Source organism: Rhodoferax sp. GW821-FHT07G04, assembly GCF_059418585.1.
In genome coordinates, this window is the sequence record NZ_JBWKQD010000001.1 from 1085807 (window position 1) to 1142190 (window position 56384).

Annotated in this window: 52 protein-coding genes (2 of these 52 running past the window's edge); 28 read left to right on the plus strand and 24 right to left on the minus strand. The window is 60.9% G+C overall.

From position 1 onward, the window contains the following. Window positions 1-94: the 5' portion of an aconitate hydratase gene (locus AC07OO_RS05000; RefSeq protein ID WP_495080946.1), read on the minus strand. 2873 nt of this gene lie to the left of the window's left edge; 94 of the gene's 2967 nt are visible here — the first part of the coding sequence; its start codon is at window positions 92-94; its stop codon lies off the left edge, out of view. A gap of 110 nt (window positions 95-204) precedes the next feature. Here AC07OO_RS05000 and gorA point away from each other — a divergent pair, with 110 nt between their 5' ends. From gorA to AC07OO_RS05030, 6 genes are all read left to right on the plus strand, one after another. After that, window positions 205-1569, plus strand: a complete 1365-nt coding sequence (gorA, locus tag AC07OO_RS05005; protein WP_495080947.1) for a glutathione-disulfide reductase — start codon at window positions 205-207, stop codon at window positions 1567-1569. A 14-nt stretch (window positions 1570-1583) separates the two neighbouring features. Then, window positions 1584-2837 carry an ergothioneine biosynthesis protein EgtB gene (gene egtB, locus AC07OO_RS05010; protein ID WP_495080948.1) on the plus strand — a complete coding sequence of 418 codons (1254 nt, stop codon included), beginning with the start codon at window positions 1584-1586 and terminating at the stop codon, window positions 2835-2837. Further along, entirely contained in the window at window positions 2834-3853 is a 1020-nt protein-coding gene (gene egtD, locus AC07OO_RS05015) for an L-histidine N(alpha)-methyltransferase (RefSeq protein WP_495080949.1), read from the plus strand. Before egtB ends, egtD begins: the two co-directional genes overlap by 4 nt. Beyond that, complete coding sequence (locus tag AC07OO_RS05020; protein WP_495080950.1) at window positions 3850-4128, plus strand: DUF427 domain-containing protein; 279 nt, start codon at window positions 3850-3852, stop codon at window positions 4126-4128. Before egtD ends, AC07OO_RS05020 begins: the two co-directional genes overlap by 4 nt. Before the next feature lie 13 nt (window positions 4129-4141). Further along, window positions 4142-4759, plus strand: a complete 618-nt coding sequence (locus AC07OO_RS05025) for a uracil-DNA glycosylase family protein (protein ID WP_495080951.1) — start codon at window positions 4142-4144, stop codon at window positions 4757-4759. 134 nt (window positions 4760-4893) lie between these two features. Beyond that, window positions 4894-6591: a hydroxysqualene dehydroxylase gene (locus AC07OO_RS05030; protein WP_495080952.1), complete on the plus strand. Its 1698-nt coding sequence runs from the start codon at window positions 4894-4896 to the stop codon at window positions 6589-6591. A 52-nt stretch (window positions 6592-6643) separates the two neighbouring features. On the opposite strand, the gene AC07OO_RS05035 is transcribed toward AC07OO_RS05030, so the two are convergent. The 6 genes from AC07OO_RS05035 to AC07OO_RS05060 form a co-directional block, all read right to left on the minus strand. Further along, window positions 6644-7804 (minus strand): hybrid sensor histidine kinase/response regulator, encoded by a 1161-nt coding sequence (locus tag AC07OO_RS05035; RefSeq protein ID WP_495080953.1) that lies wholly within the window; start codon window positions 7802-7804, stop codon window positions 6644-6646. 9 nt (window positions 7805-7813) lie between these two features. Then, a complete protein-coding gene (locus AC07OO_RS05040) occupies window positions 7814-10753 on the minus strand; it encodes a response regulator (protein ID WP_495080954.1) in 2940 nt (979 codons plus the stop codon). A gap of 61 nt (window positions 10754-10814) precedes the next feature. Next, window positions 10815-11999, minus strand: a complete 1185-nt coding sequence (locus AC07OO_RS05045; protein WP_495080955.1) for a DUF1501 domain-containing protein — start codon at window positions 11997-11999, stop codon at window positions 10815-10817. Continuing rightward, window positions 11999-13519: a DUF1800 domain-containing protein gene (locus AC07OO_RS05050; RefSeq protein WP_495080956.1), complete on the minus strand. Its 1521-nt coding sequence runs from the start codon at window positions 13517-13519 to the stop codon at window positions 11999-12001. Before AC07OO_RS05050 ends, AC07OO_RS05045 begins: the two co-directional genes overlap by 1 nt. A gap of 215 nt (window positions 13520-13734) precedes the next feature. Beyond that, window positions 13735-14814 carry a choice-of-anchor X domain-containing protein gene (locus AC07OO_RS05055; RefSeq protein WP_495080957.1) on the minus strand — a complete coding sequence of 360 codons (1080 nt, stop codon included), beginning with the start codon at window positions 14812-14814 and terminating at the stop codon, window positions 13735-13737. Between the two features lie 185 nt (window positions 14815-14999). Then, on the minus strand, window positions 15000-15914 hold the full coding sequence (locus tag AC07OO_RS05060) for a hypothetical protein (RefSeq protein ID WP_495080958.1): 915 nt from the start codon (window positions 15912-15914) through the stop codon (window positions 15000-15002). A 208-nt stretch (window positions 15915-16122) separates the two neighbouring features. On the opposite strand from AC07OO_RS05060, the gene creD reads away from it, so the two are divergent. From creD to AC07OO_RS05075, 3 genes are all read left to right on the plus strand, one after another. Then, a complete protein-coding gene (gene creD / locus AC07OO_RS05065; RefSeq protein ID WP_495080959.1) occupies window positions 16123-17460 on the plus strand; it encodes a cell envelope integrity protein CreD in 1338 nt (445 codons plus the stop codon). Window positions 17461-17657: 197 nt separating this feature from the next. Then, on the plus strand, window positions 17658-18767 hold the full coding sequence (locus AC07OO_RS05070) for a glycoside hydrolase family 3 N-terminal domain-containing protein (protein ID WP_495080960.1): 1110 nt from the start codon (window positions 17658-17660) through the stop codon (window positions 18765-18767). Window positions 18768-18908: 141 nt separating this feature from the next. Next, a complete protein-coding gene (locus tag AC07OO_RS05075) occupies window positions 18909-19286 on the plus strand; it encodes a hypothetical protein (RefSeq protein WP_495080961.1) in 378 nt (125 codons plus the stop codon). A gap of 11 nt (window positions 19287-19297) precedes the next feature. Here the strand turns inward: AC07OO_RS05075 and AC07OO_RS05080 are convergent, their stop codons facing one another. Then, complete coding sequence (locus AC07OO_RS05080; RefSeq protein WP_495080962.1) at window positions 19298-19723, minus strand: Lrp/AsnC family transcriptional regulator; 426 nt, start codon at window positions 19721-19723, stop codon at window positions 19298-19300. 135 nt (window positions 19724-19858) lie between these two features. Here AC07OO_RS05080 and ocd point away from each other — a divergent pair, with 135 nt between their 5' ends. Together ocd and ctlX are read left to right on the plus strand one after the other, a co-directional pair. Then, window positions 19859-20992, plus strand: coding sequence for an ornithine cyclodeaminase (gene ocd, locus AC07OO_RS05085; protein ID WP_495080963.1), 1134 nt, complete (start codon window positions 19859-19861; stop codon window positions 20990-20992). Then, window positions 20992-21933 carry a citrulline utilization hydrolase CtlX gene (gene ctlX, locus AC07OO_RS05090; RefSeq protein WP_495080964.1) on the plus strand — a complete coding sequence of 314 codons (942 nt, stop codon included), beginning with the start codon at window positions 20992-20994 and terminating at the stop codon, window positions 21931-21933. Before ocd ends, ctlX begins: the two co-directional genes overlap by 1 nt. Before the next feature lie 11 nt (window positions 21934-21944). On the opposite strand, the gene AC07OO_RS05095 is transcribed toward ctlX, so the two are convergent. Further along, complete coding sequence (locus AC07OO_RS05095; RefSeq protein WP_495080965.1) at window positions 21945-22820, minus strand: hypothetical protein; 876 nt, start codon at window positions 22818-22820, stop codon at window positions 21945-21947. A gap of 136 nt (window positions 22821-22956) precedes the next feature. On the opposite strand from AC07OO_RS05095, the gene AC07OO_RS05100 reads away from it, so the two are divergent. Next, on the plus strand, window positions 22957-23691 hold the full coding sequence (locus tag AC07OO_RS05100) for a substrate-binding periplasmic protein (RefSeq protein ID WP_495080966.1): 735 nt from the start codon (window positions 22957-22959) through the stop codon (window positions 23689-23691). A gap of 88 nt (window positions 23692-23779) precedes the next feature. Here the strand turns inward: AC07OO_RS05100 and AC07OO_RS05105 are convergent, their stop codons facing one another. Continuing rightward, window positions 23780-24178 (minus strand): hypothetical protein, encoded by a 399-nt coding sequence (locus tag AC07OO_RS05105; protein WP_495080967.1) that lies wholly within the window; start codon window positions 24176-24178, stop codon window positions 23780-23782. Between the two features lie 105 nt (window positions 24179-24283). Between AC07OO_RS05105 and AC07OO_RS05110 the strand changes: the two genes are divergently transcribed. Further along, window positions 24284-26251: an AsmA family protein gene (locus tag AC07OO_RS05110; RefSeq protein ID WP_495080968.1), complete on the plus strand. Its 1968-nt coding sequence runs from the start codon at window positions 24284-24286 to the stop codon at window positions 26249-26251. A gap of 111 nt (window positions 26252-26362) precedes the next feature. Further along, complete coding sequence (locus AC07OO_RS05115) at window positions 26363-28633, plus strand: TonB-dependent receptor (RefSeq protein WP_495080969.1); 2271 nt, start codon at window positions 26363-26365, stop codon at window positions 28631-28633. Between the two features lie 11 nt (window positions 28634-28644). On the opposite strand, the gene AC07OO_RS05120 is transcribed toward AC07OO_RS05115, so the two are convergent. Further along, window positions 28645-29589: a FecR family protein gene (locus AC07OO_RS05120; protein ID WP_495080970.1), complete on the minus strand. Its 945-nt coding sequence runs from the start codon at window positions 29587-29589 to the stop codon at window positions 28645-28647. A 150-nt stretch (window positions 29590-29739) separates the two neighbouring features. Here AC07OO_RS05120 and AC07OO_RS05125 point away from each other — a divergent pair, with 150 nt between their 5' ends. Together AC07OO_RS05125 and AC07OO_RS05130 are read left to right on the plus strand one after the other, a co-directional pair. Further along, window positions 29740-30342: an RNA polymerase sigma factor gene (locus AC07OO_RS05125; protein ID WP_495080971.1), complete on the plus strand. Its 603-nt coding sequence runs from the start codon at window positions 29740-29742 to the stop codon at window positions 30340-30342. Next, a complete protein-coding gene (locus AC07OO_RS05130; protein ID WP_495080972.1) occupies window positions 30339-31082 on the plus strand; it encodes an anti-sigma factor in 744 nt (247 codons plus the stop codon). The genes AC07OO_RS05125 and AC07OO_RS05130 overlap by 4 nt, the downstream gene beginning before the upstream one ends. A 6-nt stretch (window positions 31083-31088) precedes the next feature. On the opposite strand, the gene AC07OO_RS05135 is transcribed toward AC07OO_RS05130, so the two are convergent. Next, window positions 31089-31859 (minus strand): glutathione S-transferase N-terminal domain-containing protein, encoded by a 771-nt coding sequence (locus AC07OO_RS05135; protein ID WP_495080973.1) that lies wholly within the window; start codon window positions 31857-31859, stop codon window positions 31089-31091. 126 nt (window positions 31860-31985) lie between these two features. Here AC07OO_RS05135 and AC07OO_RS05140 point away from each other — a divergent pair, with 126 nt between their 5' ends. Beyond that, window positions 31986-33260, plus strand: coding sequence for a PilT/PilU family type 4a pilus ATPase (locus AC07OO_RS05140; protein ID WP_495080974.1), 1275 nt, complete (start codon window positions 31986-31988; stop codon window positions 33258-33260). A 44-nt stretch (window positions 33261-33304) separates the two neighbouring features. Further along, window positions 33305-33673 carry a DnaJ family domain-containing protein gene (locus AC07OO_RS05145; protein WP_495080975.1) on the plus strand — a complete coding sequence of 123 codons (369 nt, stop codon included), beginning with the start codon at window positions 33305-33307 and terminating at the stop codon, window positions 33671-33673. Between the two features lie 13 nt (window positions 33674-33686). Here AC07OO_RS05145 and AC07OO_RS05150 read toward each other — a convergent pair whose 3' ends face one another. The 3 genes from AC07OO_RS05150 to AC07OO_RS05160 are packed head-to-tail and all read right to left on the minus strand — an operon-like array spanning window position 33687 to window position 37397. Then, window positions 33687-34016, minus strand: a complete 330-nt coding sequence (locus AC07OO_RS05150) for a hypothetical protein (RefSeq protein WP_495080976.1) — start codon at window positions 34014-34016, stop codon at window positions 33687-33689. Window positions 34017-34076: 60 nt separating this feature from the next. Then, window positions 34077-35777, minus strand: a complete 1701-nt coding sequence (locus AC07OO_RS05155) for a M14 family zinc carboxypeptidase (RefSeq protein WP_495080977.1) — start codon at window positions 35775-35777, stop codon at window positions 34077-34079. A 24-nt stretch (window positions 35778-35801) separates the two neighbouring features. Further along, window positions 35802-37397, minus strand: coding sequence for a methyl-accepting chemotaxis protein (locus AC07OO_RS05160; RefSeq protein ID WP_495080978.1), 1596 nt, complete (start codon window positions 37395-37397; stop codon window positions 35802-35804). A 226-nt stretch (window positions 37398-37623) separates the two neighbouring features. Here AC07OO_RS05160 and AC07OO_RS05165 point away from each other — a divergent pair, with 226 nt between their 5' ends. After that, window positions 37624-39015, plus strand: a complete 1392-nt coding sequence (locus AC07OO_RS05165) for a CoA transferase (protein WP_495080979.1) — start codon at window positions 37624-37626, stop codon at window positions 39013-39015. A 6-nt stretch (window positions 39016-39021) separates the two neighbouring features. Here AC07OO_RS05165 and AC07OO_RS05170 read toward each other — a convergent pair whose 3' ends face one another. Next, entirely contained in the window at window positions 39022-39513 is a 492-nt protein-coding gene (locus AC07OO_RS05170; RefSeq protein ID WP_495080980.1) for a DUF2917 domain-containing protein, read from the minus strand. Window positions 39514-39637: 124 nt separating this feature from the next. Between AC07OO_RS05170 and AC07OO_RS05175 the strand changes: the two genes are divergently transcribed. Further along, complete coding sequence (locus tag AC07OO_RS05175) at window positions 39638-40624, plus strand: LysR substrate-binding domain-containing protein (protein WP_495080981.1); 987 nt, start codon at window positions 39638-39640, stop codon at window positions 40622-40624. 19 nt (window positions 40625-40643) lie between these two features. Here AC07OO_RS05175 and AC07OO_RS05180 read toward each other — a convergent pair whose 3' ends face one another. Then, window positions 40644-41168 carry a GNAT family N-acetyltransferase gene (locus tag AC07OO_RS05180; protein ID WP_495080982.1) on the minus strand — a complete coding sequence of 175 codons (525 nt, stop codon included), beginning with the start codon at window positions 41166-41168 and terminating at the stop codon, window positions 40644-40646. 183 nt (window positions 41169-41351) lie between these two features. Between AC07OO_RS05180 and AC07OO_RS05185 the strand changes: the two genes are divergently transcribed. From AC07OO_RS05185 to AC07OO_RS05195, 3 genes are all read left to right on the plus strand, one after another. Then, window positions 41352-41756, plus strand: a complete 405-nt coding sequence (locus tag AC07OO_RS05185) for a hypothetical protein (RefSeq protein ID WP_495080983.1) — start codon at window positions 41352-41354, stop codon at window positions 41754-41756. 94 nt (window positions 41757-41850) lie between these two features. Further along, window positions 41851-43053, plus strand: a complete 1203-nt coding sequence (locus AC07OO_RS05190) for a toxic anion resistance protein (protein ID WP_495080984.1) — start codon at window positions 41851-41853, stop codon at window positions 43051-43053. A gap of 56 nt (window positions 43054-43109) precedes the next feature. Beyond that, a complete protein-coding gene (locus AC07OO_RS05195) occupies window positions 43110-43547 on the plus strand; it encodes a YiaA/YiaB family inner membrane protein (RefSeq protein WP_495080985.1) in 438 nt (145 codons plus the stop codon). Between the two features lie 40 nt (window positions 43548-43587). Here the strand turns inward: AC07OO_RS05195 and AC07OO_RS05200 are convergent, their stop codons facing one another. Then, window positions 43588-44409: a hypothetical protein gene (locus tag AC07OO_RS05200; protein ID WP_495080986.1), complete on the minus strand. Its 822-nt coding sequence runs from the start codon at window positions 44407-44409 to the stop codon at window positions 43588-43590. A gap of 76 nt (window positions 44410-44485) precedes the next feature. Here AC07OO_RS05200 and AC07OO_RS05205 point away from each other — a divergent pair, with 76 nt between their 5' ends. Genes AC07OO_RS05205 through AC07OO_RS05215 form a run of 3 tightly spaced genes read left to right on the plus strand, consistent with a single transcriptional unit; the run spans window position 44486 to window position 48067 of the window. Then, window positions 44486-45649 (plus strand): hypothetical protein, encoded by a 1164-nt coding sequence (locus AC07OO_RS05205; RefSeq protein ID WP_495080987.1) that lies wholly within the window; start codon window positions 44486-44488, stop codon window positions 45647-45649. A gap of 28 nt (window positions 45650-45677) precedes the next feature. After that, window positions 45678-47363: a vWA domain-containing protein gene (locus AC07OO_RS05210; protein WP_495080988.1), complete on the plus strand. Its 1686-nt coding sequence runs from the start codon at window positions 45678-45680 to the stop codon at window positions 47361-47363. Between the two features lie 50 nt (window positions 47364-47413). Beyond that, complete coding sequence (locus tag AC07OO_RS05215; protein WP_495080989.1) at window positions 47414-48067, plus strand: hypothetical protein; 654 nt, start codon at window positions 47414-47416, stop codon at window positions 48065-48067. Window positions 48068-48142: 75 nt separating this feature from the next. Here the strand turns inward: AC07OO_RS05215 and AC07OO_RS05220 are convergent, their stop codons facing one another. Both AC07OO_RS05220 and AC07OO_RS05225 read right to left on the minus strand, forming a co-directional pair. Beyond that, complete coding sequence (locus tag AC07OO_RS05220) at window positions 48143-48823, minus strand: PEPxxWA-CTERM sorting domain-containing protein (RefSeq protein WP_495080990.1); 681 nt, start codon at window positions 48821-48823, stop codon at window positions 48143-48145. Between the two features lie 251 nt (window positions 48824-49074). Continuing rightward, window positions 49075-49647 (minus strand): hypothetical protein, encoded by a 573-nt coding sequence (locus tag AC07OO_RS05225; RefSeq protein ID WP_495080991.1) that lies wholly within the window; start codon window positions 49645-49647, stop codon window positions 49075-49077. A gap of 5 nt (window positions 49648-49652) precedes the next feature. Here AC07OO_RS05225 and AC07OO_RS05230 point away from each other — a divergent pair, with 5 nt between their 5' ends. Both AC07OO_RS05230 and AC07OO_RS05235 read left to right on the plus strand, forming a co-directional pair. Beyond that, window positions 49653-51137: an aminotransferase-like domain-containing protein gene (locus AC07OO_RS05230; RefSeq protein ID WP_495080992.1), complete on the plus strand. Its 1485-nt coding sequence runs from the start codon at window positions 49653-49655 to the stop codon at window positions 51135-51137. Between the two features lie 130 nt (window positions 51138-51267). After that, on the plus strand, window positions 51268-51957 hold the full coding sequence (locus AC07OO_RS05235) for a hypothetical protein (RefSeq protein WP_495080993.1): 690 nt from the start codon (window positions 51268-51270) through the stop codon (window positions 51955-51957). 42 nt (window positions 51958-51999) lie between these two features. Here the strand turns inward: AC07OO_RS05235 and AC07OO_RS05240 are convergent, their stop codons facing one another. The 4 genes from AC07OO_RS05240 to AC07OO_RS05255 all read right to left on the minus strand — a co-directional run. Then, on the minus strand, window positions 52000-52704 hold the full coding sequence (locus AC07OO_RS05240; protein ID WP_495080994.1) for a response regulator: 705 nt from the start codon (window positions 52702-52704) through the stop codon (window positions 52000-52002). Window positions 52705-52706: 2 nt separating this feature from the next. Continuing rightward, on the minus strand, window positions 52707-54374 hold the full coding sequence (locus tag AC07OO_RS05245) for an ATP-binding protein (RefSeq protein WP_495080995.1): 1668 nt from the start codon (window positions 54372-54374) through the stop codon (window positions 52707-52709). A gap of 66 nt (window positions 54375-54440) precedes the next feature. Next, the gene (locus tag AC07OO_RS05250) at window positions 54441-55328 is read right to left on the minus strand and encodes an intradiol ring-cleavage dioxygenase (protein ID WP_495080996.1); all 888 of its coding nucleotides are present in this window, start codon (window positions 55326-55328) and stop codon (window positions 54441-54443) included. 82 nt (window positions 55329-55410) lie between these two features. Next, window positions 55411-56384: the 3' portion of a patatin-like phospholipase family protein gene (locus AC07OO_RS05255; RefSeq protein WP_495080997.1), read on the minus strand. Its footprint extends 109 nt past the window's final position; the window shows 974 of its 1083 coding nt (coding positions 110-1083); the start codon falls outside the window, past its right edge — the gene reads right to left on this strand; it ends in the stop codon at window positions 55411-55413.

The following is a 56384-nucleotide window of genomic DNA, read 5'->3' on the forward strand; positions in this document are numbered from 1 at the left end:
AGCGCTTGGCCAGCGCAGGCAGAGAATAAAAGGCACCGGTCTTGCCAGCCGCCGTGCTGAAAGACTTGAGGGTGTAAGAAAAGCTGTGGGGCATCGACTACTCCTGGTCCATGGGCAATGCAATACATTCTGGCAGCATGCTGCTAACCTGTCTGTACGCCGGGCAATGGCCACAGTTTCACGAATAACTTCTAAAGGCTTCCCATGTCTTCGTTTGATTTGATTGTGGTGGGCGGTGGTTCTGGCGGCGTGCGGGCAGCGCGCATTGCAGCCGGCCATGGCGCCCGCGTGGCGCTGGTGGAGGAGTACCGGCTGGGCGGCACCTGCGTGATACGCGGTTGCGTGCCCAAGAAGCTGATGGTCTACGCCTCGCGCTTCGCCCAGGAGTTTGAAGAAGCAGCCGGCTACGGCTGGACTATCGGCGAAACCCGGTTTGACTGGGCCGCGCTCAAGGCCCGACGCGATGCCGAAGTAGCCCGCCTGGAGGGCATCTACCGCAACAACCTGCTAGCTTCTGGCGTGCAGCTTTTTGCGGGGCGCGCCCACCTGGTGGACCGCAACGCTGTGATGCTGGCCGATGGCACAACACTGCAGGCCAGTCATATTTTGATAGCAACAGGCGCAGCACCGGCGGGGGGTAACGCCATTCCTGGCCAAGAGCTTGCCATTGACTCCAATGGTTTCTTTGACCTGGAGACCCTGCCCAAGCGGGTGGTGGTGCAGGGCGCGGGCTACATCGCACTGGAACTGGCCTGCGTGCTGCAGCGGCTGGGCGCCCAGGTGCGCGTGGTGGTGCGTGGCGAGCAGGTGCTGCGTGGCTTTGACCAGGACGTGCGCACCCACTTGACCCATGAGCTGATCGAGAGCGGACTGCAATTCGACTTCCAGCGCCACGTCACAGCCATTGCCCGGACACACGACGGTTTACAGGTGACGCTGGACAATGGCGAGGTGTTGGCCACCGACTGTGTGTTGCGCGCGCTGGGCCGCAAGCCCAATACCCATAACCTGGGGCTGGAGGCCCTGGGTATTGCACTGGATGTCCATGGTGCCATTCCCGTGAACGCATTCAGCCAGACCGCAATCCCTAACATCCACGCCGTGGGCGATGTCACCAATCGCGTCAACCTGACTCCCATGGCCATACGCGAAGGCCATGCCTTCGCCGACACCCTTTTCGGTGGCACGCCGCGCGGCGTGGACCACACGCTGGTTCCCACTGCCGTGTTCACCACACCAGAGTTGGGTGTTGTCGGTTTGACTGAAGAGGCGGCCTTGCAGCGCTATCCACGCCTGGACGTGTACCGCACCAGTTTTCGCCCGATGAAGGCAACACTCTCCGGCCACACCGGCAAGATGCTGTTAAAGCTGCTAGTGGACCGCGACACCGATCGCGTGCTCGGCTTTCACGGCGTCGGGCCGGATACGGGCGAGATGGCCCAACTGGTCGGCGTGGCATTGCAGATGCAGGCTACCAAGAGTGCACTGGACGCCACGCTGGCGGTGCACCCCACAGCCGCGGAGGAATTGGTTACCATGCGCACTCCCACGGTGCGACACGCACTGTGACACCCTAACCCTCCATGCTGTCCACCGTTCTGCCGTCAGCACCCTGCACCTCGGCAACCCTCCGCGCTGCGTTGGTCCAACGTTTTGAAGCGGTGCGCGCCCGCACGCTGGCGCTGGCAGAACCATTGTCGGCCGAAGACCAGTGCGTGCAGTCCATGCCAGACGCCAGCCCGACCAAATGGCACCTAGCCCACACGAGCTGGTTTTTTGAGACTGTGGTGCTTCAGGCCTTTCAGACGGGTTACCAGGTCTTCGACAGCCAATACCTGTACCTGTTCAACTCCTACTACGAGGCTCTGGGGCCACGACATCCGCGCCCCCACCGAGGATTGCTAACGCGTCCCGCGCTGGCCGACATCCACGCTTACCGACGGCATGTCGATGCAGCAATGCTGCACTTTCTGTCTATCGCGGACGAGGCCAGCTGGCAAGCTGCCGTGGGTTTGATCGAACTGGGCTTGCACCATGAAGAGCAGCACCAGGAGCTGGTGCAGACCGACATCCTGCATCTGTTGTCCTGCAATCCTTTGCTACCAGCCTACCAAGCCGTTCCGTCCGCACAACCCGCCTACGAAGCATCCGCTATGCAATGGCTGGCCGTGGATGGCGGTGTGCACGCGGTGGGCCATGCGGGCGACGGTTTTGCGTTTGACAACGAGACCCCGCGACACCAGGCCTTGCTACACCCTTTTCAGATTGCCAATCGCCTCGTGACTTGCGGCGAGTACCTGGGCTTTATTGCGGACGGCGGTTACGCCCAGGCCCAGTGGTGGCTGTCCGACGGCTGGGCCGCAGTGCAGGCCCAGGGGCTCCGCGCGCCAGCCTATTGGCTCGCGCCAGGAGACCCGCGCGCGCCGTCCTCGAACCAGTGGCAAGTATTTGGATTGCACGGCGTGCAGCCGCTGGACCGCCAAGCACCGGTCCATCATGTCAGTTTCTACGAGGCAGCGGCCTTTGCCGAATGGTATGGCGCGCGCCTGCCCACTGAGTTCGAGTGGGAAGTGGCATTCGACTGGCCGCACGTCCAGCAAATGCTGGGCCACGGCTGGCAGTGGACTCGCTCCTCTTACGACCCCTACCCCGGTTTTCGGCCGCGTACCGGTGCGGTGCGCGAGTACAACGGCAAATTCATGGTGGGCCAGCAGGTGCTGCGCGGCTCCAGCCCTGCCACACCCGATGGGCATAGCCGCAAAACCTACCGTAATTTCTTCCCGCCGGCCGCGCGCTGGCAGTTTTCAGGCATACGTCTGGCAAAGGACCGACCATGAAAGACAACCTGGCTTACGCAGGCACTGAAGACCTGCCGGACACGCTGGATGCCGCAAGCGATGTGCTTGAGCGGGACCCTGCTGAGTTCCTGCGCGACTTGAAACAGGGCCTGGCCCTGCAGCGTAAAAGCATTTCACCCAAGTACTTCTATGACGCAGCAGGCTCCGACTTGTTTGATCAGATTTGCAAACTGCCTGAGTACTACCCCACCCGAACCGAGCTGTCCATTCTGCAAAGGCATGCCCGCGAAATCGCACTGCACCTGGGGCCCCACGCCGAGATTCTGGAATTTGGTGCCGGCTCCATGCACAAGGTGCGCGTGCTGCTGGACGCCATGGACCGGCCGGCGCGCTACATCCCCATCGACATCTCCGCCCAACACCTGCAAGAGGCGGCCCTGAAGATGGGCAAGGCCTACCCCCACTTGCAGATCGAGCCGCTGGTGGCCGACTACACCCAAGACTTGGTACTACCGCCCGATGTACCGCCTGAAGGGCGCCGCGTCGGCTTTTTCCCCGGCTCGACACTGGGCAACTTCGAGCCCCTGGACGCCCTGCGTTTCATGCGCATGTGCGCCCGCACATTGCAAGGTGGAGCTTTGATCCTGGGTGCCGACCTGGTCAAGAGCCCCGATCTGCTGCACGCAGCCTACAACGACTCGCAGGGCGTGACGGCCACCTTCAACCGCAATGTACTGGTGCGCGCCAACCGCGAACTGGGCGCCAATTTCCAACTGGACCAATTTGCCCACAGCGCGTTTTACAACGCACCGTTCCAACGCATCGAAATGCACCTGATGAGCACCTGCCAACAAACGGTGCGCGTGGGCGGCACGCCATTTACCTTTGCGCAAGGTGAGACCCTGCACACCGAAAACTCATACAAGTTCACCGTCGAAGGATTGCATCAGTTGGCCCAGCGAGCAGGCTTTACGCCGGGACAGGCCTGGACCGACCCTGACAACAAGTTCTGCCTGCTGTGGCTGGACGCCCCCAAACCGAGGAGCCATGGATGAGAGCCGTCTGGAAAAATACCGTCATCGCCGAAAGCAACGACACCGTAGTGGTGGAAGGCAATCACTATTTCCCCGAAACATCACTGAACCGGGCTTACACAACGTTCAGCAGCCACAAGAGCATGTGCCCTTGGAAAGGCCAAGCCAGCTACTACTCGCTGATCGTGGATGGTGAGCTGAACCCCGACGCCGTGTGGTACTACCCAGATCCCAAGCCCGAAGCCGCCCAGATCAAGGGCCGTGTCGCGTTCTGGAAGGGCGTGGTCGTTAGCTAAACCCACGCAGCAGATGCACCGCAAGCAGGCGCCGACTGCCGCACCACGGCTCGCATGCGAACAACTCCTTGCCGAAGTGCGCGCCTGCAAAGCCTGTGCGGCGCACTTGCCGCAGGGGGTTCGCCCAGTCGTGCAAATGCACCCTGCGGCGCGCATCCTCGTAGCCGGCCAAGCACCCGGGCGCAAAGTGCATGCAAGCGGCATTCCCTTCGATGACGCCAGCGGAGACCGCTTGCGCGCATGGATGGGCATAGACCCAAGCGTCTTCTATGACCCGCAGCAGGTTGCCATCGTCCCCATGGGCTTTTGCTACCCGGGCACCGGGCCATCCGGAGACCTCGCTCCGCGCGCCGAATGCGCCCCCCTGTGGCGCAGACGCGTGCTGGCCCACTTGCCGCACATCGCACTGACTTTGGTGATTGGCCGCTATGCCCAACAGTGGCACATGGCGGACGAAACCCGGGAGCGCACGGTGACACAGGTGGTTGAACATTGGCGCGACCATCTGCCTTCCGTGCTGCCCCTGCCGCACCCCAGCCCCCGCAACAACCTGTGGATCAAGCGAAATCCCTGGTTTGAAGCGGAACTGCTCCCGGTATTGCAGCAACGTGTTGCCGCGCTGCTGCATTGAGCGCCAGGCCATTCAACGGGCGCGCAAGCCCGGCCAAAAAGACAACCACGCCAAAGAGTTTTCAGTAACATCCGCAGGCCCATACAAAAAACCATGTGGGCGCTGTACGACCTTGACATTCTTTGGGAGGAACTATGCCAACAGTGATTGTGATCGGGGGTGGGGTGGCCGGCATGAGCGCCGCGCACGAATTGGTGGAGCGCGGATTTCAAGTGGAAGTCTACGAGCGCAATCCCAAGTACGTCGGTGGCAAGGCGCGCAGTGTGGACGCGCCGGGCACCAACAAGACAGACCCCGCGCTGTTCTTGCCTGGCGAACACGGTTTTCGCTTCTTTCCCGGTTTCTACAAGCACGTCACGGACACGATGAAGCGCATACCGGTCGGGGACGACAAGACGGCCTTCGACAACCTGGTGGTGACGGAGAACATGATGATGGCGCAGAGCGACGCCAAACCCATCATCCTGCCGGTGGACTTCCCGACCTCGCTCAAAGAGATTGAAGAGTTCTTCAAAGGCTTCCAGGCTTTCAGCTCCGAGCTGAGCACCGAAGAGATCGAATTTTTTTCCGGCAAGATCTGGCAATTGATGACCAGTTGCAGCAAGCGTTTTTCGGAGGAGTACGACAGCATCAGTTGGTGGGACTACACCGAATCGGCCACCAAGAGCGCGGCCTACCAACGGCTGCTGTCGGGTGGGCTGACACGCAGCCTGGTTGCCTGCCAGGCCCAGATGGCCAGCACCCGCACCTGCGGCGCCATCCTGCTGCAAATGTTTTACATGATGATGGACCCGTTTACACGCGACACCGACCGCGTGTTCAACGCACCCACCAATACCGCCTGGCTGGACCCCTGGCACGACTACCTGCTCAGCAAAGGTGTCAACTACCACCGGGGCGCCAGCGTCACATCCATCCATACACGAGATGGAAAAATCTCCGGAATCAGTTTTGAGAAAGACGGTGTTGCTGGCAGAACCCACGCCACGGCAGACTACTACCTGATGGCCGTACCGGTGGAACGGGCTGCCAACCTGATCAGCGAGGATATGCTGAGGATTGACCCATCGCTGAAGAACATCATCAAGCTGGCCCCCAATGTCGAGTGGATGAACGGCCTGCAGTTCTACCTGAACCAAGAGGTCAATCTGAATCGCGGCCACACCATGTACACGGGCAGCAACTGGGCGCTAACCAGCATCTCGCAAATCCAGTTTTGGCCGGAGTATGACCTCAAACGCCGGGGCGATGGCAAGGTGGTGTCCATACTGTCCGTCGACATTTCCAATTGGACAGCGCCCGGCAATTTCAACGGCAAGGCGGCGCGTGACTGCACCAAGGACGAAATCCAGAAAGAGGTCTGGGCCCAACTGAAACAGGAACTGAATTTCGGCGGCGCAAACGTGCTCAGCGACGAGATGGTCGAAGACTATTACCTGGATGAAGACATTGTCCCCATGGCGGCCCCGATGAGCCCGGTGATGACCGCTCGGCTCAGCCCCGTCAAACTCGAGAAGATGAACAAGGTCTTCAATCTGGAGCCGCTATTGGTCAACCAATGTGATACCTGGTCCATACGCCCCAATGCCCATACTGGCATCCCTAATCTGTTTCTGGCCAGTGACTATGTGAAGACCAATACCGATCTGGCGACGATGGAGGGCGCCAACGAAGCCGCGCGCCGCGCCGTCAATAGCATCCTGCTGGCCAGTGATTCGGACGAGGACTATTGCGAAATCTGGGAGACGCACACCCCCCTGCTGTTAAAGCCGCTGCAAATGATTGATCGGGCCAATTTCGAAAAGGGCTTGCCATGGAAGAAGATCTTGTAACTACGCCATAGAGCACCTGCTGTGACCTTGCGTATTGCGGTCTTTTTGCGCCCTATTGCAGGGGAATGGTCACAGTGAAGCAAGTGCCGTTGCCGGCCTCGCTAGTCACCGCGATGGTGCCGCCATGGCTCTCCACGGCACGCTTCACAATGGCCAGGCCCAGGCCGGTTCCGGGGATATTGCCTACATTGCTGGCACGGTGAAAGTCGCCAAACAAATGGGGCAAATCCTCGGCCGGTATTCCTATGCCTCGGTCCCGTACATCAAAACAAACGCCATGGCCATTGCGGCGAATCGTGAACTGTGCCTCGGCGCTGTCGGGTGAATACTTGATGGCGTTCGACAGCAGGTTGCTGAGTATGTGGCGCAGCAATTTTTCGTCCGCAAGCACGTCTTGGTCACCCCAGTCCGAGTCCATCAGTACGCGGGCCGCCATGGCTTTGCCCTGGCTATGGCTGGCCACCGCCTCATCGCGCAATTGTTCACACAGCTTCTGCAGGTTCATCGGTTTGGGGTTGAATGCCAGCAAATGGGCGTCGGCCTTGCCTATGGTGAGCACCTGGTCCAACATCAGAACCATGCGTTTGACGGCCGACTCTATGCTGTCCAGCAGGCCATTGCGTTCGTCAACCGGCAGGCGGTCGCAATAGTTACGCAGCAGGCTTTGCGAGACCAGGATGGAGGTCAGGGGTGTGCGGAATTCGTGCGAGGTCATCGCAACAAAGGTTGACTTCAATTCGTTCAATTCCACCTGCTGGGCCAAGGCCGTGTCAAAGCGCTGCTTGTCTTCGCGGTTACGCCGCTCCAGCGCATCGCGCGCCTGCTTGAACAGCAAGTGCGCCTTGACGCGGGCCAGGACAATGGGCGGGCTGATGGGCTTGGTGATGTAGTCAGCCGCACCCAGCGCAAAGCCCATTTGCTCGTCCTGCGTTTCCGTTTTGGCGGTAAAGAAAATCACCGGGATGTCGGCCGTCTGCGGGTCAGCCTTCAATTGCCGGCACACCTCGTAGCCATCCATGTCCGGCATCATGATGTCCAACAAGATCAAGTCTATGGACTGGCTTCTGGCGATCTTCAGCCCGCGCTCACCACTCGGCGCCACTTTGACGGTGTAGTCGGCTTCCAGCAGATCCCGCATCAAGGCCAAGTTCTGGGGGGTGTCGTCGACCACCAGAATGACCGGGCGTGGGGAAGCATCTGGCACGGTCTGCATAAGCTGCCCTCAGCGCGAATTCTCGACCATGGCGCGCTGCAAGATCGCCAAACCGCGTTCGCTGTCAAAGCCGTTGACCGCGGCTTGCAGGTCCGAGAAGTGCTGGGGAAAAGCCATGTGCAGCATATTCGCATATTCTGCTAGCAAACGCTCGGCGTTTCCATCGTCATTGGCCAACAAGCTGTGCAGTTGCTGGCATACGGTGGCCAATTGCTGCGGATCCAGCACTGGCTGCGCCGCTGGCAACACCTTGCCATTGTTGGGCAGTGCGGCGCGTATGGCCGCTACCTGGGTCGCCAGCATGCGTGCCAACCCGTCCAACTGGGGTTCTAGTGCTTCCGGGGCCAGCTCGGCGCGCAGGGCCTGCTCCATCGCCAAGGCCGCGCGCACCAGGTCGGATGCTGCAATGTTGCCGGCCAAGCCTTTCAGCGTGTGGGCCAAGCGCACAGCAGTAGGCCGGTCCTGGGTCGCCAGAGCCTCGCGTATATGCACCACCACATCGGCCTGTGCGTCCACAAAACCGCGCAACATGGCGGCGTAGCGCTGCGGTTTGCCCAGTACCCGCCGCAAGCCCGCCTCGTGATCCAAGCCAGGGATCCCCGGAGGCGCGGCGTCGGCCCAACTCCCTCCTTGGGGGGCAGCTCCCTGCGGTGCAGCCGAGGATGGTAGAGCCGCCACATGATGTGGCGCGATCCAGCGCAGCAACGCGCGAAAGAGCGCATCCGGATCAATCGGCTTGGCGACAAAGTCCACCATACCGGCCGCCATGCACTGCTCCCGGTGCGTGGCCATGGCATTGGCTGTCATCGCGACGATGGGGGGGGCAGCGCTCTGCTGGCTCTCGCGTATGGCCCGGGTCGCTTCCAAGCCGTCCATCTGCGGCATTTGCAAATCCATCAGGATCAGCGCATAGGGTTCGCCCGCGGCCAAAGCCTGGGCGGCCATATCGCATGTGATGCGGCCGTCATCTGCAATGTCCACATTCAGCCCTGCTTCGCGCAGCAGCTCGCTGGCCACTTGCTGGTTCAGGGCATTATCTTCGGCCAACAAAATACGTGCACCCTCAATGGCACGCAGCGCTTGGGGGATGGCATTGGCAGCCACCGCGCGGCGGGCCCTGCCACGATCGGATGCCACACCCAGCAAGTCGATCAGCGTGTCAAACAGATAGGAAGGCACAACCGGCTTGTCCAGCACGGCCGCGATACCGGTACCTGGGGCCCTGGCCAGGGCTACTGCAAGGTCACCGCGTCCATGGGCGGACAGCATGGCTAACCGGGGGCGCTGCCGCAGCGAGAGGCCGTGCAGGCGCTGTGCGGTCTCTATGCCATCCATGTCCGGCATCTGCCAATCCAGCAATACGATGTCGTAGGGGTACCCAGCCGCATCGGCGCGCTGGATGGTGGTCAGCGCCTGCTCACCATTAGGCACCGTGTCCACCATAAAACGCATGCCGGTCAACATTTCCCCCAGCACTTGGCGGGCACTGTCCATATCGTCCACCACCAGCACACGCCGGCCGTGCAGCTCGCTTTGCAACAGCAGCTTGCGGGGCGCATCGCTACCAAGACCCAGCTTGACCGTGAACCAGAAAGTGGCACCCGCGCCAGCGACGCTGTCCACCCCTACTTCACCACCCATTTGCTGGGCCAGGATTTTGGTAATGGATAAGCCCAAGCCCGTACCACCGTATTTGCGGGTGGTGGACGCGTCGGCCTGCTGGAAATTTTGGAACAGTTTGGCAACCTGCTCAGGCGACAAACCGATGCCACTATCGCGCACCGCGAAGCGTAGCAACACGGCATCTTCAAAGCGCTCTTGAACCCGCACGATGATGTCGATCTCACCGCGGTCCGTGAACTTGATCGCGTTGTTGGCGTAATTGATGATCATCTGACTCAGGCGCAAGGCATCGCCCCTAAGGGCATCCGGCACGTTCTGCGGAATATCAAACAGCAATTCCAAGCCTTTGTCAGCGGCCTTGTCGTCGATCAGGTTGGCAACCTTGCCCAGCACCTGCTCCAGGCTGAATTCACCGATCTCCAGATCCAGCTTGCCTGCTTCTACTTTGGATAGATCGAGAATGTCATTGATGATGCCCAGCAGATGTTGGCCCGACTGCTGCACCTTTTGCATGTAGTCGCGCTGGCGTGGTGCCAATTCGGTCTTCAATGCCAAATGGCTCATACCAATAATGGCGTTCATCGGCGTGCGGATTTCATGGCTCATGTTCGCCAGAAAGGCCGACTTGGATGCGGTCGCTTCCTCGGCCTTCTGGCGCGCCTGTGCCGTTGCATGCAAAGCATCTTGCAGCTCCTGGTTCCTGGCTTCCGACTCGATCAGTGCCCTGTTTTTGGCCGCATCGAATATCTTGGTGTGAATCAGCAGGGTCAGGACCAAGCCGACCTGGCTGGTCGAAAAAAAGAACCCCGCATACTGCGTGTCATACAAAATGGGTAAGTCCACACCCATCCCGGCCGCAACACCAAATGCGAGTACCAATACAGAGTTGATCCCCAGCCAGGCGATGGCATTGCGATTAAAGCCCAGCAACAGGATCGCCGTCACCGGCCCGCTTGCAAACCAGCAAATGACCGGTGAGTACAGCCCACCCGAAAAGTAGGTGGAGCCCAATATGCCCACAAAGCAATTGCCGAACAAATAGACATTTGCTGCGGCGACATAGTGGCCATGCGTATGGATGTATAGCAGATTCCCCAACAGCATCACGGCAAGAGTCGCCATGACATAAATCCCGGGCTGGAAGCTGATGGCCCAACTGACCGCCATATAGCTGACCGCAAAGGCCACTACCGCCCAGTTGAAGCGGATCAGCAGTGTGAATTTTTCATCGGCGGGGCGGCCACCTGCGCTGCGAAGAAACTGCCCCACACGGTGGTGCAGACCTACCGCGCGTCGCACACTCTCGTTAGCGGTTGCTTCGTCCATGGAATTCCAGTGTTAGACCCCGGTGCAGGCCGGTTTGAGTCTACTGTACGCCAGCCTCGGGCTACAGCAGCTTGAGGTCCTGCGGCTTAGCCCCGGGAAACACGTGGTCCAGTTGCTTGGCCGACAAGCCGAATTGGCGTTGGAATACACCACCCAGTAGAGCCCGGTATTCGTTGAGCACCGGAAAGTCCCGATTCTGGAACAACGTTGACTGTTCGACACGAACCTGCTCACCGGCAATGCGCCCACCCCTTACACCACCACCCATTAACCAGGTCACGGTTCCATGCCCGTGATCAGTGCCCCGGTTGCCATTCTGTCTGAATGTGCGGCCAAATTCACTGAGCACCACCACCGTAGTGCTCCGCCACGCCGCACCCATTTCCTGGGCAAAGGCGGCAAGCCCGCGGCCCAGCTCGTCGAAGCGGCTGGCCAGATAGCCCGTGGCAGCCCCTTGGTATACATGCGTATCCCAGCCACCCACATCCACAAAGCCCAAGTTGTAGCCGTCGCGCATCAAACGTGCGATGCGCTTGGCTTCCAACTCAAAGCCCTTTGCGGCAATGGCATTGCGGTTGGCTGCATCCATTTCCGCAGACAACTCGCGCAACACGCCTTCGCGTACGGCGAATCCGTCGGCAACATGCGCCATCAACGCATTACCTTGGTACATGGACGCAATGATGCTGCTCTGGCGTGCGTCCACCGACGGCTTGTTCAAACTCTTCAACACTGTATTGGGGACTTTGGCATCCCCTTGAAAAATCACCGGTAGCTGCTCGGTGAACGCCATGGGCTTGCTGCCGCCGAGCAGAGTCGCAAGGCGATTCAAAAAACCCGATCCATAGTTTTTATGGCCTTCCAAGGCCTGCCCCATTTCTATGCTGTCTTGCGTCTCAAAATGGCTGCGCGACACATCGTGCGTTCCGGCAAAAGGCACGAAAGCCAGCTCTCCATTTTTGAAATAGGAATACAGGCTCTCCCGCAGGGCAGGGTGCAGACCCCAGCCCTCGCCCACCTGCAGGCAGGATGCCAGATCATCCGAGGGTTTAGGAATGGCGATGTCGGGGCGTGATTCGTAGTAAAAGCCACTGCCGTAGGGCACCAGCAGACTCGCCGCGTCGTAGCCTCCGCGCAAAAAGACGAGCAGCAGACGAGACCCAGCATCCGGCGTCGCATACACCCGGCCCGGCGACTGTGACAAAGCAATTGTGGCCAGGCCGGCCAGTGATTCGCGGCGATTCATCAGCGCTCCATCATTTCGGGTGACGACAACAGGAAGGTATTCCATTCCTGCGGTGAAGCTGCCTGTTCCAATGCCTGGCGCGTAGAACTGCCCAGCCCCTTGGCAATGGCTTGGTAGTACAGCGCGCTGGACAGTTGCGGAAAGGCGGCAACCTCGCGTGGTTCAGGCCCCTCCGATTTGAAAAGGCCCGCGCTGCCAGAGCCGATCGCCTTGGCGATTTCAAAGCGCGTGGTCAATTGCCCAGGACTGGACCAGGCCGACGACTGCAGGGAATAACCGTCGGGCGTTGCGCGGCCATACAAGGGCTGCCCCATGCGGTTGATCCAGTTCAGCATCGGGTTCACGTTGAGCACCGGCTTTTCACCATAGGCCAAGCGCACTGCCGAGACAACAAAGCGCGTAGGGTCCTTGAACTTGTGTGCAGCAGGTTGCTGAAATTCGGTAGACGCGAACAGGGTTTGCAAGGTGGCTGCAATGTCTCCATCGCTACGCTCGAAGCTTTGCGCCATACGCTGCACCAGGGCTGCAGGTGGCTCATCAGCCAACCAATAGCTAGCCAGTTTTTTGCTGAGCAAGCGTGCCGTGGCGGGATGGCGAGCCAAGCGATCCAAGGCCTCCGTGAGTTCGGCATAGCCTGTGCTGCGAATGGGTTGCCCCAACAACTCCTTGTAGCCAAAGACATGGCGCGCCGGGTTGAATTCAAACAACCCCTTGCGCAGATAGAACTCTTGCTGCTCCTTCTTCTGTGGTGAATTGCTGGTACCGAGGTTGACACCCACTCCCGTCAGTATCTTGGCCAGCTCCTGCACATCCTGCTGGGAGTAGCCGGCATCCACGCCCAGGGTATGCAACTCCATCAATTCGCGCGCAAAGTTTTCATTAATGCGCGCTGCGGCATTTTGTTCGTTGTCCAGATAGCGCAGCATGGCTGGGTGTTCGACCACGGCGCCCAGCAGGGTTCTGAATTTACCCAAGGCATAGGGACGAATAGCAGTCTCTTCGTAATCCCCCACCATGGCCCGCAGATTGCTCTTGTACTGGTGCACGCTGAAGTGGTTGAGCCAGAACCATGTCATTTGCTCCTGGACCTGGTTGTTGGAGTACAACGCGCGCAGCAGATGGCGGCTAGCAGCCTCCTTGGAGAGCCGGTTCATTTCTTGCTGATAGGCCTGTTGCGCTGCCTTCTTGGTATCGTCTCCGGTGACGGCGTCCGCGTCCTTGCGCTGCTTCTCCATGGTCTGGACCAAGGCTACCAAGGGTTGCTGCGTCACCGTCATCGCATCGATTTGCGATTGCACGGAAGCAGGCAAGCGTGTCGCAGTGGGACGCAGCTGCTCGGCAATATAGGCCTGCATGCCCACCTGCTGTACATGCTCAACCAGGCTTGCATTCGCCCCCCAACTCAATCGATTGGATTGCGCATAGGCTTGCGCTGCAGACTGCGCCCCGGCCACTTCCAAACCCCCAGTGCTGGGCACACTCGCACAGGCGCCCAGCAGGCCCAGGCCGATTGCCTGCACAAAAATGGGCCAGCGAAAGCAAGGGACTCCACGCAGCACGCGCTGTTGAACATCGAGAACAAGAAGCGCACTGACCATGATGGGAAGAGTGGGGAATGGGGCAGCGGAATAAGAAGCTTCCGCCGTAATTTACCCCTAAAGTGTTACGGGACATATGTCGCACAGCAGCCACCCTGGCCAGACCAGGGTTGGATTCACCGGCCCTCCGCCAATGTTTACGGGCCCGAAAGACTCTCCACCTGCTTCTTGGCAGTTTCCGCATCCTTGCCATACTCGGTCAGGTAGCGTTGGCGCTCTTCACTGCTCCATTCGGCGGCCGAGAAGCGGCTTTTGGCGTATACCGCACTGACATGCACAACGCCCGCCTGCCGCGCCATCGTGGCACGGTCAGGAAAGCGGTCTGGTAGCAACAAGAAGCCGTCCACGTCCCGCAAGCGCAACGGGAAGCTGGGGCCTTTGTCCAACACCAAAGCACCAAATACCTGCAGTCTGAATTCGCGGCTTCCAGCGGCCACTTCATCATTGAACTGCAGCAATGCGAACGGCACCCCATTGGCATCGTCCACGCGTGCGCTCACCACGTAGCGCCCGGCTACACGAACATTGGCCTTCAAGTAAAAGTTCAACGAACCTGCTTCCAAAGCCTCCCGCACGCCAGCCCAGGTGGCAGGTACATCAGGGGTGTAGACCACGTCAAAATGTGCCACACCTAGCCTGCCGTCTGCCGCCAGATCCACCAACAGGCGTATCGTGCCGCCGTAGTTCTGGAACCCCTGGGTCGCGGGGGTCAGGCGTGCGGAGTAGACGCCGTCACCAGATGCATCGTCCGCACCGTTGCCGTCATCTAAAAAAGCAACGCTGGTCTGTATCAGTTTGATTGGGGTTCGCGAATCAGGAATGCTTTGTGCCTGTGCCCCACGTACCAGCAGGGGTAGGGCGCGGCCATTTTCATCGGTGGCAGCCACCGTGAATTTCACGCTCTCGGCACCGCTCAAGAATACCCGCTCCTGACTGGTCCGCAAGCGGACGCCCTTCACCTCATCGCCATTGGAATCGCGCAACTTCAGTTCTTCGGCAATTGGCGCGAAGGGCTTGACCTGGTCTGGGTGCTCTGCCATGGGCCGCGAGTCGTAGGGGTAACGCGTCGCGTCTCGGTAGCTGGCATAGATTTGTTCAGCGCGCTCGTAGCGGCCACGCCAAAGCGCCAACTGCTCTTGGCGCGACTGCAAACCCGCCGCGCTATAGGGCCCACCCTTGCCTGTGCTAGGCGCCGAGCTGGGGCCTGTATTGGTCACAGTCGCAGAGGCTGGTAAGCCGCCAGGCCTCAAGGCGTTGGCAGCCGCGGAATCTGCATCCGAGCCCCAGCCATACCACCCCATCAGGGCCAGCGCGACCAGCGCACCGCCCACCCAAACAGCCTTAGCCTTGCCCAAAATTCAAACCACGGCCTGGAAGCGAAGAAACGAGCGAGGCACCCGTATCAATTGGCGTTGGCCGCCATATCCGCGCGCACCTTGGACACCACGCCACCCCAAGCACCATTCGTGTAGTGGTTGTAGGCCTCAGCATCGTCGCGGAAGACCACGCTGTGGTAGCTCCATTTGGCAGCGCCACCCTCGTTGGCGGCGGTGCCCATTGTCAAGTCATTGCAAAACCAGTCGGAAGGGTTGCAGAAACTGGCCCCGCCACTACCGGACACACCACCCGAAGAGTGGTAGGCCACGGCCTCATCGTCTTGGCCCGGCAGGATGCCGGAGTACAGCGTGCCTTTGGCGCCGGCATACATATAGAACCAATTGGCCCGGGTCTGGTTGTGGTCGTACATGGCACGCGCCGTTGCGGTTTTCAAATCGGATGTCAGCGGATCCGATACGGCCCAACTGCCCACATTGGCCAGTTCGCTGCCACCGCCCGCGCCGGCGGCCACGTCCACCCATTTGATGTTCCAGCCTGTTTGGGTTGTGCCATCGGAATTGCCGCAAACACCTGAGGCATTGGGGGTAGCATTTTTCTTGCTACGCGTGGTGCCGCCATACAGCGACAGGGCATAACCTATTTGCAAATTGCCGGCACTGTGAGCCGCGATGTAGCACCAGTTGCTGCCCGTGCAGTAGCAGTCCAGGGCGTCGCGGATGCGGTAGTTTTGGTCCGCCACGTGGCTGAAGCCGTCCCAATTGACCGATTTTTTATTGACGCCAGCGGCGGTGCTGGCTGGGCCCCAGTAGGTGAAGTCAGCATAGTTGCCGACCTGGGCATTCGGATTGTTGCGGCCATTGATCCACAACGAATAGTTGGTGGCATATACCCCACCCGCTAGAAAAAGTAGAAACACCAGCAGCGATTTGAAGGCAAACGCGGGGCGTTGACGGAAAAAAGCCAGGCAAACAGAACGCATGGATAACTCCTTGAATCTGGATTCAACCTATGGGGTGCGCAAGTGTCTCCAAAGCGTCTGCCCGTCACAACTGGGGTATACCCGCGCCACCACCAACGGTTTTCACACAGGCTTCACCGGCAGCGCATGGTGGCTTCGTTTGTATTCCATCTGGGTTGCAAATACTGGCCGCTGATTCACACGACGGAGTAAACCCATGAGAAATCCCATGCTGTTGAAGTGCGCCATGCTGGCGCTACTCGGCGCTGCGCTGCTACTGCCACTGGCCATGGTGGAGCGCACGATTGAAGAACGGACAGCCTACCGGGCCGATGCCATACGCGCTATTGCAGCCAGCACCGCCGGTGAGCAATCCATTGTGGGCCCGGTCATGACGGTGCCCGTAGAAGAGGAGTTTGACGAAGAAAAGAGTTACGAATACCAGGGCGAACCGCGCAAAAAAATCGTCCGCAGCAAGCGCATGCACACACTGACCGTGACCCCTAAGGACCTGCACTTTGACGGCGGTCTGGCTGTAGAAAAGCGAGCCTACGGTTTGCATGAGACCGCCGTGTTTGAGTTGCAAAGCACGATCAGCGGGACCCTGGAAACACCCAGTGCATCGGCGCTCCCACCATTAGGTGTCAATGCCCGCTTGAGTTGGGGCACCCCCACGCTGTCGGTCGGTATCGCAGACCCACGAGGGCTGAGTGGAGCGCCGAAACTGGAACTGGATGGCAAGCCTTTAGAGTTGCAACGCACGGCCCTCATAGAGAGCATGAAAACAGGGTTTCATGGCAACGCCCCTCTTGCCTTGGACGGCAAGGCCGTGCGATTGCCATTTCGCATAGAACTGCGCCTGGCCGGAACAGGAAGCGTGGAGTTCGTACCAATGGGAGAGGTAACCACCGCAGAGTTGCGCGGCAATTGGCCACACCCCAGCTTTGGCGGCGGCTTTCTGCCTCGCACTCGGGAGGTCACCCAAGACGGCTTCATCGCTCGATGGGGAACGACAGGCCTCGCCTCTGGCGCAGAAGGCGCTCAGGCGCACGACAAGGCCAGAGGGTTTGAAGTCCGATTGATTGACCCCGTAGACGTCTACCGCCAAGGCCTGCGAGCCGTCAAATACGGTGTGCTGTTTGTAGTGCTGACGTTTGCGGCGTTCTTCACCTTTGAGAGCGTCAAAGCCCTACCCATCCACCCCATTCAGTACACACTCGTCGGCTTGGCGCAGGCCTTGTTCTTCTTGCTGTTGACCAGCCTGTCCGAGCACATTGCCTTTTCTGTAGCCTACGCGGTTGCGGCGGCGGCCTGCATTGCATTGATTGGTGTTTACCTGACGGCCATACTGCGCGGCTGGCGCCGCGGCCTGGGGTTCAGCTTCGCATTGGCCCTGCTCTACGCATCGCTCTTCGGCATTTTGCGGTCCGAACAAAACGCCTTGCTGCTGGGTTCGCTGTTGCTTTTCCTGGCATTGGGCGGACTGATGCTGGGCACCCGTCGCATCGACTGGTATGGCCTGACCTCAGGCTCTCGGCTGCCACTCGACAAGGCAGCCACCCCATGACGCGGCACAAGCTCTGCCATTACTTGCTTTGGGGTGGGGCCCTGGCAGCACTGCCGCTGGCCTGCTTGCTACGCAATCCTTTGTTGATGCAGTGGCGAACGACAGCATCCCTTCTTCTGGGCGCATTGGCAATCGCGGTCTTGTGCATGTTGTGGGTCAAATGGAGGCATTCGGACCGGGGACATGGCTTGCGCAGTGTGTTGTTCGGACTGTGGCTATCGGCCCTCTGCATCATGGCCGCGCAAGAAGCCGCATTCCATGGGCGTCAATACCGGGTGTTGCACAGTGCGTCCTACGCAGCGCGCTCGCTGGGTGCACACGTCATCATTGGCTACCGCCATCCCGACGAAGTCCGAATGCTGGCCCAACAGGGCTTGATCGGTGGGATATTCATTGGCACCAACACCATGCAGGGCAAGACCACCGAGGCGATCGCTGCCGAGGTGGCTGAGTTGCAGTGGCTGCGCGAAGAAGCGGGCCTTGCACCCTTGATTGTCAGCACCGACCAAGAAGGCGGCGTGGTTGCACGCATGTCGCCACCATTGGCATCCACACCCCCGCTGGCGGACGTGATTGATGACGCTCCTGCACAGGACATCGAGGCATTGGCCTATTCCTACGGGCAAGAGCACGGACGTGGCTTGGCCAGGCTGGGTGTGACCGTGAACTTCGCTCCGCTGGCTGATCTTTCGCATAAGCGCACCCGCACACGGTTGGACTTCCACAGCCTGATCGCCCAACGCGCAATATCAGCCGATGCATACCGGGTGCGTTCCGCCGTCATTGGTTATGCCCATGGGCTGGAGGACCAGGGCCTGCACGCGACGCTCAAACACTTTCCAGGATTGGGACGTGTCACCGCCGACACGCATCTTTTCAGAGCATCCTTGACCAGTAGCGAAAGTACCTTGGAGCACAGCGACTGGATTCCCTTCCGCGAAGGACTTCGCGCCACACAATCCTTGTTGATGGTGGGACATGCCACCCTGAGCGCAGTGGATGCGGAGCAACCCGCGTCCTTGTCCCGAAAAGTAGTCCAAGGCATTGTGCGCAACCAATGGGGGCACAACGGTGTCATCGTGACCGACGACATGGCGATGGCCCCTGTGGTTCGGCATGGCATGTGCAAGGCCGGCGTGGATGCGATCAACGCCGGCGTGGACCTGCTGCTGGTGTCCTACGACACCGACCAGTACTACACGGTCATGCACTGCCTGTTGCAAGCACAGCGCGACGGCCGCCTGGACAACCGCCAGGTGCTGGCCAGCGGACAGCGGCTGCAGAACATCCTAGGCACCAAAAGCTGAAAGAAACCGCTCAGGGGTAGCTGCATTACCCGGGTTGGCGGTGGTAGCGTTGACAAAGTCTTACATTCAAAACCACGACAATGGTCGTCTTACGCGCGTGCCCGCTCGTTGGAAGCGTATCGTTGTGTTTGGAGAAAGACTATGAAAAAAATCCTACTACTGGCAACCGCCCTGCTCACCATTGCCCCCAGCTTTGCACAAACCAATGTCGGCGTTTCCATCGGCATCAACCAGCCCGGCGTATACGGCCGCATCGACATTGGCAACTTCCCACAGCCCCGTCTGGTGTACCCACAGCCCATCGTCGTCGTTCCGCAGCCGATTGCGGTCCAACAGCAGCCCATTTATCTCTACGTGCCACCGGGGCACCAGAAACATTGGAGCAAACACTGCAGCCGCTACAACGCTTGCGGCCAGCCGGTGTACTTTGTGCGCGAAGACTGGGTACGCGAGCGCTATGAAGAGCACGGCGAACACGGCAGAGGCCATGGCAAGGGCCATGGCAAGCATGGTGACTGACACCTGGCGTGTCAGGAGACCCTGAACGTCTCCAGGTGGATGCTGGTCTCCGTATTGCTGATGCCTTTCAGCAGGCGTATGCGCTCCAGCACCTTGGCCAGCTCCTGCAGGCTTTCAGCCCGCAACTCCGCCAGCAAATCCCACCGGCCATTGGTGTCGTGCAGTGTGGCTACGCCGGGTTCCCCCAAGAGGCTGGCAATTACCGCCCGGGTCTGGTTGCCGTCGACTGCAATGCTCATCCAAGCTTTGATGGTGTTGTGTTGCACGTCCGGGCGCAGGCGCACGGTATAGCCCACGATGACACCGTCGTCTTCCAGCCGGCGGATACGGTTGGTAACGGTTCCCCGCGAAACCTTTAACTTGGCCGCCAAGGCCGCCACCGTCAGGCGGGCATCCTGGCGCAGCAGCGACATCAGTTTGTGGTCTGTTTCATCCATTTCGATAAATTTCTATGCCATATAGTCAAATTATTGACGATATTTAGACAAAACTGACAATTGTTATTGTTTGCTCGCAAAACCATACTTCTTCTCATCAATTGCAAACCCTTGCAATCCACGAGGAGACCGACCATGGCAAACGCTACAGCAACCCGATACAACACCTTGTTTTTGAGCCCTCAAGACGTGGCCAGCATGGTGGGCCGCGTCGGCTTGGCGCAGGCGCTACAGGGCATGGCTACCTATATCCACCAGGATTTTCTGCGCTGGACCAGCTTCGACAAATCCGCCCGCCTGGCCGCCCATTCGCCCGATGGCGTCATTGAGCTGATGCCCATTGCCGACGCAGACATCTACACCTTCAAGTACGTCAACGGCCACCCCAAGAACACCGCCGTGGGCCTGTCCACCGTGATGGCCTTTGGCGTATTGGCCGATGTGGCCAGCGGCTTTCCGCTGTTGATCAGCGAGTTGACGCTGACCACAGCCATGCGCACCGCTGCCACGTCGGCCGTAGCAGCGCGTGCGCTAGCGCGGCCAGACAGCCGTGTGATGGCTTTGATTGGCAATGGCGCACAAAGTGAATTCCAGGCCTTGGCCTTTCACCACCTGCTGGGTATTGAAGAAGTCCGCCTATACGACGTGGACGCCGGTGCCACCGCCAAGCTGTTGCGCAACCTGCAAAACAACCCTGACGCGACCGGTCTGCGCCTGGTCGTTTGCAACAGCACGGCCGAAGCTGTGCGAGGTTCCGACATCGTCACGACCGTCACGGCCGACAAGACCAATGCAACCATCATCACGCCCGACATGCTGACAGCGGGCATGCACATCAACGGTGTGGGTGGCGACTGCCCCGGCAAGACCGAAATCCACGCCGACGTGCTGCGTGCCGCCAAGGTATTTGTGGAGTACGAGCCGCAAACCCGTATCGAAGGTGACCTGCAACAAATGGACGCACAGTTCGGCGTGACCGAATTGTGGCAAGTGCTGTCGGGCGCCCAGGCTGGCCGCGATAACGCAGCGCAAATCACCTTCTTCGACTCAGTCGGTTTTGCGATGGAAGACTTCTCCGCACTGCGCTACGTGCACGACTTGGCGCAGTCACAGCAGGCGGGCGCGGCCATTCCACTGATACCCCAGTTGGCCGATCCCAAAGACCTTTACCAGTTGGTCCGCCCCAGCACCCCCAACAAGACCAGCGTGGGTGCGGCTGCAGCGGGAGGCAACCGCCCCAAACAAGCCGTACTGGAAGCCGCGGCGTGATGGGTCGATTTTCGGCACAGGCACCGGCTGCCGTAGTCATGGTGCGGCCACACGCCTTTTGCTCCAACCCTGACACATTGCTGGACAATGCCTTCCAGACCCAGGGGCCTGCAGAGGCACTCGCGGAAACGTCTGCCCGTGCCCACGCCGAGGTCAGCACCATGGTGCAACGCCTGCGAGACGTTGGCGTCACCGTGCATGCGTTTGAAGACACGGGCCATCAAACACCAGACTCGGTATTTCCCAACAACTGGTTTTCCACGCATGCCGGTGGTCATATCGCCATCTACCCCATGGCCATGCCCAGCCGCCAGCGTGAACGGCGCAGTGATGTCATAGAACTACTAAAGCAACGTTATCGGGTGCAAGACGTCATTGACTACTCGGGCCTGGAGCAGGACCATGTCTACCTTGAAGGTACCGGGGCCATGGTCTTGGACCACATCGATAGGGTCGCCTATGTAGCCCGATCCCACCGCGCGGACCCGCTGGCGCTGGAGCGCTTTTGCACCCATTTCAACTTCGAACCCATGGTGTTTGACGCGGCAGACGCCCAAGGCCGCGCGGTCTACCACACCAATGTGCTGATGTGCATTGGCACCGACTTCGCCATGGCGGGATTCGACATGATCACCGACGCCAAACGCCGCTTGCAGGTACGCGAACGGCTGGCCGAGAATGGGCGTGTCTTGGTGAATTTGACGGCGGCGCAGGTTGCCGAGTTTGCCGGCAATGCCTTGGAACTACAAGGTGACGATGGCCGATTGCTGGCCATCTCGTCACGCGCCTTGCGTGCATTGCGGAGCGATCAAGTCGCCGAGTTGGAACGCCATGTGCAGTTGCTTCCGCTGGACGTTCCAACAATTGAGTTGGCCGGTGGTTCGGTGCGCTGCATGCTCGCTGGCATACACCTCAAAGCCCGCTCCACACAGCCCAGCTGAAGCCCTTCCGCTTACTTGTACTTGGCGTCGATATCCCAAACTGCGGTTTGGATCAGGCGCTGGATCATGGTGTCCAGACCCACGCCGCCCTTGGCGCTCTCGGAGATGCCCAAAACGCTGGTCTTGGTAGCGCCCACTTCCATCTTCAGTTCCTTGTAGCCCTGGGCCACTTGCTCGGTGGTGTTGGCATTCATGATCTTGTAGCGCATACCGATCAGCCACACACCCGCAGTTTCGCCAGTCTTGACCGAGCCCACAACGTGGCCGGTCGCGGCACCGGCCCGGGTACCCGACAGGGAGCCGATCAGGCCACCGATGGCTTGGCCATCAAACCCTTTGGAGTTCTCCGCAATCTGCTCGGCCTTCAAGATGTCGAACTTGACAATCCATTTGGTGGTCTTGAGCTTGCCCACCTGCATGGTCTTGCGCGCCTGGGCCACATTGCCTAAGTTGTAAGCCAATGTAATTTCGTTCAGCAAATTGCCCAAATTAGCACGTTCCAGCACCGTGAAGTTGGCGTTGGACAGTTCCAGCTCACCAAAGTCGGCAATGTTGTTGGGCAGGAAACGTTGGGTAAAGCTGGCGTTATTGCTCTTGATTTCGCCCGGAATGACGATCAGCGCAGGGCCCTTTTTCTTGATGTTCTTGTATTCCACCTCCTTATAGGCGGCGGCATCCGCGGCGGCATTGGCCTTGTTCGATGTGGAACTGCCCGCCGTAGGTGAGGCATTGCCAAAGGTGGGGCCCGTGGCAGCCGGTGCGGCGGGGGCGGCCGCAGCAGTCGGCGCCGGTGCATCGGCCGCGCGGGGGGCGGTCTCCATGCACCCGGCCATCAACAAGGCCAGCGTGGCTACCAAAAAAGAAGTTTTGAGCAATCGTGTGCGCATTTTTATCTACATCCCAGTTGAAACACATCGCCAAATGGCGTGTCGCGCGAGTCTACGACTTTTTGGGACGCCACCGCCAACGGGACCTGACGGCCGTTTATGATGCCCCAAACGACTTCTGGGAGGTATAGCAACCATGCACTTCCAAGGCATTGCTGCCTGGGGCCTTGTGTGGGCACTGACATGCAGCACCTCTACAGCGGCTGAAGAGGTCGCCTTGTACGTGATGGATGTACCCCCAATGGCCATGCATACCCCGGATCGCAAGGGCGTGGTTGGCGACTTGGCAGTGGAAGCGCTGCAGCGCGCCGGCTACACCGCACGCATCGTGCAGGAGCCCAGCAACCGGGCCATGCTCAGTGTGCAGAGTGGCAAAGATGCGCTGATCATTCCACTGGCCCGCCTGAAAGACCGGGAGGAGTCCTATACCTGGATTGTGCCGGCCGTCAAAGTCTCCCGCGCCTTCTTTGCCCTGGAACAACCCGCCAACAGCTTTGCCGAAGCGCGCCACCGCTACAAACTCGTTGCGGTCTCGCGCGGCTCAGCGGGCGCCAATATCCTGCGTGACAACGGTTTCACTGCGGACCAGATCTACGAGGTAACACAGGGTCTGTCCGCGCCCAAGATGCTGTTGGCAGGCCGAGTGGATGCCTGGTTCAACCTGGTGTCAGAATCGCGCCTATTGCTACAGGACAGCGAAGGCCATGCCCATGTGAAGATGGGTGAGCCGCTAGGGGCCACGTTCAACTACATTGCCTGCTCCAAAAACTGCAACCCGCAGTTGGTGGAGCGCTTGCGCAATGCGACGGACAGCATGGAGCAAGACGGCACAGCCAAGGCCATTCGCGCACGCTACGGTCGCTTGGAGTGAGTACGCGATAGCTATCAAAAATGGAGCGCATCATCCATATTGCACGAGGGCTAACGGCCTATTCTCCAAACGGCAATGCCGCTGAGCCTCATTGCTCTGGCGTAATGATGATGACGCTCTCACGCACCAGCCCGCCCCCACTCACGCTGCCGTCAATGCGCGAAGGCTGCTGAACCCGCGCCTCGCAGGCGCTGCGCTCATCGCCACGGAACACACTGCAACGCTGAACCGCGTTGCGAGCGTATTGGTCGGGTGGTGCATCACCCAGGTTGCCGCGCCTGGCTTCGGCTAGCGCGTTACGGGCCTCGGTGCGGCACACATTCGGGGCTTGGCTGGACTGGCCACTGTTGCAGTATTCCATATCCTGCCGGTATCGGGCTTGCGCCTCGGTGTCAGATGGTCTCGCCAGCGCTGCGGTGCTGAGCAGTAATGCGCCGGCCACTACCCAGCACGCTGAATTGCAAAAAGGGGCGTTGGACGTGTTCATGCAAACCTCCTGTTTCTAACAAAGCCATAGGCTAGTCAGCCCCTGCGTGGCAGTCTGTACGGGGTCGCACGGAACCCGGCCCGTGCGGGGCGGGACAATCCAGACATGACTTGGACCCGCCTTCTCGTGCGCCTTGTCGCCGTAGTAGCAGCACCTTTTGCGCTGGCGGTTGTATTCATCGCTGTCTTCGGCTGGAATTGGTTGCGCGCGCCCATCGAACATGCTGTGGAGCAAAAGACGGGCCGCGTGTTGGCGATCGAGGGCGATCTCTCTGTGCATCTTGGATGGCCCTGGCCTTATCTGCAGGCGCAGGCCGTCAGCTTTGCAAACCCTGCCTGGGCGCAGGAACCCCATATGGTCTCGGCTGCAACCGTTGAAATCAGTCTGGACTTGCCCCAATTGCTGGCTGGCGCCCTTGTTCTACCCAAGGTGCATCTGGTCCACCCCACCGTATTTCTGGAGCAGGATGGCCAGGGTCGAAAGAACTGGCTGCTGGATACCGACCAGCAGGATGAAGGCGCCAGGGTGCATATAGGTCAGTTGACGCTGGACCAAGGCACGTTGGGCTACGACGACCGCGCAGCCCATACCCATATCGGCGCAGAGATTGCGTCCGTGGACCTGCCGCCCAGCAGCCCGGGAGGACCAGGCACACCCGGTATTGGCTTCAAGGCCAGCGGCCAGTTCCATGGCTTGACTGTGCAAGCCAATGGTACCGGCGGCTCCGTATTGGCTCTGCGTGATGAGAGCCTGCCCTATCCCTTGCAAATAGATCTGACGGCAGGCCGCACCCGCATACAAGCCAGCGGCACCGTGACAGGACTGACACGACTATCCGCCGTCGACATGCGTGTGACCATTAGCGGTGACAGCATGGAGCAGTTGTACCCCCTACTGGGCATACCTGCTCCCGCCACACATGCTTACTCCGCCAAGGGGCAACTGCTGCATGCGGGCACGACCTGGCGCTACCAAGGGCTGACCGGGCGTGTGGGCGCAAGCGATATCGCCGGCGCGGCCCAGGTCACAACGGGCGGCAAGCGCCCTGTGCTGACCGCAGACCTGACGTCCAATCTGTTGGATCTGGACGATCTTGCGCCCATCATCGGTAAGCGCTCAAGCCCGGCGCAGCCAGAGACACCGTCACCGCAGCTCGCCGCGGCCGCGGTCACACCTGCAGCACCAGGCAATGGCGTTCTGCCAGACCTTCCCTTCAAGACCGATCGCTGGACCAGCATGGATGCCGACATGCGCCTGCACGCCAAACGCATACGCCGGGCCAAGGACCTGCCACTGGACGATTTGAGCGTGCACTTGGCACTCAAGGACGCCGTCTTGACACTGCAACCGTTGGACTTCGGCGTGGCGGGTGGCCATCTACGCGCCGAAGTGACGCTGGACGGACGCAGCGACCCGATCCGCGCCAAGGTGCAACTCGCCGTCAACAAACTGCTGTTGTCCCAACTGTTCCCGGCCGCTGCCGTGAACCAGCAGGCCAGCATTGGTGCGATCAATGGTGCATTCACGCTGACGGGGAATGGCAACTCCATCAAACGCATGCTGGCTACGGCCGATGGCAAGGCAGCCCTGCTGGTGAACCATGGTGAGGTCAGCCAGCTGATGATGGAAAAGGCTGGCTTGCACCTGTGGGAAATCCTGCAGCTCAAGCTAACCGGCGACAAACGGATAAGCCTGCGGTGCGCGGTCGCAGACTTCACCGTACACCAGGGTGTGATGACCTCCAAGGCACTGGCCTTTGATACCGCCGTCACCACGCTGATGGGCAACGGCACCATAGACCTGTCGCAAGAGCGACTCGACCTCACTATCAACCAGAAAACCAAAAACACCAGTCTGCTGGCCCTGCCCACGCCGATCTATCTGCGTGGCAGCTTCCGGCAGCCCATCGTAGGCGTCGACAAGGGCCGCCTGGCCGCACGCGCCGCAGGCTCAGTGGTGCTGGGCCTGCTCAATCCCTTGCTCGCCCTGGCGCCCCTGATCGATCCCGGTCCCGGCCAGGACAGCGATTGCGCGCAATTGCTGCACGGCAACCAGGTCTCAGCAGCCCGATAGGCGGCGATAGGTTGTTGTCTGCACGCCACTAGGCTTGGGCAAAGATGGCGCGTTACTTGCGTATGCCATGCGACAATTTCCTGACCCATCATTCAAGAAAAGAGAATTCCCATGCAGAAAAAAGCCTCCGCAGGCCGCAGCCGCTTCTCCCCCACGCCGCTTATGGTCGGCATGGCACTACTTTGGCCCATGGCCTTTGCCGCTGCCCAGACCGCGGCGCCCGCGGACGCCCCCGCCGCACCACAAGCGGGCGTGCTCCAAGCCGTGACCGTGACCGCCGAGCGCCGTGCCGAAAACGTCAAAGACGTGCCCAGCTCCATTTCCACCATCTCGGGCGAAAAATTCGACGTCATCAATACCGGCGGCATGGACATCCGCATGCTGTCGGGCCGCGTGCCCAGCCTGAATATCGAGTCCTCGTTTGGCCGTGCTTTCCCGCGCTTCTATATCCGCGGCTACGGCAACACCGACTTCCGCTCCAATGCCTCCCAGCCCGTGTCGCTGATCTATGACGACATCGTGCAAGAAAACCCCATCCTCAAGGGCTTCCCGGTTTTTGACGTGGACCGCATCGAAGTCTTGGCTGGCCCACAGGGAACCCTGTTTGGCCGCAACACACCGGCTGGCGTGGTGAAGATTGACTCCGTCAAACCCTCCAAGACGACCGACGGCTATTTCAATGCGTCCTACGGCACCTATGGAACGGCCGCGCTGGAAACGGCGTTCAACCTGCCACTGTCTGGCGAATGGAATGCCCGCATTTCTGCGCAATTGCAGCACCGCGACAACTGGGTCAAGAACGACAAGGGCCCGACCAAGGATCTGGAAGGCTATGACGACCGCGCCATCCGCCTGCAAGCGGCCTACGACGGCGGTGGCATGTTCAGCGGTTTGTTCAATGTGCATGGCCGCGACCTGAACGGTAGCGCCCGCCTGTTCCGCGCCAACATCATCAAGAAGGGCAGCAATGACCTGGTTGATGACTTTGACCCGGCACGCATCTACACAGACGGTATCAACAAGCAGACCCTGACCAACAGCGGTGCCAGCGCCAAGTTGAAGTGGTCGCTGCCCGATTTCAACGTCTATTCCATTACCGGCTATGAAACCGTCAGCGCCTATAGCCGCGGCGACATCGACGGTGGCTACGGCGCGGCCTTCCTGCCCACGGGCGGCGGCCCCGGCCTGATCCCCTTCCCATCGGAAAGCGCGGCGGGAGTACGGGACCATGAGCAAGTCACCCAGGAAATTCGCCTGGAGTCCAAGGGCAAGGGCCCACTGACCTGGCAAGGCGGCATCTACCTGTTCAAAGAGAAGCTGGGCTTTGACAGCTACACGTACAACACGCTGGCGAACAATGCGCAGTCCGGCTCGGTGCTCAAATCCGACCAGACCAATGACACCTACGCCGTGTTCGGCGGCCTGACCTATGCCGTCAGCGACACGCTGAAACTGCGTGGCGGTCTGCGTTACACCCAGGACAAGAAGACACTGGCAACCCAACCCCTGCCAGCCGGCGACCCCAACCCCACTGTCACCACCAATGGCCTGGGCTCCAGCACCGACAACAGCCAGGTCAGCTGGGACATGGGCGCCACTTACAAGCTGGACAAGGACAGCAACCTGTTCGCCCGCATTGCCACCGGTTTCCGCGGTGCCAGTATCCAGCCCGCAGGTCCCTTTGGTCCTCTGAACAAGGCCGATCCCGAAACCACGGTGTCGTATGAAGCCGGCTACAAGGCTGACCTATTCGAGAAGCGCGCTCGTACGTCGATCAGCGTGTTCCACTACGACGTCAAGGACCAACAATTGACGGCCGTGGGCGGCAACAGCAATGCCGTGCGTTTGCTCAATGCCAAGAATGCGTCGGGTGACGGTGTCGAGTTCAATCTGGATGCCTATGTGACCCCCAATTTCCTGGTGACCGTGGGTGGCAGCTACAACAACACGTCGATCAACGACGCGTCCTTGGCTGTCGGCGTCTGCGCCCAGTGCACCGTGCTGAATCCCAAGAATGCAGCCGGCCAGGCCCTGATCAACGGTAACGCCCTGCCCAATGCACCCAAGTGGATTGCCAACGTGACAGCACGCTACGGCATTCCAACAGCGAATGGCGGCGAGTACTTCATCTACACCGATTGGGCCTATCGCAGCGAGACCAACATCTTCCTGTACCAATCCGCAGAATTCACCGCACCTCCATTGCTGGAAGGCGGCCTGCGCCTGGGTTACAACTGGGGCAATGGCAAGTACGAAGCCGCCATCTTCGGCCGCAACATCACCAACCAGGTGCGCGTGACCGGAGCCATCGACTTCAACAACCTGACCGGTTTCATCAACGACCCCCGTACCTACGGCATCCAGTTCAAGATGACGCTCTAACCCAGGTTGGGTTAGCGGCCCAAGTTGGGCGCGGCGCTCGCGCCACCGCCCAGCTTGGCCGCCAGTGTGCGGGCATCACCCGCGCTCGACAAGTTGGCAAGCTGCACCACATAGATGCGCTTGCCAGCTTTTTTTTCGGGGTGAAATTGCGCGGCATAGCCTTGGTTGCGCAAGTCTTCATACAAAGACATGGCCTCGGCAAATGTGGTGTGGTGGCCGTCAAAGCGCACCGTCCATCGCCCCTCTCGGCTGGCACCACCCACATCCGGTGCGATATCCGTCTCAGCAGCCCACTGCGCCAACTGGGCATCGGGCACCCGGCCCACGGGCAGAGCGGGCTGGTCCTTGGGCGCCACATAAAACTGCAAAGGCTGGTCCAAGACGATCGGTGCTGATGTCTGGCCTGCGATCGGGTTCCGCGCCACCTCGATTTTTCCTTCCAGCAAACAAACGATTTCTTTGGCGCCACCTTGCTTGCCCCACAGGTCGGTGCCGCGGATGCCGGCCGTCACGGTGGCAAAGCGGATATCCACCTCCCGACGGCTCTGGGCTTTGGTCAGCGCGTTGGTCGTGAACCGAAATGCACCGGTAACCACGCGCAGCGCCGATTTCAGGAACACATTGCCCTGCTCGCCCTCGCGCTTGGCCACCAGGGCGTCAAAGCCGAGCTGTGCGCTTTCGCCCAGACGAACCTTACTGCCTTCCGGTAGGGTGAGCACAACGCGCGCATCGGCTCCCGTCGCGATGCGGTCTCGCTCCTGCAAAACCAGACCGGGGTAGACGGGCTGGCGTTTTCCCGCCCGTTCCAACCAGACGGGCATGACAACCCCCTCCACCACAGCGGCCGGTGGCTCTTGGCGGGTCTCTGTTTGGCTGGTGGCCGCAGACGCGACACCCAGCGACGTCACAACCAACAGCACCACAGCCGACGTTTTGCTTACAGACAGACCTCGCATGCTTTTCTCCAAATGGGGGCTGGGACCGCAATCGCTGGCCCTGCCCCCGATATACGGAACAAATGCCGGACTGGATGCAAACCGGCCCACATATTCTGGCCCGTACCGCCCGGGGTGCCTTGCCGGCCAGAAATCCCTATACTGGCCCGCATGAAATTGGACACCTTAAGCCTTCAAGAGTTGATCGGCGTGGCCGCCCAAGGCAATCACGCCGCCTTCGCCCAACTGTATGCGCGCACCCACACGCATCTGTTTGGCGTTGCCATACGTATATTGGGTCAAGGACAGGCGGCTGAAGATGTTTTGCAAGAGGCGTATGTGAGTATTTGGAAGAGTGCAAGTGGCTACCGCAGCGAGGTGGGCGGGCAGGCCATCCAACCCATGACCTGGTTGATTGCGATCGTGCGCAACAAGGCGCTGGACGCTTTGCGCCAACGCACGCGTCGCAAGGAGAGCGAGTGGTCGCAGGATGATGCACGGTCCGAAGAAATGGCCGAGCAATCCCTACAGGGCAACCATCCCAGCGCCCTGCAGTTGTTCGATGAAGCAACCCAGTCCCTGCACATCCATGCTTGCATGGAGGCACTGGAAGGCAGCTACCGCCAAAGCTTGGCGTTGGCCTACTACCAAGGCCTATCGCACACCGAAGTGGCGGCGCAAATGGGCGCCCCTCTGGGCTCAGTCAAGGCGTGGATACGGCGCGGCCTGGACAAGCTGAAAACCTGCCTGGCCCAACAGGGGGTGGTCGCATGAGGTACACACAGGCGCCTTTGCTAGAGCACCTGGCTTCGTCGTATGTGCTGGGCACACTACATGGCGGTGCGCGTCGGCGGTTTGAGCGCCTGCAGACCGACCGCGTGGACGTGCGCATACTGGTCGCACAATGGGAAACGCGCCTGGGCCAGCTTGCCAACTCAATCCCCCCACAAAAGCCATCCCCCAAACTCTGGCCGGCAATCGAGGCGCGTACGCGGGAACCTGTTCGGCAACTGGCACCGCTCAAACCGCCAGCCTGGTTAGGTTGGTTGGTACCAGCAGGTTTTGGTTTTGGCGGACTGGCCGTGGGGGTCCTGGCCGCCAGTGCAATGTTTTTTCTCGCCCCGTCGCTGTTTGTGTCCAGCGAGCAGATCGCCATGCGTACCGGAGAACGGCTGCCACCCAGCTATGTCGGCCTGTTGACCGATGAATTGGGCAATGGCAAGGTGTTGGTCAGCTCACTGCGCCATGGCAGGACCATGACGGTGAAGATCATTGGTCCGATCAGCAAACCGCCACTGGGACACATGGTGCTGTGGGCTCACCCCAGCGAGGGCGCACCCTTTGCGGTCGGTGCGGTCCCAACCCAGGGGTCCGCCGTGTCCAATTTGCCCGATACCTCAGAAAAGTTGTTCTCCAAAGTCAGCAAGCTGAGCATCACACTGGAGACCGATGCAACACCGACCAGCCCCCACGGACCTGCCGTGTTCAGCGGTAACTGCGCCAAGCTGTGGTGAAGGCTCTCACTGCGCGTACTGCCGCTCCAGGTAGTCGATGATGTCTGCCGACTCATAGAGCTTGGCGCCGGTGTTCGGGTCCTCCAGATACGGCACTTGCACACGGCCCTGCTCGGCCAATACCTTTTCGCGCCGCCCCCCAGCCCGCGGCTTGTACGGCCCGGGCTGAACGCGGCGTACGGCCGGCCCCATGTCCGCAAACCGCTCCTTGCCAAGGTTGTGCACGACATAGGCCAACTCCAACTCCGTCAACCGCTCACGCACGAGGCGTGAATAAGGGCTGGATTCGAAGCTCCACAACTCCAACAGCTTCTTGGGATGGTGGGCCTTGCGTGCGTGGGTGCCGCGCATGCCCCGCACCAGAGAACCCAGACCACCCATCACCGGGCGCAACACGCCCGTGGTGTAGGCGCTAGGTGTCTCCCGCTCTCCGTAGGTCTTGAACAGGTAGTCAACGATGTCGGCTGCTTCGTACAGCATGGCCGAGGTGTTGGGGTCCACCAACAGCGGGAACTGCCGCTTACCTCCCAACCGTATGGCCTGAGGACGAAAGCGTTTACCCCGCTTGGGGCAGGGGTAGATCTGCGCGTCCAGGCCCAACGCCGTCAATGCTTCGCGCACCCGGCGGCAATAGGGGCAGCCCTCCATGTCGTAGAGCTTGAGGTAGCGCTTGGGTTGGTTGGCCGCCTTCACAACACTGGTGCCCCGCCAGCCACTCAGCGTGGAAGTCACCACCGATCTCAGAACGTTGACTTGGTGCAGTGCCTTGCTGGTCATGCGGACATACCCTTGTGTGGTTGAAGCCCGCCCATTGTGCCTGTGCAGTGGCCAGCCCTGCAATGCTTCCACCGCTCAGAATTCCGGCGTCTTGACCGTCCAAATGATGCCGGAGATACTCGACCCATGGCCACTTTGAATGAAGAACAAGCCCGCGCCTACATGCACAAGCTGTTGGCGGCCATGAGCCAAGCTGGCGGCTCGGATCTGTTCATCGCCAACGATTTTCCGCCCAGCATCAAAGCCCACGGGACCATGCAGCCGCTGTCCGGCCAGAAACTCACGGGGGAACTGACCAAAGTCTTTGCCAACTCCCTGATGAACGAGCGCCAGCGCGAGGAGTTCGCCAAGGAGATGGAATGCAACTTTGCCATCTCCATACCCGGCCTCTCGCGCTTTCGCGTCAATGTGTATGTGCAGCAGCAGAACGTGGCCATGGTGGTGCGCACCATCGCCTCGGAGATTCCCAACTTTGACAAGCTGGACCTGCCACCCGTGCTCAAAGATGTCATCATGAACAAGCGCGGTTTGGTGCTGGTGGTAGGCGGCACTGGGTCGGGCAAGTCGACAACTTTAGCGGCGTTGATAGACCACCGCAACAGCACATCGGCAGGTCATATCATCACCGTGGAGGACCCGGTCGAATACGTGCATGTGTCCAAGAAATCGCTGGTCAGCCACCGCGAAGTGGGGGTGGACACCCACTCTTGGCACCATGCTCTGAAGAACACGCTGCGCCAAGCGCCCGATGTAATCCTGATTGGTGAAATCCGCGACCCAGAGACCATGGAGCACGCCATTGCCTTTGCCGAAACCGGTCACCTGTGTCTGGGCACGCTGCACGCCAATAACGCCAACCAGGCGATAGACCGCATCATCAACTTCTTCCCCGAAGACCGGCGCAACCAGTTGCTGATGGATTTGTCCGCCAACCTGCGTTCCATCATTTCGCAACGCCTGGTGCGCACCGAAGACGGCAAAGGCCGAAAAGCGGCCATCGAAATCTTGCTCAACACGCCCACCATTGCCGAGCGCATCTTCAAGGGCGCATTTGGCGAGATCAAGGGCTTGATGGAGAAGTCGCGCGAACTGGGCATGCGCACATTCGACTGGGCCCTGTTCGAGCTCTACAACGATGGCCACATCGGCTATGAAGAAGCCCTGCGCAACGCCGACTCCGCCAATGAACTACGCCTGGCTATGAAGCTCAAAAGCAAACGCGGAGAACCGGCATCTGCCAGCGGGCCTACGCTGTCTTTCGACAAGGAACCAACCCCCGAAGAGCTGGAGGCCATGCGTGAAGCTGAGCGCGCCAAACAAGCGCAGCGCAAGCGTGAATTGGAAGACCAGGAACTGGAGAAGAAGTTGAAAGAAAGAGGCGTCGACAGCCGCTTCAGTTGAAAGCGCCGCGCTGCCTTTGCATTTTTATTGAAAGCCTTGTTTGTATGAGCCTTGAAGAAAAGCAACGCGAAAACCGGCTGCGGCTGGTTGAAGACCATATCGGCCGCGCCTTGGCCGTCAGCGCACAAAACGGCGAACTGCAGTCTGCTGCCAGCTATGGCAAGCCCATGGATTATGGCGATGGCTACCAGGAAACGCCCGAGGAATTGCGCATGGGCTTCAAAATACTGAAGGACGCTGGTGTGGTGCCGCCGGAGGTAGAGCTGATGCAAAACATTGATGCCTTGCGCCGCACGCTGGAAGAAGCACCCCACAGTGACCAAGCCGTCCAACAACGGCAGCGCCTGTCCGAAATGCGCCGGCAACTGGCCATGCGTATGGAGCAGTTACGCAGCACTACGTCTCTGGCCTGAGCACAGGTCGGCGCTACTCCGAGTGCAGCCGGGGTGTGGAGAGGCCTTCAGCCAACTCGCCGGTATCGGGGTCTACCCAATCGGCAACGCCAATCTCGTTTTCCGCCTCCTCCAGGCTTTCGCCCGGTTCAGCAGACTCTTCACTGCTGGATTCCATATGGCCCAGTGCGGCTTCCAGAGAGTCAAACGGGCCAAACTCCTGCATGCCATCGGGGGTTTGCCAGTAGTAGCCATCCGGGCGGTGCATCAGGTCTCCGACCACCACCTCGGTCAACTCTTCGTCATCCTCATCATCGATGAGAGGCGCAGCCGGGGCTGCGCTCTCGGCTTGCTTGTTTGCCATAGCTTTTCTCCGGGCAGGACACTGCCGTTGACAACATCCTACTCCTGCGCAAGACCCTTCTTACAGCAGGCCCACTACCGGGTAGCGTAGCCATTCCGGCTCGTGGAAGCGTTTACCGTTGGCAAAGATGAAATCCAGCACGGCGGTCTGGTTCGATAGCTGCTCAGGGAACTCCTGTTTCCAGGCTTCAAAGCGCGCACGCAGTTCTGGCTCTGCCTCCAGCATCTCCAATGCCGTGTCTTCAAACACATAGTCGGAGTAAGCCTCTTTTTTCTCCAGCACGCTGTTGAAGAACCCCCAGCGGAAGAAACTGTCGTGCGCTTGCGGCTCCAGTGTTTCCACGGCATAGCGGGCATTGGCCTGCGCCAGATCCACGACCACATCGCCCTTACAGGCTCGCAGCGTTTCGGTATGTGTGCTCAGTTCCACGGTGTCGTGGAACATATGGCCCTCGTAGGGCCTAGGGCGTGATACCGCCTTGGCAATGCGGTAGACCCGGGCCTGCACCGTCTGGTCCGCGTCCAGATGCTGCAAGACCACACCATTCCACTGCAGCCGCTCAATGACTTCGCGCCAAGCCTGGGGAATCAGGTAGCGCTTGGGAGTAGGGACCTCAACAGTAGCGCTGCAGCGGTTGTACCAAGGGATGTCTCGCTCCCAAGGCTGATCGCGGTCGTAGGCCAAGCGGCTGTAGTTGCCCAGCACACTGGGGCGGTAGACCGCTGCATAGCCCCTGAAGCGGAACGCCGATGGGCGGCTGGTATCAGGCTCCCACAGCACCGGCCACACCCGTTGCGCACTGGCCACCTGACGCGCCGTGCGGCGCAGGGCTTGGATCTTCGCGGCATGCTGCACGGTGAAGTCCAGCACCACTTCCACCAAGGCCCGCATGGACGCGTAGCGATCGGCAAAAGGCTTGAGCATATGGGTCTCCGGCATGAAACCTATGCAATGGTGCAAGGCGGCATAGCCGGTAGAGAAACGGGGCACTTCCAGAAAGTCTTCAATCCCCTCGTCAGGCGTGGACCGGACCGGGTTCACATAAGGGCTGGTTGGCCAACCACGGTCCCCCATGGCCTTGTAGATATCCGGCAACATGGCATCGCGCAGGAAGGCGCCCAACTCGCCACCCAGCTTGTCTGTCTGGGTGTTGATCAGCGTCATCGTGTAGTGGTAGTCCGCACCGTTGGAGGTGTGGGTGTCGACCATCACGTCCGGGTCCCAGGTCGTGAAGAATTGGTTGAAGGCTTGCGCGGCCAGGCTGTCGCATTTGATGAAGTCGCGGTTCAGATCCAGGTTGCGTCCATTGGCCCGAAAACCAAAACTCTCGGGGCCCAACTGGTTCACGCGTGATGTGGATTGGCGGTTGAGGCAACCGTCCACGTTGTAGACCGGGATGAACAGAAACACCGTCTTGCCCAACGCAGCCAGGCGCTCTGGCTGGGTACAGAAATCGCGCACCAGGGCCATGCAGGCATCTATGCCCTCGGGCTCACCGGGGTGTATGCCGTTGTTGTTGAAAAAGACCGGCCGGCCCTCGGCCTTTATCTGGGCCTGATCCCAGACGCCATCGCTGGTGATGACGCCCGCGTGCAAGGGCAGGCCGTTGTCGGCCACGCCTATGGGAAAGAAACGCAACACGCCGGGAAAGTCGGCGGCCAGTCGTTCATAAAAGGCAATACAGGTGGCCCAATCAGTCGTTTGGTTGTGGTTGCCGCATTCGTAAGGGGTTGGGTAGAGTCCGGGTGCGCTGGGCGCCATGGTGCACGCTTTCTAGGTTGGGTTCTATCGCGAGAGTCTGGGGGTCAGAGACGCAAACCGCCCCTGCTCCTCCTGCAATTGGAACACGGCCACCGACTGCACCAACTCCTGGGCCTGCGATTTGAGACTGCTCGCAGCGGCAGCCATCTGTTCCACCAGCGCAGCATTCTGTTGCGTGGCCTGGTCCATCTGCTGCACGGCCTCACCCACCTGCTGCACCCCCATGGCCTGCTCGCCACTGGCCGCGCTGATTTCGCCCATGATGTCGGTCACGCGCCTGATGCTGGTCACCACCTCGGTCATGGTCACACCTGCCTTGTCCACCAGCACCGTGCCCTGCTCGACCCGCTCCACGCTGGCGTTGATCAGAGACTTGATTTCCTTGGCGGCCTCGGCACTGCGGCCGGCCAGGGAGCGTACCTCGGACGCCACCACCGCGAAGCCGCGCCCCTGCTCACCGGCCCGCGCGGCTTCCACCGCTGCGTTCAAGGCCAGGATATTGGTCTGGAACGCAATGCCATCGATGACGCTGATGATGTCGGCAATCTTCCTAGAGCTTTCGTTGATGCCCTTCATGGTCTCCACGACCTGGCCCACGACCGAGCCACCTTCCACCGCCACCGTGGACGCGCTTTGGGCCAACTGATTGGCCTGGCGCGCTGAGTCGGCGTTTTGCTTGACGGTGGAGCTGAGTTCTTCCATCGAGGCTGCGGTTTCTTCCAGCGCGCTGGCCTGCTGCTCCGTACGGGCACTCAAGTCGTTGTTGCCCTGGGCGATCTCGGAGCTGGCCGTCGCGACGCCATGGGAGCCCTGACGCACATTGCCAACCACGGTGGCCAAGCTGTTCTTCATCTCCTGCAGACTGGACAACAATTGCCCCAATTCGTCCGTGCGGTGCACATCGATCTGCCCCCGCAAGTCACCGGCCGCTACCTGGCGCGCCAAAGCGACTGCGTCGACCAAGGGCTTGGTGATGGTGCCCGCCAGCAACCAGGCAATGGTGGCTCCCAACACCAGGCTGATCACACCCAATGCCACCATCAGATTGCGGCTGGCCTCGTAGTTGTCCTGAATCTTCTTCGCCGTCTCATCGATTTCCTGACGTTGGGCGTTCATTAGCGCGTCCATCTTGGCCAGATAGAGCTTGCCGGCCGGCGTGAATTTTTCGTTCAGCAGTTGCTCGGCCTCTTCAGCCTTGCCATCTTTTTTCAACTGAAAGATGGTGTCACGCGCTAGGATGTACGCCTTGCGCACGTCCGCAATCTCGGCGAACAGGGTTTTCTCCTGGTCAGTGCGCATCAGCAGGCCCACTGCATTCTGGTACTCGGTAGACGTCTTGGAAGACTGGGCTTGGTCCTCGGCAAAAAAGGCTGTCAGCGAGGTGTCCGAACTCTTGGCAATCGCCGAGGTCCTGCGCACCCCCGCATGGATATTGCGCGACCAGTCGCTCATGATGCGCTCGGTTTTGATCGGGTTCGCCACCATCAGGGCCGTCGCTTCGGCAACCGCCTGCAGGCGGGAAATGCTGACCAGAATGGCGATGAAGGACAGGGCCAAGAGCAACGCAAAACCCAGGCCCATGCGCTTGGCGACCGGGAGGCTGACGATGAAGGATGACATAGGTGCTTTCTGAAGACGGACCAAGGGCCAAGCGTTAGCGGACCGCCGTGCGAACCAGCGGCCACACCTGACGCCGGGCATGACAGAATCAGTGTTGGTACAGTGCTGCATCGCCCACACTGCACACCAACTCCCCCATGCCTGGAATTCATTCTTCGTTGATTCGTAAGCCAGCACAACAGGGTTTTCGATAGCCAGCGCAACGCCGACACGAAAGCCACTGTCCATGCATCCACATACCGTACTGGCCAATCTCTGGGCCTTGGGAGGCCTGCCACTCCAAGCCTTGGACTATGTGCATCTACAGGGTGCAGACCCTGTGCTGCCATCCTCCTTTGCGGTAGGCACGGCTGCACAGACCAGCATTGCGGCCGCAGCCCTGGCCGCCTGCGAGCTTGGCCACGCACGCGGACACGCGCGCCAGAACGTAGGCGTTGACATGGCCCACGCGGCATTGGAATGCGAGGGATGGTTCAGCGTCAATGGCCAGGTACTGGATGCCTGGGACGCGTTTTCCGGCCTGTATGCCTGCGCCGATGGTTGGGTGCGGGTGCATGCCAATTTTGCCCACCACCGCGATGGTGCGTTGGCCCTGCTGGGTCTGTCCGCCACGACCGCACAGCGTTCCGATGCCGAGTATGCGCTGCGCAGTTGGAAGGCCTTGGACTTTGAACAGGCCGCGGCCGAGCGTGGCATGGTGGTCTCCGCGCTGCGCAGCTTCGCCGAATGGGATGCGCACCCCCATGCACAGGCCGTAGCCGCACAGCCCTTGCTGAGCATAGAACGCATGGGAGATGCACCACCGCTGGCGCTACCCGAATTACGCCTCAACCAACTCCCATTGACCGGTCTGCGCGTACTGGACCTGACCCGCATCGTTGCGGGTCCCGTCGCCGGGCGCGCATTGGCGGCTTTTGGGGCTGATGTGCTGCTGGTCAATGCCCCCCATTTACCCAATGTGGGGTTGATTGCCGAAAGTAGCCGCGGCAAGCTGTCTTGTCATCTGGATTTGCATGTACCGAGCGACCGGCAGGCCATGGATGCATTGCTGTCCGACGCCGACGTGTTTGTACAAGGCTACCGTCCCGGTGGTTTGCAAGACCTGGGCTATGGCCCGCAGGCACTCGCAGCACATAGGCCCGGCATCATCGTCGTGTCGCTATCTGCTTACGGTGACCAAGGCCCGTGGGCCCAGCGCCGAGGCTTTGACTCTCTGGTGCAGGCCGCCACGGGTTTCAACCTGGCGGAGGCCGAGGCGGCTGGTTCCGCACAACCCAAGGCACTACCCATGCAGATTCTGGACCACGCCAGCGGCTATCTGATGGCCTTTGCGGTGGCTGCCGCCAAGCGGCGCCAGATGCAGGAGGGCGGCAGTTGGCATGTGAAGCTGTCCTTGGTTCAAACCGTGCACTGGTTGCGGGGACTGGGCCGCGTGGCGTCGGGCTTTGCCGTCACACCACCGGACCGACAGGCCTACTTGCAAACCTATGCATCCGGCTTTGGTGAATTGGTTGCAATATGCCCCGCCCCACAATTGGCGCGAACGCCTGCACTGTGGAGCCGCCCATCGGTACCGCCGGGCACCCATGCACCGGCATGGCCGCCCCGTGGCGTGTAAGGGCGCTTAGCCGCAGTGCGGGGCCGACACCACCGCTGGGCGCCCCCCCACCAGATGCCTGCCATAGGCCAGCAGGCCGGCACACAGGTGTGCCAGGGCCTTGCCTACCATGCCCAGCGCCACACCCAGCTCGTTCAAAGGCTCCGTCACCGCGTTGGCTTGGTCGGCAGCCACCGCCTGTACGGCCTGGGTTGCTGGAGTCCATTCAAAAAAAGCTGGCGTTTGGCGCTGTGCCCGCTCCACCGGCTCCAACACCAGGTGCTGACCGGCGGCCACTACCAGTTGCTCACCAGCACCCAGAAAGTAGTCGCCCGATTCATTACCGGCTCCGTGGTGCGGAACATTCCGCGTCACCCAGACCCGGCCCTGTGCCACGCGCAACACGCCAGCTTGGCGAGGCTGCAGACTCAACGCCCGCCCGGGAGCCAGTTTCCAGAAGCCGGGGACGGTGTCCTGGCTCACAGAGGTTTGGAATTCCGCGAAGTTGCTGCTGGTCATGGTGCTCTCCTTAGCTGCGTTTGATGCCTGAATGATCGCGGGAAAACCCTTGATCGTCCAATGAAATCCAGATAAGCTATTCATTCGCTTTTTGCATCAATCACCAACCCCGCCCTACTGCTGCATGCACCACTCCGAGAACCATTTGCGCACCCGCCCCATCGCCGTGGGCCACTTGCGCGCCTTTGAGGCAGTGGCCCGCCACCTGAACTTTCGTGCGGCGGCGGAGGAGTTGTCACTGACGCAAAGCGCTGTCAGCCGCCAGATTCAGGCCATGGAAGAAGAAGTGGGCGTGCCCTTGTTCCTACGCCATACACGCGCCGTAGAGCTGACCGGCGCCGGCGCCCAATTGCTGCGCGCCGTTGTGCCGTCGCTGGACCGGATGGACAGCACGGTGCGCCTGATACGGCGCAGTGCGGGCCGGCGCAGCGTCACCATCAGCACCTGGGCCTCGTTCGCCTCCATGTGGCTGATACCCCGACTGGAAGACTTTCAAAGCGCGCACCCCGACATCGACATCCGCATCGACGCCAGTGACGTACCGGTGGACATGGAAACCGCCGACATCGACGTGGCCCTGCGCTATGTGCGACCGGCCCAGGCGCCAGCCGGGGCGATACGCCTCTTCGGCGAGCAGCTGACACCGGTGGCCAGCCCCTGGTTGCTCAAGAGCGGCCACCCTCTCAAAAAGGGCAGCGATTTGGTGCACTTTGGCCTGATCGAAGCCAGCGACTCCCACCGCACGCAGAACCTGGAGTGGTTGACCTGGCGGCGCTGGCTGGACACACACAACTTCAAGACCCTGGAACCCAAACGCTGGCTGTACTTCAACTATGCCCACCAGATTGCACAGGCGGCGCTGACCGGCCAAGGCCTGGCGCTGGCCCGCATGCCTCTGGTGTCCGATAGCCTGGCCAGCGGTGATCTGGTCGAGATACTGCCCCGCATGCGCCTGGATTCGCCGATGGCCTACTGGCTGATCATTGGCCCCCGCGCGGCGGCGCGGCCGGAGATTGTTGCGTTTTGCGACTGGCTGCTTGCTCAGGCGCAACTCACCCGGGTTGCCATTGGCGATGGCCCGGACCCCGACACGGTGGACGATATCGACTAGAGCTCCCGTCTTTGACCCATCACACAGGCTGTGCATGCCGTTCAAAGTGGGCCAGGTCATAGTGCACGCCATGGAACAGCATGCTGCGCTTGGCCAGTCCGTACTGCGTGAAGCCATTGCTCTCCAACACGCGGACCGAGCCCCGGTTTTCCGGCCGCACGACGGCTTCCACGCGCCACAGCTCCAGCGGGCCAAAGGCTTCCTGTAGCGCTAGGCCCACGGCTTGGGTGGCCAACCCCCGCCCTGTAAACGATTCGCCCAGGCGGTAACCAATGACCGCCTTGTTGAAGTAACGCCGCGCCACACCGGTGAAGTTCACGCGCCCCACAATGCTGTCACCCAGCTTGGCCAGGTACTGGTGGGCCACGTCTTTTTTGCGATCACGCTCTGCGTCCTCAATGGCGCGGCGCACCGCCTCCAGGCTGTAATAGGCAGGGTCGCGCGCCTGGACCGATTGCTCAAAAAACGCACGATTGGCCATTTCAAATTCCAACAGGGCTTCAGCATCGGCCTGTGTGGGGTGGCAAAGGGTGAGCGCTGTCATGGGGAAAAGTATAGTATTTTGATACCCCAGAACCCCATTTGCAGAGACCCCATTAATCCCTGCCGTGGGTTGAGGGGTGAGCTACTAAACTCCCACCCATATCCACAACGCAGGCCCCCGGACCGGCCAGACTCCACCAGTATGCGAAACCCAACCACTACCCTTTTGATAGCTGCTTGTGTAATGTTTGCGGGAGCTAGCGCCAGTTTTGATGCAAGGAGCCAAAGCGAAGCCTCGGCCGTCAGCGCCGTCTCGGCCATGCCGCTGGCCTCGGTCGTCGCGGGCGGCAGCGCCGTCGTGGCCTTGCCGGTGGCGCTGTCCACCGCCGGGGCTGTGCTGGTGATCAAGGGAATCGAAGCCAGCGCCACGGGCACGGTCTACCTGCTGGAACGCGCATCGGACGGCGCACGGGTCAGCATCCAGGTCGTCTCCAAAGGCTCCACCGCAGCGTCCGCGGCTGTGGGCACCGCTGTGACGGTCAGCGTGATCGGAGCCGGCGTCGTGCTCTCCGCGGCCGGCGAGGTTCTGGCCTATATCCCGAACGCTCTGGGCCGCACCTTGTTGCACAACCAACGCGTGACCCCATAAGGCGTAGTGGCACCATTCGCTGCGCAGCACAGAGCAACACAAGCCGTTTGGTATAAACGCGACCACCACAGCAATTGATTGGCAGGAGGACACCATGGCCGAGACAACGCAAGCAACCAGCGCTTCCACCTTCACGTTGGCGCCACCCGAGGTGCTGACACCCCTGCCCGCCGAGGTCGCCAAGACCGCTGTGCCGCTGGCGAAGGAAACCCAGACCGCGGTCGACGACCAGGTCGAACGTTTCATGGACGGCCTGCTCAAGGAAGATGTGCAAAGCGAAGCCTTCAAGGCCAAGCTGGACAGTGCATTTGCGCTGGGCCGCGAAGAAGTGTCGGTGGCCGCCAGCCTGATGCAGGGTCGCCTGATGCAGCGCAACTTTGCAGGCGTGGAAGACAGCTCGGCCTTCAAAGCCATTCAAGAGATGCGCGGCCATCTGGACGAGCTCAACCCCGGCAAAGAGGGCGATCTGTTTCAGCCGCAAAAATTTCTGGGCATCATCCCCTTTGGCAACAAGCTGCAGGCCTACTTCCGCAAATACCAGAGCGCTGGCACGCAGCTGCAAAGAAGCATGCAGCAGATCTACGCCGCACGCGACGACATGCAGCGCGACGTGGTCGACATCGAAGCCACCCGCACCAAGCTGTGGGAAGCCATGCAAAAACTGTCCGCCGCCATCTACTTTGCCGAGCAATTGGACGCCAAGCTGGCCTCCAAGGTGGATGCGCTGCAAGCCACCGACCCGATCAAAGCCAAGGCTTTGCAACAAGAGGTCTTGTTCTATGCCCGCCAAAACCTGCAGGACATGATGACCCAGCAAGCCGTCTGCACCAATGGCTACCTGGCGCTGGACGTGCTGAAGAAGACCGGCCGCGAAATGATGAATGGCTGCTCGCGCGTGGCCACCACGGGCATGAGTGCGCTGGCCGTGGCGCAGACCGTGGCACGCGCCACCGGCAACCAGATCCAGGTCATGGAGATGCTGCAAGGCGTCAACAACTCCATCAACAACCTGGTCGCCGAAACCGGCCGCCAGTTGGGCAACCATGTGGAGAAGACCGGCGAGTTCTCGCAAAACCCCTTGTTGGGTATCGAGAAGCTGAAGGAAATGTTTGACCAGACCTTCCGCGCCATGGACGCCATGGACAACTTCCGCGCCAAGTCCATCGAGGTCATGGGCCAGAACAACGCGATGATGAAAGAGCAACTGGCCCGCGCCGACCAGTATCTGGACCGCACCCGGCAACAGCAGGCCCGCGAGGCCAGCAAGCAAGCCCTCAGCGGACCGGTTGCGCTGTAAACAACTTCCAATTTTTATTCGAAACGAACGGGGACTCTATGGCTACGCAATATGTGATGCAACGTGACACCGGTGGTTGGCGCACCCAGGTCTGGATCTCCTTTGGCCTGGCCCTGGGTGCCAGCGCCATTGGCGTGCTGATGCTGCCGGGCCAGGAGCTGGACCGCGCCTTCCTCGCCATAGGACTGTTCTTCTGCCTGTTTGCATCCTTTGCGCTGGCCAAGACCATACGCGACAACCGTGACGGCCAGGTGGACACCGCGTCCTGGGTGTTGACGGTGTGGATCGCCTTCGCAGCGGCCTTCAGCCTCACGGCCTGGGGTCTGTGGCGGATGAATATTGGCGATTGGCAAAAAGGCTTCATGGTGGTGAGCTGGTTGTTCCTGGTCAGCAGCACCTTTACCGTGGCCAAGACCGTGCGCGACAAACACGAGGCCGACTTGATGGACCGCGCGGCCCACGCCAGCCCCGATACCAAGCCGGGGACGCTGTAAGAGCTTTCAGTCTCGCCTCAAGGCCCAAGCGGCTTGGAATCTAAACCGATCCGTTTGACTTCGCCTCCAAAAAGCGCTGCTGCCGCATCAGCGCATCCCCTGCAAACTGGCTGAGTTTTGCCTCGCGGGCATCCAGTTGCGACTGGATCATCTGCAACTGGTCCTGCAGCAAATCCAGCGCGGGTTTGCTACCATCGATGACCAGGCTAGCCCTGTCTTTCTGCGGCACCTGCAAGCAACTGTTGATGGAGTCGGGGATGTAGCGGCGTACCGCCTCGCGCAAGTACAGACGCTCTTCCGTAGCCAGGCCCGCGTCGACCTGTGCAGAGCCCAGCAATGCTGTGCAACGCACAATGGATTCCTTCAGCTGCGTCAGACTGTCAATCAGCGGTTGGGGTGCATCCACTGCCATTTTTTCCATTGCCGCATCGAGTTGCGTCAGGGCTTCGGCGTCTGCCACCTCGGTGACCGCGCGTCCAGTCGCAGGGCCAACACTTGGCTGACGGGCGCGTCGGCTCACGACGGCCCACAGTGCCACGGCGCCCATTGCAACCGCACTGCCGCCCATCACCAACACCGAACTTTGGATCACGCCCAAGCCCAGGCCTGTCGCGCAAATGGTGCCGCTGATGGCTTGCACGATGGTGCTGGCCGTTGGCAAGGCACCTCGCGCAGCTGGCTGCCCTGCGGCCACTACCCGCTGTGACAAGGACGCGCCCAGGCGGCGCTTGGCCTGCGCCTGGTTGAGCCGCTGCAGCACGGATGGCGCCACCGGTGGCTTTTGCACCGGTAGTGCCGTGGTGCGCCGGTTCACCGGGCCCTTGGCCGTGGCGTAGTTTTTACTCTTCTTCGGGTCGTTCATGGTTCACGTAGAGACATGTGCGGGAAATCGCAGATGCGCTGTTTGGACGCTCTGCATTTTGCGCGATACTGCGCCGATGAACAAAGCAGGCAAGGCAATTGTGACAGTGGGGCTGCTCGCGGTATTTGGCGCGGCGGCTTACTTCTCGGTGTACCAGACCGGGCGGCTGCCCGCGGCGGCCGGCAGCGGCGGTGGTGCCTTGACAGGCCTGGCGGGCAAGCTCACTGGCGCGGTGCAGACCGAAGAGATCTCCGGCCTGATTGCCGTGGATGTGGAGCCCTACTTCCAAGACCCGCGCGTGCAAAAGCTGTTGCACGACAACGGCATCAAACTCAATGTGCAGCGGATCGGCTCGCGCGACATGGCCGCACGCGTAGTGCCGGGCCAGACGCCGGACTTCTTCTTCCCCTCCGGCGTGGTGGCGGCCAATCAGATTGGCGACACGGCCAAGAAGGCCAACATCAGCACCACGGCTTATTCGCCGATCTACACACCGATGGTGATTGCCTCCTGGGCACCCATTGCACAGATCCTGGGTGCCAACGGCATGGCACGCGAGGCCAGCCCCGGCGTATGGCATGTGGACCTGGCCAAGCTGACGCAGTTGATGCTGGACAAGAAGCGCTGGAAAGATTTGAAGGGCGCCAGCGCCTACGAGGTCAACAAGAGTGTGCTGGTCTCCACCACCGATGTGCGCAAGAGCAACTCGGCTGCCATGTACCTGGCCATGACCAGCTATGCCTTCAATGGCAGCGAGGTGGTCACCGACCGCGAATCAGCCCGCAAGGCCGCACTGGGGGTCTCCGGTCTGTTCAAGCGCCAGGGCTACCAGGAGAACTATGTCAACGGTAATTTTGACGACTACCTCTCCATCGGCATCGGCAAGACGCCCATGGCCTTCATCTACGAAAACCAGGTCGTCAGCTACGCGCTGGGTAAGAAGGGTTTGAGTCCCGGCATGGTGCTGCTCTACCCGCAGCCCACGCTGTTCAACAAAGTGGTGTTCGTGGCCACCAATGACCGCGCCAAGAAGCTGGGCGATCTGCTGTCCACCAACCCGGAGCTGCAACGCCTAGCGGTCGACTTCGGCTTTCGCATCGCCGATAGCGCCTACTTCGTGCAGGCCACCAAGGCCGCCAACTTGGCGGTCGAAGAGCGCCTGACCCAGGTCATCGACCCGCCCAGCTTTGACCTGATGGCCGAGATGATCGACACCATCACACGCGAGATGGCGCAGTAAGCAAAAACAGCAATCAGGAGGACGAGGAATGGCAATGCAACACTTCACACGCCGGGCCTGTGCGCTGCTACTGGTGGCACTGGGTCTGGCCGCCTGCAACAAACCGACCGAGCCCGCCAAGACCAGCAGCACGCCCGCCGCCGCAGTCACGGACACCTTCACCGTGCTGGCCACCAGCGATCTGAAGGACGCCCAGCCGCTGGAGAAGATGGTGGAAGACGCTACCGGCGTCAAACTCCGCTTCAAGTACGGTGGCACGATGGAAAGCACCGAGGCCGTGCAGACCGGCAAGGCCCAGGCCGATGCGGCCTGGTTTGCCAATGCCAAGTACCTGCTGTCCGACCCGCAAGGCCAGGCCCGCGTAAAGCTGCAAGAGAAGATCATGCTGTCCCCCGTTGTCGTGGGCGTCAGCGCCAGCCAGGCCAAGCTACTCGGCTGGGACAAACCCGAGGTGGCCAGCAAGATCACGTGGAACACCATCGCCAAGGCCGCACAGAGCGGCCAGCTCAAATACGCGCTGTCCAACCCCGCCACCAGCAACCAAGGCTTCATGGCGCTGATGGGCGTGGTGGCCTCGGCCGCGCAGAAGTCCGAGGCACTGACTGCCGCCGATGTGGACCGCGCTGCCATCAGCGGCTTCATCAAGGGCTACAAACTGGTGGGCGACAACAGCAGCTACCTCAGCGAAAAATTCATCGAGCAGCAAAACACCCGCGTCAATGCCTTCATCAACTACGAAAGCTGGCTGCTGTCGCTCAACCAATCGGGCAAGCTCAAGGAACCGCTGACGCTGATCTACCCCTTCGAGGGTGTAGCCACGGCCGACTACCCGCTGATGCTGCTCAACGACACCAAGCGCGAGCAATACCAGAAGGTGGTGGCCTACCTCAAGGGCGACGCGGCTCAGACCTGGCTGGCCAAGACCACGCTGCGCAGGCCCGTCAATGGCGAGGTCGCCAAGGCCCAGGCCAGCCTGTTCCCGCAAGACAGCATGCTGGTGGAGCTGCCCTTCTCCACCGACCGTCCGCTAGCGGACGGCCTGATCAACGCCTACCTCAATGAATTCCGCACACCGATTGCCTCCACCTTTGTGTTGGACATCAGCGGCAGCATGAACCAGAACGGCCGGCGTCAGCAGTTGGTGGAAGCCTTGCAATACATCGCTGGAGACGACGCATCGCTGACCGGGCGTATCGCCCGCCTGACCAGCCGCGAGAAGGTGTGGATGCTGCCCTTCTCCGAACAGGTCTATGCACCGGTTTTCTTCCAACTGCCCGGCTTGCCCAAGGCCGATGCCGCGCGCAAGGGCCTAGCCCTGCAGGCCGCAGATACCGAGGCCAAGCAGAAAGTGCTGGGCCAGGTGCGCGACTATGTGGACAGCCTGCAGATGAACGGCGGTACCGCCTTGTACGATGCCATCCTGCAAGCCCTGGTCAATATGAACGAAGAGCGCCAGAAGAACCCGGGCTACCAGTATTCGGTGGTCGCCTTTACCGATGGCGAGGTCAACAAGGGGCGCGACATGGCCCAGTTCAAGGCCGCCTACGCCGCCCTGCCCGAAGATGTGCGGGCCATCCCCGTCTTCATGGTGCTGTTTGGCGAGGCCAATGAGACGGCCTTGAAAGACTTGGTCGCCACCACCGGCGGGCGCGTGTTCGACGCGCGCAAGGCCTCGCTGTACAGTGTGTTCAAGGACATCCGGGCTTACCAATAAACAGCCAACAAGTGCCGGGTGCGTCGTAGACCCATGCTCACCCTCTTCACATGAACAAGATTGGTAATTTCTTGCAATCCCCCGCCAACTGGGGCGGCGTGGGCTTAGCCACGCTGGCGCTGGTGCTCAGTGGCCTGGGCCTGACCCAGGTGGGCGCAGGCGCCCTGGCGGCGCTGGGCTATGCGGCGGGCTTTGGTGTGGGCGGCATGTGGTTCGGCTTTCCCAAGTGGTCAGGTAACCCCTGGGACGCGCTGGAGTTTGAAGACGCAGGTGATGCACGCACCAGTATGCTCACCGCCCTGAATGCAGTGCGCCAACTAGTGGACTACAACCCGCAAAACCGCCTGCCCGCCAGCCTGCAGACCAAGGTGCTGGACCTGTGCAAGCAACTGAACGGCCTGCTGGACCAATGGGAACGCAGCAAGGGCCAGTTGTCATTGGAAGAAGGCTTCCACGCGCGCCACATCGCGCTGAGCTACCTGCCCGACGCACTGAAGACCTATATGTCCATCCCCCAGCAGTTTGCGATGAGCAAGCGCCTGGACAACGGACAGACCGCGCAAGAAACCTTCAACGCCACGCTGGACGACCTGACGCGCAAGGTGGCCCAACTCAGCGAAGACCTGGCCACGCAGGACGCCCAGGCCTTCTTGAGCCATTCACAGTTTTTGCACGAAAAGTTCAATCCGCCACGGATTGGATGAATGTGATATCCAGGGTTTCTGATGCGCAAAATAAAACAGCACCCGAAGGTGCTGCGTAGCTTGCGCTAAACGGAATCAGGCTTGCTTGTTTTTGCGACGGCGAGCAACGGCTCCCAGCAATCCAAGACCGGCCAGCATCATGGCGTAGGTCTCTGGTTCGGGCACGGGTGTCGTAGGGTTGGTTGCCGACCGACCGAAACGCAGGTCATCGAATGCAAGAATGTCGTTTGTGGCATTGAACGTCACGCTGGATATCAACTGACCATAGTCGATAAAGCCGACAAATGCGCCACCACCACCGATCGCCGAAGGCATGTTGATGGTCTGACTTACAGACGAGCCATTCGTGTAAACGATAGTCTGCTGAGGCACCAGATTGGTCTGAAGGCCATTGACGAAGAATCCAAAGGCATCGACCGGATTGGTGAAGTTAAAAGTCACCGAGCCGCCAAAAACGCTCACGAAAAATCCACCGCCCGCAGTGGTATTGAACCCGCACAGGGCCCCGCAACCCGAGTTGTTCGTAATGGAGCCACCAGAAATGGATAGGTTGGCGGGCACGCCGGATTCAAAATCGACGGTATTCAGATTACCAGCGACCGAGAGGAACGACCCGGCAGCGGCGTTCGAGTTGGCCATTTGGCTGAGCGAGGACACATTGTTGTCCGCAGCCAAATACGTAACAGGCGCCGCCTGTGCCGCGCCCACAAATGCCAAGGCCAGAGAGATCGCTGTTAATTTTGGAAAGTTTTTCATAAGAGTGTTTTGAGCGTGGATACTGGGCTTGATTGTTACTATCAAACCCCATTGGCTCAATAGTCCGATCGGACTAGTCTGCAGGCGTGTTCGATTGCGTCTTTCGCATGTCCACACCAAACGGGACGGACTTTCTCATGATCCTGCGGCGGTACATTCATTCCGCGCCCCGTTTGCCGCGGTCAATGTTTTAACAATCGCTATTATTTTTGTAGCCAACAACGTATATTTCACGAGGGCTACAGGAACTTTCATCCACGAGCAATGGGGCTTCGGCGTTCAAAGAACCCAAATAGGGTATCTACAACCCATTTCCAAAGCGCAACCCGACCACGCTCGCGACCAGGCCAATGCAGCATAGTGACCGGCGCCTGCAGCCACATCCCGCTGTCGAACTGCGCAACGATCTCAACCCAACCAGCCACCTGTACGCTGTGCACACCACCCTGTGGCACCACGGCGCGCACCTGCAAAACCGTGTGGTCCAGGTTGAGGTGCTGTACCACCGCCACCCCGCCCTGCGCCACCCGCAGCACCGCACCACGCGGCAGGTACATGAAGTGCGACTGCCCCCGGCCAAGGCTCAAGGGGCCGGGTATCCCGCTTGCAACAGACTTTTCCATTACTCCATCCTCCTTTTGGATAGGTTCAAAAGGTCCAGACCCAGAGGTCGGGGACATGGAGAAATCGTAAGAAAAGCAGGGTTCATGCAACAGGCACAGCCCTGCCCAGTCTTTCGCAGAACAGATGCGTCCAACGCCATCTGTTACGGTACGCTTTTCACAAATCTGTATCTGTTCTGCCGACAACAGATCAAAGACCATTGGCCATGGACACGCTTTCTCCACCCTCTACCGAAGCCCTGCCCATTTACCAGCGCCTCGCCGCGCACTACCGCAGCGCCATACAGGCCGGCTCATTGGCAGTCGGTGACCGCATGCCCTCGCTGCGCAGTCTGATGCGCCAGCACGATGTCAGCCTGTCCACCGCCATGCAATTGAGCCGTCACTTGGAAGACCAAGGTTGGCTGGAGGCCCGGCCGCGCTCGGGCTACTTTGTGCGCCAGCCGCTGCGCACCACGCTGGCCAAGGTCAGCGAACCGCGCATGGACATACGGCCCGACCCGGCGCAGTACGTGGGCATACACGGCAGGGTGTCAGACTTCATCGCCCGCGGTCGCCTGCACATGGTCAAGACCAATCTGGCTGTAGCCCGTTGCGCCCCAGAGCTCTACCCCAGCGAGGCCTTGCGGCTAGCCACGATGCGGGTGTTGCGCAAGCGGCCCACGCTGCTGACGTCAGCTTCTTCGCCACGCGGCAATGCGGAGTTCCGTGCGGTGCTGGCCAAGCGGGCGCTGGGCATAGGCATGAAACTGTCGCCCGACGAAGTGCAGATCACCAATGGCTGCATCGAGGCGCTGAATCTCGCGCTGCGCGCCGTGGCCCAGCCCGGCGACACCATCGCGGTCGAATCCCCCACGTTCTACGGGCTGCTGCAGGTGTTGGAGTCTTTAGGCTTGCGCGCGCTGGAGATACCGACCAGCCCGCAGACCGGCATCTCGCTGGATGCCTTGGAGATGGCCATGCAGACCTACGACAACATCAAGGCCGTGGTCGTGGTTCCCCATCTGCAGAACCCCTTGGGCAGCATCATGCCGGACACCCACAAGCAGGGTCTGGTGCAATTGTGCGAACGCCACGGTGTCGCTCTGGTTGAGGACGACACCTACAGCGAGCTGGTCAACGAGAGCACGCGGGGCGACACGCCGTTGCGCGCCGTGAAGTCGTGGGACAGCACTGGCAATGTCATCTACTGCGCCTCGCTGCACAAGATCCTGGCGCCCGGTATCCGCATAGGCTGGATGGCGCCTGGCCGCTGGCAGGCACGGGTGGAGATGCTCAAGTTCACACAGACCCGCAGCAACGAAGAGTTGTCGCAACTGGCGGTGGCCGACTACATGGCCTCGCCCGCCTACGACCGCCACCTGCGCCGCCTGCGTGGTACCCTTTCTGTGCAGCGCGAAAAGACGGCACAGGCCATTGCCAACCATTTCCCCGAGGGCACGCGCCTCAATGTGCCCGACGGCGGCTTGTCGCTGTGGGTGGAGCTACCGCAAAAACTGTCGAGCCGGCGCGTATTCGACGCCGCCTTGCAGCAGCAGATTCTGGTGACGCCTGGCCAGATGTTTTCCAACAGCCTGCGCTTTGATCCCTACCTGCGGGTCAACTGCGGCTGGCCGCACCAGCACGATGTGGAGCAAGGCCTGCGGCGGCTGGGGCAGATCGTCACGGACCTGCTTAAAGAAGAGGCCTAGCAGCAGCCCGCAAAGCCATCGTTATGCAGCACTCCTGGGGTGATGCTGGGGTATATTCCCCGGCCGCCGGTTCGCGGATGCATTCTGCAATGCGACGGCGTTCACTGAACGAAACACAAAGGATTGAGGTATGGTCGGAAGAGTTCTCTCACTGGTTTTTTTGGCAGCTATGGTGCTGCTCACAGGCTGTGCAACCCGCACCAAGATGGCTTTCGAAAGCGATGACGTCAAATGGACGGAAAAGAGCAAGCCAGTCTATTTGATGACCGCCACGGTCAAGAATCTCTACAGGACTTCCTACCAACCCAAGCTCCTGGTCGTCAATGTGGAAAAGCCGGACGCCAAGGAGTCCTCCGATCGCTTGAACTTTGTCATGGACGAAAAGGCCAAGGCAGAAACGGGTAAGCCCGAAACGGGAAACAATTACTTCATTCGGCTCGAACTTGACCCCGGCAAGTACGAGATTCGTGGACTGACCAGCATGGCCAGTTCCTTCCCTATCAACGCCGTGTACTTTGCGCCCCTTCACGCTGAGCTTGCGGTAAAAGAATCCGGTATCTACTACCTCGGACATGTCAACGCCACCGTGCGTGAGCGTCAAGGCGAAGAATTCAAGGCTGGCCCAACCATTCCGCTGATAGACCAGGCGGTCGGCGGTGCCTCGGGCGGGACCTTCGACATAGCCATCACAGACGACTTCGAAAAGGACGAGGCCCAATTCAGAGCAAAATTCCCCGCGCTTGCCGGTGTAAAGATCACCAAGGCCATCTTGCCAGCCTTCGACAAGGCCAAGGCCCAGGCTTGGTGGGAAACCCACTAGGGTCCTTGCAACTGAACTAGGCCATCCGGCGAACAACTGGCGTCAAACAGCCCCGGACTTGTCCTCCAACACAAAGCCCACGCCATAGACCGAACGTATCCATTCGTGGTCCGGGTCAATGGCGGCGCACTTGCGGCGCAGGTTCTTGATGTGGCTGTCGATGGCACGCTGGTTGGCGTCCAGGTCGTCGCTGTAGACGCTATCGAGCAACTGGCTGCGGGCGAGCACGCGCCCGGGCTGGATAGCCAATGCGCGCAGCAGCTCGTACTCCTTGGCCGTCAATTGCAGCGGTTGGCCCAGCAGGCTGGCACTGCGGTTCTCGCGGTCCAACACCAAGGCGCTGGGTACGCTGACACCAGCTGCCGCCGGTGGCGCGACCCGGCGCAGTACGGTGCGCACACGGGCCATGACCTCGCGCGGCGAAAAGGGCTTGCAGATGTAGTCGTCGGCCCCCAGGTTGAGGCCTAGCAAACGGTCTACCTCTTCCACGCGGGCGGTCAGCATGATGATGGGCACCTGCGAGTGCTGGCGCACGGCCTGCAAGACACTCAGGCCGTCGCGGCCGGGCAGCATCACGTCCAGCAGCACCAGCGCAGGCGGTTGGCGCAGGATGCTGTCCAGGGCCTCTGCACCGTTGTCCACATGCTGGGGGGCAAAGCCTTCGTGGCGCAAGTAGTCCACCAATACCGACGCAATGTCCGGCTCATCTTCTACGACCAATATGGGAAGTGCTGTGGAGGTGCCCATGTTCAACCACGCTCAGGCGGCATGTCGGGCGACAGAGGCAGCACCAGGCTGATGCGCAGGCCGCCCAGTGGCGACAACGCCGCCGTGATGCTACCGCCATGGGCCTGCACAATGGTCTGGCAAATGGCCAGGCCCAGGCCCGAGCCACCGTGTTTGCGGTCGCGCGAACTCTCGCCCCGGTAGAGGCGCTCGAACAAATGGGGCAGATCACTGGCCGCTGGCGCGGGCGCGGAATCGTCAAAGCGCAGCAGCAACTGCGGTGGGTTTGGGGCGTTGGGCGCAGCGGGCTGCAGGGCCGCATTGATCTGCAGGCAACCGCCCCCCTGCGTGTACTGCAGGCTGTTCTCCAGCAGGTTCACAAAGACCTGGTGCAGGCGCGCGGGGTCCGCCCGCATGCTCCAGTGGGTCTGCTGCGCCAGTTGGATCAGCGGCGCCGGGTCCAACTGCAGGCCCGCCTGCTGGAAGCGGCTCTCCATCAGGCGTAGGGCTTCCAGCAGGCCATCCAGCGGGCGCACACCATCCTGCAGCGTGGCCGCGGCCTGCGGCTCGCCATCCTGCATGCTCAGACGCAGGTCCTCCACCAATTGGCCCAAGCGCTCCACCTGGCGGTGCAGGCGTTCGGCCGTAGGCGGCGTGAAGGGGCGCACCCCGTCTTGCACCGCCTCGATCTCGGCCCGCATGGCAGCCAGCGGCGTGCGCAATTCGTGCGCCACATCGGCCAGCCAGCGCTGGTGCCGCGCCTGGTTGTCCCCCAGTTGCTGGGTCATGGTGTTGAAGGTATGGGTCAGCGTGGCCAACTCGTCATCGCCCTGCACCCGTACGCGCGTACTGAGCTGGCCTTGGGCCACGGACTTGGCGCCATCCACCAGCGCATGGACGGGGGCCAGCCAGCGCCGCGTGAGCTGCCACGAGATCAACAGGGCCAGGGCCAAGCCCACCAGGCCCGACACCACGACAAATGTGGACTGCTGTGCGATGAAGGCCCGCCCCGCGTCGGTCTGCGTGCTGGCCAAGGGGGCGATGGCCAAGTAGGCCACCACCGTCTGCCCATGCATGACCGGGCGCTTCGCCGTCGTAGCGCTGTCCACAGGGTTGCCCGCCAGGACTTTGAGCGTCTGCGGGTCCAGCAGGGCCATGCGGGCATAGACCGAGTCACGCCGCGCGCGCGGGTCGTTGGGCGCATCGGGCGGGGGTGGAGGTGCGTAGCGCTGCGGCAGCAAATCCAACTGGGCCTGCATGCCACCTCCCGGGCCTTCTGGACCGCCAGGGCCGCCAGGGCCACCAGGGCCGGGGCCATGGTCTCGCGGCGGCCCCAAAGGCCGCTGCTCCTGGTTGGGTGAGCGCGGCGGTGGCGCGGTGTCCATCCGGCCATCGGGCATTTGCAGGCTGAACCAGGCCTGGGGGTTTTGCTCCAGGAATTGCCAATTACCCGATTGGGCATAGGCCTGCTCCAGGCGCGTGGCCAGCCAGTCCATGCGCGATAGCTCGATCTCGGCCACATAGTCACCCAGGCTGCGCTGCAGGCCCAGCCGGGAGAGCGCCACAAAGGTCAGCAGCAAGGCCAGCAACAGCCCCGCCAGAGCCAGGAACAGCTTGCGCGCCAGCGTCAGCCGGGGTCGCCACGCGGATCGCGCAGGAGCGGTGGCATCGGCAACAGTGAACGGCGGCATGGTGCCCAATGGTAAGACAGGCGCGGCAGCCTCCCACGCTACATGTGCTGGGCCGTGCTTCACGCGCTAGGCCGCAATGCCCACCTGCAGTGCGGCCACGTAGCCATTGCTGGTGTCACCAGTGACCGAGGCCAACTGCGTGCTGTAGCCGTCGCTGAACACGTTGTCGGTGGCGAAGCTGATGGCCGCGAAATTGTTGATGCTGGCACTGTAGCCGCTGCTGGCGTAGACCGCATTGCACACCGCATTGGGAAAGGCCAGCTGCGAGGTGCGCACCGCGTCGCCGGCCGGGTTGGACGTGGCTGCCGCCTGGCTGGCATAGACCTCGAAATGGATGTGGGGCATGCGTCCGGAATAGCAACCGGGAAAGATGGTCGTGAACGTGACCTGGCCATTGCTGTCGGTGATCTGCACGCCGCGCAGGTAGTTCTCGTTGGTGACGCCGGTGGAGTACATGGAGTACAGGCCCACGCGGTCACAGTGCCACAAGTAGACCGCGTAGCCTGCCAGCGATGCGCAACTGTTTTTAGTGTTCACCAGTGTCAGCGTGACCGTCAGCGGCACACCGGTGGCCGTGTTGTTGCTGGTGACGATGCTGGAGCGGATGTCGCGCCGCACGATGCCCGACAGCAACAGCGCATTGGCGACACCGCTGGCATTGCTGTTGGTGCCGTCACCGGGGTAGGGGCCATTGGTTTCGCTGGGTATCACCGAACAACTTGCGGTGGGCGTTGTAGTGGTGGTCGTGGTCGTAGTCGTCGTTGTGCTGGTGCCGGTGCTGGACGTGCCTGCTGCGGCATCGCCCGCGCCGCCGCATGCGGCCAGCGCCAGCGGCGACAAGGCGCCCATGCCCAGCCAGCGCAGGGCGCGGCGCCGGTCGGATTGTTGTTGGATCCAGGCATCGAGATCACGGGCAAGGTGGGTGTCGGGCAGAGGGTTGTTGGTTGGGTTCATTGCATGCTCCTGGCGGTTGGGGTTGGCGCCAGTGTGCAATGCAATGTGGGAGAAATCTGGTAGACCGGTGCGTAGGGCTTTTTTATAGGAAGAGTTGCTGCAGATCGATGGTCGAGCGCTGACCAATGTCGGCCCCGTGCGCCGCCAACCACAGGCCTGCACGCTGACGGCCTTGCTCTTTCAGCAGCTCTAAAAAGGGGGCATGGGCCAGCAGCCGCGTCTCGGCCCGCTGCAGCGTACTCACCTGGCTGGAGTCCACCATATGGAAGTGCATGCTGCGTAAGCGGCGCTCCAGCGGGCCCCCGCTCCACCAGCCACGCCCCGCAAACGCGGTGGCCTGCGCGAACATCCGCATCTCGCGCATGAAGTGGGCGCTGAAGGCCAGCTCGGTGATGCGGGCCTCAATTTCCTGCACGCTGTGCGGTGTGCCCTCGTGCTTGAGCGGGCTCAACAGCACCAACAGCACATCCCGCGCCACGCAGTCGTAGAACAGCGGGAACACAGCCGGGTTGGCGCAGTAGCCGCCGTCCCAATAGGGTTCACCATCGATCTCCACCGGGTGGTGGATCTTGGGCAGGCAGGCCGATGCCAGCAGCACATCCACCGTCAGCTCACTCTCGCGAAACACCCGCAGTTTGCCGGTGTTGGCCTGAGTGGCGGCAATAAACAGCTTGAATGGAGAGTGCCGCCGCAAGCGCTCAAAGTCGATCTGGCGCAGCAGCAGTTCGCGCAGCGGGTTCAGTGCAAAGGGGTTGAGTTGCGACGGCGAGAAGTGCCCCGCCCAATGCGCCAGCATGCGCGTGGTGGGCGACAGGCTGATGGACTCCCCCTCACCCTGGGTCAGCGCCTGCCAGGGCATCTGGCGGCCCACCTCGTCCCAAAAGGCGGACAAGCCCTGGCGCGCACCGGCTGGCCCGTCCTGCATCCAGCCATGGGCAAAGGCCACGGCATTCATGGCGCCTGCGCTGCTGCCGCTGATGCCTTCAAATGCCAGGCCGGTGTGGTCCAGCAGCGCATCCAGCACACCCCAGGTAAAGGCCCCATGCGCGCCACCGC

Bases quoted from the DNA above. Each gene is read 5' to 3' on its own strand.
- AC07OO_RS05125 (WP_495080971.1), top strand. From the start codon at position 29,740: ATGAAATTGGACACCTTAAGCCTTCAAGAGTTGATCGGCGTGGCCGCC.
- AC07OO_RS05130 (WP_495080972.1), top strand. From the start codon at position 30,339: ATGAGGTACACACAGGCGCCTTTGCTAGAGCACCTGGCTTCGTCGTAT.
- ocd (WP_495080963.1), top strand. From the start codon at position 19,859: ATGGCAAACGCTACAGCAACCCGATACAACACCTTGTTTTTGAGCCCT.
- AC07OO_RS05060 (WP_495080958.1), bottom strand. From the start codon at position 15,914: ATGCGTTCTGTTTGCCTGGCTTTTTTCCGTCAACGCCCCGCGTTTGCC.
- AC07OO_RS05035 (WP_495080953.1), bottom strand. From the start codon at position 7,804: ATGCAGACCGTGCCAGATGCTTCCCCACGCCCGGTCATTCTGGTGGTC.
- AC07OO_RS05220 (WP_495080990.1), bottom strand. From the start codon at position 48,823: ATGAAAAACTTTCCAAAATTAACAGCGATCTCTCTGGCCTTGGCATTT.
- egtD (WP_495080949.1), top strand. From the start codon at position 2,834: ATGAAAGACAACCTGGCTTACGCAGGCACTGAAGACCTGCCGGACACG.
- AC07OO_RS05095 (WP_495080965.1), bottom strand. From the start codon at position 22,820: ATGCGCACACGATTGCTCAAAACTTCTTTTTTGGTAGCCACGCTGGCC.
- AC07OO_RS05210 (WP_495080988.1), top strand. From the start codon at position 45,678: ATGGCAATGCAACACTTCACACGCCGGGCCTGTGCGCTGCTACTGGTG.
- AC07OO_RS05025 (WP_495080951.1), top strand. From the start codon at position 4,142: ATGCACCGCAAGCAGGCGCCGACTGCCGCACCACGGCTCGCATGCGAA.
- AC07OO_RS05215 (WP_495080989.1), top strand. From the start codon at position 47,414: ATGAACAAGATTGGTAATTTCTTGCAATCCCCCGCCAACTGGGGCGGC.
- AC07OO_RS05040 (WP_495080954.1), bottom strand. From the start codon at position 10,753: ATGGACGAAGCAACCGCTAACGAGAGTGTGCGACGCGCGGTAGGTCTG.
- AC07OO_RS05135 (WP_495080973.1), bottom strand. From the start codon at position 31,859: ATGACCAGCAAGGCACTGCACCAAGTCAACGTTCTGAGATCGGTGGTG.
- AC07OO_RS05175 (WP_495080981.1), top strand. From the start codon at position 39,638: ATGCACCACTCCGAGAACCATTTGCGCACCCGCCCCATCGCCGTGGGC.
- AC07OO_RS05230 (WP_495080992.1), top strand. From the start codon at position 49,653: ATGGACACGCTTTCTCCACCCTCTACCGAAGCCCTGCCCATTTACCAG.
- egtB (WP_495080948.1), top strand. From the start codon at position 1,584: ATGCTGTCCACCGTTCTGCCGTCAGCACCCTGCACCTCGGCAACCCTC.
- AC07OO_RS05110 (WP_495080968.1), top strand. From the start codon at position 24,284: ATGACTTGGACCCGCCTTCTCGTGCGCCTTGTCGCCGTAGTAGCAGCA.
- AC07OO_RS05180 (WP_495080982.1), bottom strand. From the start codon at position 41,168: ATGACAGCGCTCACCCTTTGCCACCCCACACAGGCCGATGCTGAAGCC.
- AC07OO_RS05100 (WP_495080966.1), top strand. From the start codon at position 22,957: ATGCACTTCCAAGGCATTGCTGCCTGGGGCCTTGTGTGGGCACTGACA.
- AC07OO_RS05240 (WP_495080994.1), bottom strand. From the start codon at position 52,704: ATGGGCACCTCCACAGCACTTCCCATATTGGTCGTAGAAGATGAGCCG.
- creD (WP_495080959.1), top strand. From the start codon at position 16,123: ATGCTGTTGAAGTGCGCCATGCTGGCGCTACTCGGCGCTGCGCTGCTA.
- AC07OO_RS05080 (WP_495080962.1), bottom strand. From the start codon at position 19,723: ATGGATGAAACAGACCACAAACTGATGTCGCTGCTGCGCCAGGATGCC.
- AC07OO_RS05105 (WP_495080967.1), bottom strand. From the start codon at position 24,178: ATGAACACGTCCAACGCCCCTTTTTGCAATTCAGCGTGCTGGGTAGTG.
- AC07OO_RS05155 (WP_495080977.1), bottom strand. From the start codon at position 35,777: ATGGCGCCCAGCGCACCCGGACTCTACCCAACCCCTTACGAATGCGGC.
- AC07OO_RS05205 (WP_495080987.1), top strand. From the start codon at position 44,486: ATGAACAAAGCAGGCAAGGCAATTGTGACAGTGGGGCTGCTCGCGGTA.
- ctlX (WP_495080964.1), top strand. From the start codon at position 20,992: ATGGGTCGATTTTCGGCACAGGCACCGGCTGCCGTAGTCATGGTGCGG.
- AC07OO_RS05170 (WP_495080980.1), bottom strand. From the start codon at position 39,513: ATGACCAGCAGCAACTTCGCGGAATTCCAAACCTCTGTGAGCCAGGAC.
- AC07OO_RS05235 (WP_495080993.1), top strand. From the start codon at position 51,268: ATGGTCGGAAGAGTTCTCTCACTGGTTTTTTTGGCAGCTATGGTGCTG.
- AC07OO_RS05120 (WP_495080970.1), bottom strand. From the start codon at position 29,589: ATGCGAGGTCTGTCTGTAAGCAAAACGTCGGCTGTGGTGCTGTTGGTT.
- AC07OO_RS05165 (WP_495080979.1), top strand. From the start codon at position 37,624: ATGCATCCACATACCGTACTGGCCAATCTCTGGGCCTTGGGAGGCCTG.
- AC07OO_RS05030 (WP_495080952.1), top strand. From the start codon at position 4,894: ATGCCAACAGTGATTGTGATCGGGGGTGGGGTGGCCGGCATGAGCGCC.
- AC07OO_RS05115 (WP_495080969.1), top strand. From the start codon at position 26,363: ATGCAGAAAAAAGCCTCCGCAGGCCGCAGCCGCTTCTCCCCCACGCCG.
- AC07OO_RS05195 (WP_495080985.1), top strand. From the start codon at position 43,110: ATGCAACGTGACACCGGTGGTTGGCGCACCCAGGTCTGGATCTCCTTT.
- AC07OO_RS05190 (WP_495080984.1), top strand. From the start codon at position 41,851: ATGGCCGAGACAACGCAAGCAACCAGCGCTTCCACCTTCACGTTGGCG.
- AC07OO_RS05045 (WP_495080955.1), bottom strand. From the start codon at position 11,999: ATGAATCGCCGCGAATCACTGGCCGGCCTGGCCACAATTGCTTTGTCA.
- AC07OO_RS05160 (WP_495080978.1), bottom strand. From the start codon at position 37,397: ATGTCATCCTTCATCGTCAGCCTCCCGGTCGCCAAGCGCATGGGCCTG.
- AC07OO_RS05075 (WP_495080961.1), top strand. From the start codon at position 18,909: ATGAAAAAAATCCTACTACTGGCAACCGCCCTGCTCACCATTGCCCCC.
- AC07OO_RS05020 (WP_495080950.1), top strand. From the start codon at position 3,850: ATGAGAGCCGTCTGGAAAAATACCGTCATCGCCGAAAGCAACGACACC.
- AC07OO_RS05150 (WP_495080976.1), bottom strand. From the start codon at position 34,016: ATGGCAAACAAGCAAGCCGAGAGCGCAGCCCCGGCTGCGCCTCTCATC.
- AC07OO_RS05225 (WP_495080991.1), bottom strand. From the start codon at position 49,647: ATGGTCTTTGATCTGTTGTCGGCAGAACAGATACAGATTTGTGAAAAG.
- AC07OO_RS05200 (WP_495080986.1), bottom strand. From the start codon at position 44,409: ATGAACGACCCGAAGAAGAGTAAAAACTACGCCACGGCCAAGGGCCCG.
- AC07OO_RS05145 (WP_495080975.1), top strand. From the start codon at position 33,305: ATGAGCCTTGAAGAAAAGCAACGCGAAAACCGGCTGCGGCTGGTTGAA.
- gorA (WP_495080947.1), top strand. From the start codon at position 205: ATGTCTTCGTTTGATTTGATTGTGGTGGGCGGTGGTTCTGGCGGCGTG.
- AC07OO_RS05140 (WP_495080974.1), top strand. From the start codon at position 31,986: ATGGCCACTTTGAATGAAGAACAAGCCCGCGCCTACATGCACAAGCTG.
- AC07OO_RS05185 (WP_495080983.1), top strand. From the start codon at position 41,352: ATGTTTGCGGGAGCTAGCGCCAGTTTTGATGCAAGGAGCCAAAGCGAA.
- AC07OO_RS05245 (WP_495080995.1), bottom strand. From the start codon at position 54,374: ATGCCGCCGTTCACTGTTGCCGATGCCACCGCTCCTGCGCGATCCGCG.
- AC07OO_RS05250 (WP_495080996.1), bottom strand. From the start codon at position 55,328: ATGAACCCAACCAACAACCCTCTGCCCGACACCCACCTTGCCCGTGAT.